This is a genomic window from Nocardia barduliensis, from assembly GCF_013315795.1.
GTDB classification, from domain to species: Bacteria; Actinomycetota; Actinomycetes; order Mycobacteriales; family Mycobacteriaceae; genus Nocardia; species Nocardia barduliensis.
Map to the genome: position 1 here is coordinate 1 of NZ_JABLTE010000014.1, position 57,671 is coordinate 57,671.

Here is a 57,671-nt window from a genome sequence, read left to right on the forward strand (position 1 = left end):
CCCCCTCCGTCCCTCACATCCCCCAGCTCGATGCCACTAGCTGGTTCCGGCGCCACAGGAGGGGACTGAGCGCGCTGCATCCACAGCGACGTTGCGAACACACCCACCGTCAAGACCGCGACCGCCAGCCACATCCACACCGAATGACCGCCGCCGGTCGCGTAGTTCACCGCCACCGCCAACCCTGTCGACAACACCGCAGTAGCCGCCGTAGGAACCACCACCCGCCTCACCGCCTGCCCTGAAGCCACGGCACCCCCTCTATCCAAAGACAATCCGAATCCTCAGTCAGCCACCGATCCTCACAGCCTCACGCCCCAAAAACCAGCCAACATCCACACCACCACCCACCCGTTTACAACCGAAGCGGCACAACCTCCTCCGCATCCTGGTGGGCACATCACCTACCCAAGGTTGCCCGCCAACCCGGAAACCCACGCTCCCCGCCGCGACGGCCCGGCAACGTCACCGAGACCCGAACACCTGCCGATTTGCCCGATAACAACAGTTATCAGGCAATACCTCGTCTACGGCAGATCGTGGCGCGTATGACGCTCGGCCGTATCGGTCAGAATTTTTCGTGCGCTCGTAGATGCTGCAGAGCGAACCTGGAACATCACCTGAGAAAGCACCGTGACGTGCTGACACGGCCGAGCTGCCTGGCTTCCCGCGCTCGGCCGTCGATTAACTCGCGGACCGCCTTCAATGGCTCAGGGGTGACCTTGTGACACCAGTCACTGATGGAACCCGTTGTGCCGCAGCCGCGTCCAAGAGCAGTGAAGGAGATACCTTCAACCAACGGAGGGGACGACATGCGAACCATTTCGGCCGGGCGGCGACTTGTCACAACAATCGCGCTGACGGCTGCGTGCATCGCGGGCGCTTCAACAGCCGGGGTCGGCATCGCACAGGCGCAGACACCGACAATTGTGGCCGAACCCGCCGACGCGGCGCACCCGCACTGGCAGTTCGAGTTCACCGCCAAGTGGACCGTGACATTGTCCTGCTACTTCGAGAACCTGGACCGGACCGACGCCACCGGCCCAGAGAAGTACACCGGGACCGGAAAGACCAAGGACGCGGCCGAGAAGGACGCCTGGAACAAGGCGCAAGCGGCCGCACCCAAGGGGCGGAAGGTCAAGCACTGCCGCGTCGAGAGCTCATCGAAGAAATAGCAGGAAGGTTGTACGTGGACGACGACGAACGCCAAGTGTGGGAGTTCGCGGTAGGACTCGGATTGCCGGACGCGACCGGGCCCGGCGCCCTCGACGGCGAGGGAATCCACCCGGTCGCGCTGGTGCTCGAGGAGAGCACCCACCGGATCCGCGGGGTGAACCGTATCCCGTGCTTTACCAGCTTCGGGCCGGTCACCGCGGTCGACGAGTTCGCTCAGCGCGCGTGGGGCGACACGTACGATCCGGCGCGCATCCCAGTTGAATGCCGTCTCGCCGTCTATGTGACCGATGACGAGCTGGACGAACTGGTGCCAGCGATCATCGAGGACCTCGGCATCGATGAGGACGGATCCTCGACGGTAGTCGGCCGGAAGGTCACCGTCGGCCTGCGGGCCATCTCGCTGGAGTCGCCAGAGAACAGCTTCTACCAGCACCTCGTGAACCAATACCAGGCTCAACCCACCACGGATTGACTCCGTTCCGGAAGCGCCCGGGGTGACGAGGACTACGAACCGGTCCAGATCTACATCCCGCGGATGATCAAGCCATTCGCGTAGCACAGACGCGTCTGTGCCCCGAGCCCGTCGCTCCGCGTGGAGCGACGGGCTTCGTCGGTCTCCTGGCTGTCCTCGGCACCCGCTTCAAACTGGTGTGTTGGGCCGGGTGATGCTCGACCATCCCCGGGCCCGACCTCGCTTCCCTCCGCGGCTCGACACGTTTCTTGGACATCGCGATGCGCTGGAAGCCCGCGCCTTCCGTGCCGGTTGTCGAGTGTCCAGAAATCGAACGATTCTCAACACCCTGCCGTATGACTACGAGGCCGCTGCTACAACGGGTGGCCAATCCTGCGGTTCGACATTGGCAGGCTTCTGGCTGACGTCCTGGTCCCAGTCGAATACCGGCGCCGGAGGACCCCACTGATTCGGACTGGCGAAAGAGATGATCTCAGTGCCGAAATTCACCTGCATGAACCGGGCCTCGCCGGAGAAGGTCGCGTGGTCGAACCCGGCGGAGCTGGAGAAGGTCGCGCGGTCGAACCCGGCGGAGCCGGAGAAGGTCGCGTGGTCGAACCAGGCGGAGCTGGAGAAGGTCGCGCCGTCGAACAGGGCGTCGCTGGAGAAGGTCGCGCGGTCGAACCGGGCGTCGCTGGAGAAGGTCGCGTCGTCGAACAGGGCGTCGCTGGAGAAGGTCGCGTCGCCGAACCTGGCGGAGCTGGAGAAGGTCGCGCTGCCGAACCAGGCGGCGCCGGAGAAGGTCGCGCCGCCAAACCGGGCGTCGCTGGAGAAAGTCGCCCCGTCGAACCAGGCGGCGCCGGAGAAGGTCGCGCCGCCGAACCTCGCTTCGCCGGAGAAGGTCGCGTCGCCGAACCTGGCGTCGCCGGAGAAGGTCGCGCCGCCGAACCCGGTGTCGCCGGAGAAGGTCGCGCCAACGAACCGGGCGGAGCTGGAGAAGGTCGCGCCGTCGAACCAGGCGGAGCTGGAGAAGGTCGCGTCGCCGAACCGAGCTTCGCCGGAGAAGGTCGCGCCGCCGAACCAGGCGTCACTGGAGAAGGTCGCGTCGCCGAACCGAGCTTCGCCGGAGAAGGTCGCGCCAACGAACCAGGCGTCACTGGAGAAGGTCGCGCCGCCGAACCTCGCTTCGCCGGAGAAGGTCGCGTCGCCGAACCTGGCGTCGCCGGAGAAGGTCGCGCCGCCGAACCCGGTGTCGCCGGAGAAGGTCGCGCCGTCGAACCTGGCGGCGCCGGAGAACTTCACATTGCTGAGGTCGACGTTCTCGAGATGTGCTGTGCGAAAGTCGAAGTTGCTTGTCGACCAGCTTTTTTCGGCTGTCGGTCGGAGGTGATCGGCGATGACGCGGATGATGGTCGCGCGTACTTCGCGATCGTTTTGCCGGTACTCAGTGTGTTCTTCCTGCTCGGCTCCGTCGGCGCCGGAGGTCTTGGTTACCAATTTGGTGCGGCCGGATCCGCCCTGTTCCGGGTCGTAGGGCAGGCGCAGATAGCCGCACAGCACGTCGATGCACTGCTGGCGGTTCGACTCGGACCTCTCATCGGCGACACCGGCCATCGCGTACACCCCTGCGATACGAATCGCTGCGGACTTGTCGGCCAGCTGAGCTGCTGCCGCCCCGAACCGTTCCCACAACGCCGCTTCCCGCGCCCGCTCGGTGTCGTCCGCATGGCGCTCACGCTCACGCGCCATCTCTTCGTTGTGATGTTCTTCGGCCTGATCGCGGGTGCGTTGGCCATTGATGTAGGTCAAGATTCCTGCGGTGAGTACGCCTGTTCCTGCGAGTAGCGTCGCCAACGGCTGCGAAAAGTCGGCATTCACCCCCGAGAGCACGGCCGCGCCGAACCCGGTTGCGGCACCGACCACTATGAGCGCGGTTGACCGCCAGTGCGATACGACCGCCCCGCGGCGCGCAGGCTTCTCCCCCTCTGACACGAAGAGGACGGTACAGAATCAGGCGGTGCCCGGCAGGGCCTTCGCATCAGACCGCCAAGAACCCCGTCTATCGGAGGTCAAGGCCTCTCGTAGAAGGTGTTCACCCCGGCCGCACTGTTCATCAATCGATCGATTCTCAACACACCTTGCCGCATGACTGTGGTGGTGTGTCGGTCCGGCCGGGCTTCGGATTCGATGCGAAGGCCGTCACACCCCGCGGATGCATCCGGCGGGGGCAGCGACGGCCTCGGCATCCTTCGCGCGGGAACGCGGTCATAAACGGTCGCTGATGTCTTCCGGATCGACGGCTTCCTGATCGGACTCGGCGTCGGACAACTCAGCGCGCCGGTCTTGATCGCGCCGGTCTGGGCCTTCGGAGTGATGGTCCATGAACTCGCCGAAGAGGTCCTTCGAGCGCGTCGATACGACGCGGATCCTGTTGGCGTCGTTCGGCTGGGTGGTGAGGGTGATCCCGCCCGTTCCTGTGGCGGACATCCCGTCGCCGTCGGAAACCATGGTGCGCTCGCTCGGAGTCGTGGACAATTGCCCACCGACCTCGACATAGATGTGGTGGTCGTTGCGTCGGTGCAGCTCGGGACTGATCAGGGTGATCTGGTAATCACTGTTCACCGTGAACTTCGCGTTGTATTCCTTGTGATACACATCGTCGAAGAACACCCTGGTGGCGCCGGTGAAGTTGCGGCCGGTCACGACGACCGTGTCACCGCCTTCGGACAGGACTTCGCGGGTGCTCAGACCGGTGATGACTGGCTTCGGCATCGTCTTCTCCCTCGTATCCGGCGGAGTCGAGCATGCGCTGTAGCAACCCACAGCGTGACAGCTTCCCGCCGACCAGCACATACAGTTGGCGAATTTGTGGTCTCGACCGGGGCTAGGCGCCCCAGTCGACCGTCTCTGGGCAGCATCGTTTTGCGGCATCCACGGGTTGCGGGCCGGTGAGTGCGTCGGCGCCGACGTGATCGGTGCCGACGCACTCCGATCGGTTGTTCGTGGACAGATCCGGCAGGTCGAACTCGTCCCGCGCTGCGCCGTCACTGCGTGGTTTCGGCTCCCGCAGCACCGGTGCCGCGCTGGGCATGGGCGGACTGGTGTATTCCGGAGGAGGGGACCGAGGTACGGAAAGGAGTGCGTCATGTCGAAGTCTGGTGGCAAGGGCCACGGCGGCGGCAAGATGACCACCGCGGCCGCGTCCCGGATCCAGTCCGCGGCGGCGAAGAACCCGGGCAGCAGCTCGGCGAAGTCCGGATTCGCCTCCCGTGCTCAGTCGAGCGCGGCGAAGTCCGGAAGCGGCAACAGCGGCGGGAAGAAGTAGGCCCAGTACGCAGGGCAGCCCCGGAACCTTGGCCGTTCCGGGGCTGCCCTGCGTACTGGGTTCAGGGTTGGTCAGATGTCCTCGATTCGGATCGTGGCGACGGTGAAGTACCGCTCCGCGCCGGAGCTGGTGGTCTTGCGCCGCCACTCGCCGGTGCGGGTGTACCCGGCGGTGGTGAGCGCGGCATCCAGCGCATCGAGGCTGATCGGCGCGCTCGGGGTGGCGGGAACGGATTCCCATCGGCAGCTGACGTGGCGGCCGTAGATGCTGCCGTCGTCGCTGTAGAACAACTCGCAGGCGTAGAGATCGGCGACCGCACCAGCGGGATCGTCCAGGCGGGCGATGACGTGCAGGTCGACGGCTTCGGTGTCGGTCATCGTCCGATCTCCTCGCGCTGGGCCTGGCGGCGGCCGCCGACAGCGGGTGCGGGCCGGGACTGGCCTTGTCCTGCGGTGCGCTCGGGTCGAGCGGTGCAGGCCCGCGTCCCGGGGTTCGGTCCGCGGCCGGCTGCGGCGGCCTGACGCTTGGGCGATCGCGTCGTCACGGGCGGCAACAGCGTGGGCGGACTTGTCCCTCCACTGCTGGCGGCGAGCGGCAGCGCCGCGGCCGAGCTCCCCGGCCTGGCGGGCGCGGTCGTCGACCAGTGTCCGGATCCGCTGGCGCACCTCCGGCTCGACACCCGCGCGGGCCAGTGCCTTGCCCAGTTCGGTGCGCTTCATCGTGTACTGCTGGCGGTCCAGCTCGACGCCGGTTCCTGGCGATCCGGCGGCCACACTGAAGACCGCGTCGCTGATCGAGGACACTTCGAACCGCAGTCGTTCGTCCTCGCGGCTGTGCGGGGTGACGGCGCCGGTGGTGTTGATCAGGTCGGTGATCTCGTGGCGGGTCGCGTTGGACAGCTCGCTGGCGGGTTCGGCGGTGCGCGCGAAATCGACGCTGGCTTTGGTGCGTTCGTCGGCGAACAGCAGCTCGGGAAGCTCCTTGTGCCCGTGGATGACTCCGGCGTCGATGTCCTCGATCGTGCACGCGAGCTGCGCGCGTTCCATCGAGGTGAGTCCTTTGCCGTGGCGGGCCTGGTCGAGCAGCTGCTCGCGCTGGGTGGCCATGCGGGTGATCCGGGCGCCGATCTCGTCGCTGAGCCCGATCCGTTCCGGGGACTCGGTGGAGATGTCGGCTTCGGCGATGTAGTCGGCTTCGGCGCGCAGTTCCTCGGCGTCCATCGCATACAGCTGGAGTTCTTCCAGCAGCTGCTCGCGGTTGATGTAGCCGGGCCACACCGCGAAGTCGACGGGCTGGCCCGCTTGGATGGCGCGGCCGACGTCGCGGACGCGTTCCTGGTCGGCGGGGGTCAGCACGGAGATCTGCTTGCCGACCTCACGCGCGGACTTGGGGTTGCGCGCGTACTGCTCGAGCAGGCCCGCCACCCGGCCGCGGGCTTCCTCGCCCGGGTCCACGACCACCGGAGTGGTGAGGAGATCCACCCGCGAGGTGTCGTCGCGCACGTAGTCGACGACGAAGGCGACGCGGGCTCGGTCTTCGGCGGTGATCGGGGCGGCGGCCAGGTCGACGTCGAGCTGCTCGCGTCGCGCCTTCTGGCTCAAGCGGTGCTCGTCCGGATCCAGCGGGTCGACCTCGGTTCCGCGCCACGCCATCACCGCCCGGGTCGCGGCGTCTTTCGCGGCCTCGGGCATCGGCAGCGCGGTCACGATGTCGATCGCGGCGGACTCGCGATCCCACACACTCGCTGCTTCGGCGTAGCGCTGGAAATGCTCGGCTTCGAACTGCGGGTCGACGCTGACGGTGAACTCCATAGGGTCGATGTCCACACCCCAGCTCAAGGCGTAGGAGCTGGTCAGTTCGTCGAGGCGCTGGGCCGCCAGCTCCGAATCGTGGCTCCACACCATCGCATCGACGAGCGAGGCCACCAGCGCGGTGCGGTTCTGCCACGGGATGTTCTCGAGCCGGGTCTCCGCCTGGCTCATCGCTTCGCGGATCCGCGGTTCCAGCTCCCAATCGGCCTCATCACCACGATCGACCCGACCGACCGCAGCGTCCAGGCGGGCGGCCTGCTCGCGGGCCTGGTTCACCGCGACGGTCGCCAGCAGATAGGTGACGCGTTGACCGTGGCCAGCGGGCACACCGAGCTGGAGCGGGTCGCCGTCGTCGGCCATGACGTGCTCGTGCCCGGTCGAGACGCTGTTGGCTTTGATCTCGAGGATGTCGGCCTGGAGCGCAGCGTCTCGCTCGCCGAGCGGCACGGCGTCAGCCGCGCCGAGCTGCACCAAGAAGTCGATCCCGGCCCCGGCTGGGCCGACCAGGGAAACCGCCAGCACCACCACTCTGAAGGAGACATCGTGAACAACCCGAGCCAGCTCTACGCCCCGCCGCCCCCGCCCGTGCGGTTCGCCAGGCGGCACGCGCGGCGGCCACCCGGTCGGCCGCTCGCGCGTACGAGATGTGGGGGACGGTGATCATCCATCTCATCGATGATCTCGACGTTCCCGATGTCACCACACTGGCCTTATGGCGTTACCGGTCCTACCCAGAGAACCTTGAGTGGGCGGGCGAGTACCTAGGCGGCCTGACCGCCTGCGGCGTGCAAGCCGCATACGTGCTCAGCCTCTATTGGGTGCACACGGTGTCATGGGTCGGCGCCACGCTCGATACTGGACTGCGGCTCATCTGCGCGCCGCGGGATCGACACCGCCGACACCGCAGGCTCCCGGTCTCCGCGCCGGTATAGGTCTCTCGTCGTTCGGGCACCGGCATGATCGTCGACCGACCCGGCGAAGCTGCGCGAAAGTCACGTGATCGATGCCGGGTTCGTTGGGATACTGGCGCATCCCTACAACCAGGAGGATTCGTCCCGTGACCCATTCCGGGGTTCTGCCACTGCTCGATCAGGTCGTCGCCGCTGTCTCCGACGCGATCGACCGCACCCGGCCGGAGACGGCCGGGGCAGACCCGGTGGTGCGACGATCCACCCACGCCGACTTCCAGTCCAACGCCGCGCTCGCACTCGCGAAGCGGCTGCGGCTGCGGCCGTCGGATTACGCGGCCGAACTGGCGACGGCACTGGCTTCCGCGCCCGGCCGGGTATTCCGGTCGGTCGAGTTGTCCGGCCCGGGATTCCTGAACCTCACGGTGCCCGATCGAGCCGTCTGGCAGCAGGTCGCGGCGCGGCTGGGCGACGAACGGCTCGGCGTGGCGGCCACCGAGGGCGGCCGCCGCACCGTGGTCGACTACTCCGCGCCCAACATCGCCAAGGAGATGCACGTCGGGCATCTGCGCACCACGATCATCGGTGACAGCCTCGCCCGCGTGCTGGACTTCCTCGGCGCGCGGGTGATCCGCCAGAACCATCTCGGCGACTGGGGAACCCAATTCGGGATGCTCATCCAGTATCTCGACGAGCATCCCGACGCGCGGTGGCGCCACGACGACCTCGGCGGTGGTGCGAACGCGGCGGTCTCGGCTCTCGACCGGCTCTACAGAACCGCGCGGGCCGCCTTCGACGCCGACCCGGAGTTCGCCGACCGCTCCCGTGCGCGGGTGGTCGCGTTGCAGGCCGGTGACCCGGCGACGGCGGCGCGCTGGAGCGAGATCGTCACCGAGTCGGAGAAGGCGTTCCGCGACATCTACGACCGGCTCGGCGTCCTGCTCACCCCCGAGGACAGCGTGGGCGAGTCGTTCTACAACCCGATGCTCGCCGACACCATCGATGAGCTGGTCACCAGGGGCATCGCGGTGGAAAGCGACGGCGCGCTGGTCGTGTTCTCCGAAACGGTGACCGGACCCGACGATCAGCCGGTGCCGTTGCTGGTGCGCAAACGCGACGGGGGATACGGCTACGACACCACCGATCTCGCGACTATCCGCTACCGGATCGGCGCTATGCGTGCCGAGCGGCTGCTGTATGTGACCGACTCCCGCCAGGCCCTGCACTTCCAGTTGGTGTTCGAGACCGCGCGCCGCGCCGGTTGGCTCACCGCGCCGGTCGAGGCCGAGCACATCGCCTACGGCACCGTCCTGGGCCGCGACGGCAAACCGTTCAAGACCCGCGCGGGCGGCACCGTGCGACTGACGGACCTGCTCGACGACGCCGTAGCCGCTGCCCGCCGCGTCGTTCAGGAGAAGAACCCCGAACTGACCGCCGCCGAACTGGATTCGATCGCCGAGCAGTCCGGCATCGGCGCGGTGAAGTACGCCGACCTGTCGACTTCACGGGTCAAGGACTACACCTTCGACCTCGCCCGCATGACCGCCCTCACCGGCAACACAGCGGTCTACCTGCAGTACGCGCACGCCCGCATCCGGTCCATCCTCCGCAAGGCGGGGGAGCCCACCCCTGTGGTCGAGGCCGGGCAGGCGCTCGAACCGGCCGAACGCGCGCTGGCCCTGGAGCTGGACGCGTACGGCAACGCCGTCACCGAAGTCGCCTCCACCCTGGAACCCCACCGCCTGTGCGGCTACCTCTACGAGCTGGCCCGCGACTTCACCACCTTCTACGACAACTGCCCCGTCCTGACCGCCCCCGAACCGACCCGCGCCAACCGCCTCGCCCTGTGCGCACTCACCGCCCGCACCCTCGCCCACGGGCTGAACCTCCTGGGCATCGCAGCGCCGGAACGCATGTGAGAGCACGCAGGTAGTGATATGGCTGTTGCAGGCTTACGTCGCGACAGCCATATCACTACCGCGGATTGTGCTTCCGCTGCGGGTCAGGCGTTCGACGAGTGGAATACGCCGCTTGTTATGCCTGCCGTGAATGCGTCCCACTCGCTGGGGGTGAAGACCAACGCCGGACCGCTCGTGTTCTTCGAGTCACGGACTCCGACCATGTCGCCGTCGAGCCAGGCGACCTCTACGCACTCCTGGCCCGCCTGGCTTCTGCTGCTCTTGAACCACTTGGCCCCAGCAAGATCTTTACTCACGCTTGATACTCCTTCGCCACTTTCCTGAGCAACGCTCTGCTCTCCGCCACGCTCAGCGCAGCATCGCGCAGAGCCGCCGACACCGCGCGGTATCGGTCCACGTCCGATGGTTTCTCGAGGTAGATGTTCGCGGTCAGCACGTTCTCGATGTAAACCACCGTAGGTTCGACGGGGCGCCCCTTGCCGTCCGTGCCGAAGTCGAGGATGACAAAGCCGCCTGGCAGCACGCCCTTCGGCAGTCCCTGCGCGAACGGCAGGATGCGTACGTCCACATTCGGCCACGTGCTGGCATCAGCGAGTTGGAGTAACTGGTTCGACATGATGCGGGGACCTCCGACCCTGCGATGCAGGGCCGACTGGTGCAGCACGACATCGAGCGCGACCGGCTGAATCTTCCGCCGGACGAGCGCTTGCCGTTTCATGCGCAGTTCGACCCGGCGTTCGATGTAGCTCTCGGGCTCGTCCACGTAGTAGCTGCGGATCATCGTTCTGGCGTAGTCAGCGGTCTGAAGCAGACCCGGGACGAGTTCTTGATACGAGAACAACTGTCGAGCAGCGGCCTCCAGTCCGACGTAGTTGTCGAAGTTGTGCGGCAGAACGTCGTTGAACTCCTGGTACCAGTTCTTGACGGCGGCCTGTGCGGCGAGGTGCTTCATCGCGGCAATTTCCTGAGTGGAGCGTTCGTAGATTTCGCACAGGTGCTGAACGATCCGGACTTTGACCTTGTCGGCGGTCCCCTTTTCGAGCCGATGCAGTGTGGTGGTGCCGATCTCCACCAGTTTGGCGGCCTGAGCCAAGGTCATGCCGTTTTCGTCGCGGTACTGACGCAGATAGCGCCCCAGCTGTCGCCGGGGCAGGGTGCTGTCTTCGTCGGCCATCTCTTTCTTTACCCCTCGGTAGACGGAACGGTGGACAGCAGGGAGCGGAACAAGTTTGCCATGGATCACGGAAACCGTTGTGGCGAAACGAAAAATCTTCGGTGGATCGTCGCGTCCGTGTCGTGCCTGGTCAGCCGGGCTGATGTCGTTGTGGTGCGCGGCGCTCGGTGTGGCAGGGAGCAAACTCACGAATGCGTTTGTAAGAGCGGAATTACCAAGCGTATGTGTGGGCTGATCGACCGAGTGCCGCGCTTTTCGTAAACCGACAAGCGCGAGTGGAGATCTAAAGGTGAGCCAGATCGAGTATGGCAACACACCCCTGTCCCGCTGCAACTTCTACCGGAAGGTGTGTGAACTCCCGGCAGTCATAGATCCACCGTCTATGGGCCGGATCATTATGCGAGCGACTCGCGTATGGGGCGTGACAGTTCCCGCCGAACTGGCGGCTATGGTGCGAATTTCCCTGCGCGAGGCTTATTCGGGCACTTGTCCAGTGATAGCGCATCCGCGTTCGCGCCGATGGACATTTCTGACCCGTCCGGATCTACCGGACGACGACCGCCTGTTCGCGGAAATGTTCCGGTTGAACGTGTCGATCGTCCGCACCGGCGGCATCATCGCCCTGCCCAGCCCGGGCGATCGGTCCGCCCACTTGCGCCGCTGGGTCGAGCCACCGCGCGGACCGATCCGCCCCTCCGGCCTGCTCGTGGTCCAGGCGATCCGCGCCTGCGCGGGCCGACCCGGGCACAGGAGGTCGGCCCGCCATGCTTGACCCGGCGACGAACGCGACCATCCACCCGTTCCCCGTCGACCGATCACGCTCGAAACACGCCCACGACAACCCGCGATGGGCCGTGTCGAGCCGCCGAAACGCCGCCATGGCCGCCATCCTGCACCGCGCCTGCGATTTCACCACCTGCTCAACCTTGGTAGCCGCGATCATCGTCTCCCGCAACGACTTCGCCTACTTCCGCGACCGCCCCCGGCAGCCGAACTCCATTTGATGTGACGGCGAGCTACCGGCCATCCTCGCCCGCCGACTCTCACAGGCAGCGGAAATTGCCCGCGCAGTTCCCCGTGCTCCCGCCAAAGGGCTCGGGGGCACCCGGACTCGCCGCCGTGGGTGCCCCCGAGCGCCAACCGGGGCCTACTAGTTCCCGGTCGACCCGGCGGCGGCGGACAGCGCCTCGAATTCCTCGTCGCTCAACGTGATTCGCGCGGCCGCGATGTTCTCCTCGACGTGCGCGACGCTGGAGGTACCCGGGATCGGCAGCACGACGGGGGAGCGGCGCAGCAGCCAGGCCAGGGCGAGTTGCGCGGGGCTCGCGCCGTGCTCGGCGGAGATGGCCGCCAGCGGACCGCCGGGGGCGGCGAGTTCACCCGTGGCGATGGGGAACCACGGGATGAAGCCGATGTTCTCCTGCTCGGCGTAGTTCAGCACGTCCTCGTCGGCGCGGTTGGCCAGGTTGTACAGGTTCTGCACCGAGGCGATGGCGGCGTGCTCGCGCGCCTGGCGCAGCTGCTCGACGCTGACCTGCGAGAGGCCGATGTGCCGGATCTTGCCCTCCTTCTGGAGCGCGACGAGTTCGCCGAGCTGGTCGGCCAGCGGCACCTGCGGGTCGATGCGGTGCAGCTGGTACAGGTCGATCCGGTCGACGCCCAGGTGGCGCAGGCTCAGTTCGGCTTGCTGGCGCAGGTATTCGGGCCTGCCGACCGGACGCCACTCGTTGGGCCCCTGCCGCGTGAGCCCCGCCTTGGTGGCGATCACCACGTCCTCGCGATAGGGGTGCAGAGCCTTGCGGATCAGGTTCTCACTGACGAACGGGCCGTAGGAGTCGGCCGTGTCGATGAAATTCACGCCGAGCTCGACCGCACGGCGCAGCACCCGGACTGCCTCGTCCGGGTCCTTCGGGTCGCCCCACACTCCGGGGCCGGTCAACTGCATCGCGCCGTATCCGAGCCGGTGCACCGGAAGATCGCCGCCGATGGCGAAGGTTCCGGAGGCCGCCGCGGGCTGTGCGTCTAGGTCTGTGCTCATAGAGGATCTGCCTTCCGAAGTCGGAAACTGTGCGAACGCTGCACGAGCACCCTGCCCGGGCCGGGCGGGCACTCCTTCTGCGGCAACAGCGAGGCGAGGAGGTCGATTCCCGCGCGGCGTTCGCCAGGAGCGCAATGCGCCCAGGAGGGGCCTATACCGCCGGTCGTTCGAACAGGATCACCTGCATCAGGCGGATCACGCGCTGCGGCGAGCAGGCCGGGTCGTCGGAGCCGAAGCGTTCACCCAGGTCGACTACCAGGGCGAACGCGGCGTGCACCAGCAGGCGCGCCTCGGCCGCGGACAGCTCCGGGCGCACGCCGGTCAGCAGCTTGGCCCACTCCTCGACGTTGAGCCGCTGGATGTTGCGCAGCACGGTGCGCTCCTCCGGCGGCACGTTGCTGATCTCGGCGTAGTAGACGAAGGTCAGCTCGCGCTCGGCGAACGAACCCGCCACGTACAGCTCGATCAGCGTGCTCAGCGCCTGCTCGGGCGTCTCGGCGGCGGCGACGGCGGGCCCGATGGCGGCCGACACCCGTTCCGCCGCCCGGCGGAACGCCGCGGTGAGAATGTCGCCCTTGCCGCGGTAGAACCGGTACACCGCCGAGGAGGCGGGCAGTCCGGCGGCGGTGGCGATGTCCTCCACGCTGACGTTCGGATATCCGCGCTGGTGGAACAGCTCGACCGCGCGGGTCAACAACAGTTCGTGCTTGAAGGTCAGCGGGATCTCGCTCGCGGCGAAGTTCTCGGCGCTGCCGGGGGCCGGCAACTCGCACGCGGCGATCGCGCGGCAGGTGGCGGTCAGCCGCGCGGTGAGCGCGCGCACCGGGATCGAGACGTGGTGATCGCCGATGCTGCTGAGCACGCTCAGCTCCGCCGCGGCGAGCACGCCGCGATCGGCCTTGGGCAATGCCGGCCTGGGGGCGGCGAGCAGTGACGTAAGAGCCGCGTTCACGCTCGCGATTTGATCGGCCAGGGTGGCCGCGTCGGCGTCCTCCAGGTAGCGCCGCTGCCAGCGCAGCAGCGCGGCGCTGCGCCGGTTGGCGATGGCGGCCGTGATCAGCGCGTCGAGCACTCGTTCGAGTCGCTGCCCGGCGGGCAGGTCGGTGGCGTCCGGTAGCGTGGCCGCTTCCTGGCTGACCGTGCCAAGCCGCAGCACTTCCTCGCGGAAGAGCGCGTACTTGCTCGGGTAGTGCCGATACAGCGCCGCCGAGCTGATGTCGAGCCGGGAGGCGATGTCCTCCATGCTGACGCCGTGATAGCCCAGCGCGCCGAACGCCTCCGCCGACGCCGCCGCGATCTGCGCACGACGGTCGCGCGGTCGGCGACGGATCACGCGTGCCGGTGTCCCGTCGGCCGCCTCGTCCGCAGCGCGGTGGTCCCGGGCACCCATGCCGCGATGGTAGCCCAACCGAATGATTGGTTCACCGCCGCTCCCTTGCCCGAACGGTAACTGAATGGTAAATCACAAGAACGCTGTGAACCAGCCTTCATATCGCACAATGGTCACAGCGCGGTAAGAATTGCCGATCACATATGCGGCTAGCGTGCGGGGCGGCCGAAGAGGATCAGCTGCATCAGCAGGCGCACCCGGTCCTGGGCGGCCAGCGGTTCGTTGCCGAAGGCGCGGCCCAGGTCGACGACCACCGCGAACGCCGCGTGGACGAGGATGCGCGCCTCGGCCGGGGTGAGCTCAGGGCGCACCTCGCGCAGCAATCTGGCCCACTCTTCGACGCTGAGCCGCTGGATATTGCGCAGCACCGTGCGCTCGTCGGTCGGAACATGCTGGAACTCCGTGTAATACACGAAGGTGAGGGCGCGCTCGGCGAACGATCCGGTGACGTACTGGTCGACCAGCGCGGTGAGCGCGTCCTCGGAATCGGTGGCCGCCGCCACGGCGGGGCCGACGGCTCCGGAGACCCGTTCGGCGGCCCGGCGGAACGCGGCGGCCAGGATGTCGCTCTTGCCTCGGTAGAACCGGTACACCGCCGACGCGGCCGACAGCCCGGCGGCGGTCGCGATGTCCTCGACGCTGACGTTCGGATAGCCGCGCTCGTGGAACAGCTCCACCGCTTTGCGCAGCAGCAGTTCGTGTTTGAACGAGTCCGGGATCTCCACCACCGCGACCGGCTCCACCGCGCGCAGTGCGGGCAGCTTCGCGTGCGCGATCGACCAGCAAGCCGAATGCAGCAGGCGGGCAAGGGGTTTGACGGGAAGGGCGGCGTGGTGGTCGGCGATGCTGGTGATCGTGCTGAGCAGCGCGGCGCGCAGCACGCGCAGGTCGGCCTCGGCGAGTTCCGGGCGCAGCGCGGCCACTTGACTGCCCAGCGCGCCCAGCACCGTGGCCTGCTGGTCGTTGAGTGTGGTCTGGTCGTCGGGCTCGAGGTAGCGGACCTCCCAGCGCACCAGGGTGATGGTGGGGCGGTTCTCGATCGTGACCGCGATGAGCGCGTCGAGCACGTGCCGCAACCGCTGTTCGGCCGGCCAGTCGGCCGCCTCATCGGGCAGCTCCACCGATTCGGTCATCGCCCGGCCCACGCGCAGCAGTTCCTCGCGGAACAGCGCGTACTTGCTCGGATAGTGGCGGTACAGCGCCGCGGAGCTGATCCCGAGCCCGGAGGCGATGTCGTCCATGCTCACGCCGTGGTAGCCGAGCGCGCCGAACGCGGCCGCCGACGCCGCGGCGATCTGGGCGCGGCGATTCTTCGGCCTGCGCCGGATCTCCCGAGGTGCCGAGTCGCCGCTGCTCGCCTTCCGCGCCGTACGGCGATTGTCGACACTCATGACGAACATCGTAACGACCTGGCCGTATGGCCGGGCCGGGCCGGGCCACGCCGATACCGCTCCCGGGGATGAGCGGACCCCGGGAGCTGTACCTGTTCTCCGGTGCGTCGGGTCTGCGACAAGGGGGGATGTGCGTGCCGATGCGTCCGGAGGCCGACAACCCGACGCGGCCCGAGCGCGGGGGCACCAGGAACGCTGTGCCGTGTCAGATTGTCGAACAGAGACAAACTTACACCAATGTAGATGCAGTACAAGAGGTGATTCTGGAAAGAATCATTGTTCACATAATCGGTCACCGAGGTTGGGACGACCATCCGGGCATTGCCGCGCGGCACTGGTCATGTTGCCGACTTCGCCGCGCTCGGACCGGCTGTCCGCCGGGATCGGCGACGAGACGGTGTGCATCCAGGGCACCGTCATCGTCCACGGTCGACAGGTTCGCGGCGAACTCTTTCGCGGTCCGATCCGGAGCAGCGATCGCCCACCGCCCGGCGGGCCGACTGGAACTCACCGCCTGCGCACTGGCCGGATCCGATCGAGTCGCATCGCCGGCGGAGTGCGGCTGCCGACCCGGCCGAATCGGTCGGCGCGGCCGGTCCGGCACCTCATTCGCCCGAATTCGACTGTACCCGTGCGTCTTTCTGGTAAGGAGTTCCTCATGGCGTTGGTTTTGCGCCCGGTGGACCCCATCCCGGTGCTCGGCGCCGTGATCGCCGCGATACGGCGGATCACGGCGCGCTATCGACTCACCCCGCAGGAGAAGCGCAACCTGAACGCCGCTCGCGGCGTGCGGGCGGCGGTCTTCACCGCCTCCATCGGCGGGCGCGCCTATCGAAGATAGACCCGAATCCCCTGCACGACAAAGAAACTCGCTGCGATGGCGACCGCACAACTGGCGGTTGGTGGCCGTGGTCGCGTAGGACGGTGCGTGACCGCGCGCGCAGCCGCATTCCGAAGCGAACTCAGTCGCGCCCGCCTGGCCGGACGGTGCCGTACCAGTCGAGCAGGTCCGGGTTGTCCACGGCGCTGCGTTCGACGACTCGGTCCGGGTCGGCGCCCTGGAACAACTTCTTGATCGGCACTTCCAGTTTCTTGCCGGTGCGCGTGTGGGGAATGCCGGGAGCGAGGATGATCTCGTCGGGGACGTGGCGGGGGGACACTTCGGTGCGGATGGTGCTGTTGATGCGCGCTTTCAGTTCGTCGGTGAGCTGGGCGCCGGGCGCCAGCGTCACGAACAGCGGCATCCAGTATCCGCCGTCGGGTTGCTCGGCGCCGATCACCAGCGCCTCGGCGATCTCCGGGAGTCGTTCGACGGACTGGTAGATGTCGGCGCTGCCCATTCGGATGCCGTGCCGGTTGAGTGTGGAGTCCGACCGCCCGTGCACGATCACGCTGTGGTGGTCGGTGATGGTGATCCAGTCGCCGTGCCGCCACACGCCGGGGAACATGTCGAAATACGCGTCGCGGTACCGCTTTCCGTCCTCGTCGCGCCAGAACGCGACCGGCATGGACGGCATCGGCGCGGTGACGACGAGTTCGCCCACCTCGCCGCGCACCGGCTGACCCGCCGGGTCGTAGGCGTCCAGCGCGACACCGAGATAGGGCGCCGACAGCTCGCCAGGCCACACCGGCACGGTGCGCACGCCGCCGATGAACGCCGACACCACGTCGGTGCCGCCGCTGATCGAGGACACCTGCACGTGCTCGCCGACGTTCTCACCCAACCACAGCGCCGAGGACGTGGGCAGCGCGGAACCCGTGATGCCGACGGTGCGCAGCGCCGACAGGTCGTGCTCGGCGCGCGGAACCGACCCCGCTTTGATGCAGGCCAGCACGTAGCCGGGGCTCGCGCCCAGCACGGTGGCGCCCACCTCGGCCGCGATGCGCCACAGCGCGTCGGGAGCCGGCGCGGTCGGGCTGCCGTCGTAGGTGACGATGGTGGCCCCGGCCAGGAGGCCCGCGATCTGGAAGTTCCACATCATCCAGCTCGGGCTGGTGTACCAGAAGAAGGTGTCCTCCGGCCCGATATCGGATTGCAGTGCGACGGCTTTGAGGTGTTCGAGCAGCACGCCGCCGTGGCCGTGCACGATGCCCTTGGGCAGACCGGTGGTGCCGGAGGAGAACACGATCCACAGCGGATGGTCGAAGTCCACCGATTCCGTGGTGATCACCGGGGGCAGCGACTCGGTGCTGGTGATCGCCTCGTCCCAGGTGATCGCCTCCGGTACCGCGAGGCCCAGCCGGGAGACCGCGACCGTGCCCTTCAGCGAGTCCAGGCCCGCTCGCAACGCGGCGATGTCCTCGCGCTTGTCGTGCGCCTTGCCGCCGAAGCGGTAGCCGTCGGCGGTGACCAGCACGGTCGGTTCCAGCTGCCCGAGCCGGTCCAGCGCGGCTTTCGGCGAGTAGTCCTGCCCGCAGGCGCTCCAGATCGCCCCGATGCTCGCGGTGGCCAGGAACGCGACCACCGCCTCCGGGATGTTCGGCAGATACCCCGCCACCCGGTCGCCGGGCCGCACGCCCAGCGAACGCAGCGTTTGCGCGAAAGCCGCTGTGTGGTCGATCAATTCCGCCCAGGAGACGTCGCGGATCGGAGCGTCCTCACTGACCGCCTTGATCGCCGGCCGGTCGGTGCGCAGCTGCCGGATCACCTGGTCCACATAGTTCAGCCGGGTGCCGGGGAACCAGCGCGCCCCCGGCATCTCGGCGCTCGCCAGCACTTCCCCCGCGATGTCGCCGAGCTCGAAGTAGTCCCACAGCGCATGCCAGAATCCGGCGAGATCCTCGACCGACCACTGCCACAGCGCGTGATAATCGCCCGCGCGCACCCCCGTGCGCTCGGCGACGAAGCGCGCGAAGTCGGTGATCCTGGCCTCGGCGACATCCTGCTCGGTCGGCACCCACTGTGGTTGCATCACATTCCTCCTGGCTGTGGAACTCGGTGATCAGGCGCGCTCGGCGCGCCGCACGATCTGCTCGGCGTGCCGGAACACAGGGCCATCGACCATCCTGCCCTCGAGAGCGAAGACCCCGCGGTGCTTCGGCGCCTCCGCCAGCACCCGCCTGGCCCAGGCGAGTTCTTCCTCCGCCGGCGCGTAGGCGGCCCGCAGCACCGCCACCTGGCTGGGATGGATCGCGACCTTGGCGTCGAAGCCCACCGCGACCGCGTCCTCGGCTTCGGCCCGTAGGCCGTCCAGGTCGCGAATGTTCAGATACACCGAGTCCAGCGCGAATTTGCCGTACGCCTTGGCGGCCAGCAGCGTGGCGGACCGCACGTGCCGGGCCACGTCGCGATAGCTGCCGTCGGCGTGCCTGCTCCCGGCGCCGCCGAGCCCGGCCACCAGATCCTCCGCGCCCCACATGACGCCGATCGCGTTGCGCGCCGTCACCGCCTGGTTCACCGCGAGCGCACCGAGCGGCGATTCGATCAGGGCGATCACCTCGTAGTCCGACAGCGCCGTGATCTGTTCGGCCGACTCGCATTTCGACAACATGAGCCGCCGGTAGGCGGTGTCGGCGAGCGCCGCCAGATCGAGCGCGTGGTCCTCGGTGCCCGCCGCGTTGACCCGCACCACCGTGGTCCGCGGGTCCAGCGGGGTATCCAGCAGCGCCTTGCGCGCCGCCGCCTTGTCGTGCGGGGCCACGCCGTCCTCGAGGTCGAGGATCACCACATCCGCGGCGGCCGCCGCCTTCGCGAACCGCTCCGGGCGATCGGCCGGGCAGAACAACCAGGCCGGACCCGCCATCTGCCAACTCATGCTGAGTCCTTTCCGGTATGCGCGCTCCTGCTGTGTGCGTTGCTCATGCCCCGGCCTCCGGGGCTTTGCGGACCAGCGTCTTGCGGACGGCCGTGGCGACCACGTCGCCGTGCTGGTTGCGCGCCGTGTGCGCGAAGGTCACGATGCCCTCGCCCGGACGGCTCTTCGACTCGCGCTTGTCGGTGACGACGGTCTCGGCGTACATGGTGTCGCCGTGGAACAGCGGCTTGGGAAACGCCACCTCGGAGAAGCCGAGGTTCGCCACGATGGTGCCCTGGGTCAGCTGTGCCACCGACAGGCCGATCAGCGTGGACAGGGTGAACATCGAGTTCACCAGCCGCTGGTTGAACGGGGGCAGCTGGTCGCTGAACGCCGCGTCCAGGTGCAGCGCCTGGGTGTTCATCGTGAGCGTGGTGAACAGGACGTTGTCCGCCTCCGTGATGGTGCGGCCGGGGCGGTGCTCGTAGACCACCTCGGTGTCGAACTCCTCGAACCACAGGCCGCGCTGCACGACCGCGCGCCGGGTCACAGGCCCAGCTCCCGTCCGATCAGCATGAGCTGCACCTCCGTCGTCCCCTCGCCGATTTCCAGGATCTTGCTGTCGCGATAGTGCCGGGCGACGGCGTATTCGTTCATGAAGCCGTAGCCACCGAAGATCTGGGTCGCGTCGCGGGCGTTGTCCATGGCCGCCTCGCTGGCCACCAGTTTCGCGATGGAGGCCTGCTTCTTGAACGGCTTGCCCGCCAGCATCAGCGCCGCCGCGTCGTAGTAGGCCGTGCGGGCGGCGTGCGCCCTCGCTTCCATCCTGGCGATCTTGAACGCGATGGCCTGGTTGCGCCCGATCGCCTGGCCGAACGCCTCGCGCTCCTTGGCATAGCGCACGCTCTCGTCCACACAGCCCTGCGCGGCTCCGACCGAGAGCGCGGCGATGGCGATGCGCCCCTCGTCGAGGATGCGCAGGAAGTTCGCGTAGCCGCGCCCGCGCTCGCCGAGCAGGTTCTCCTCCGGCACGCGCACGTCGGTGAAGCTGAGCGGATGGGTGTCGGAGGCGTTCCAGCCCACCTTGTTGTACGCGGGCTCGGCGACGAAACCGGGAGTGTCGGTGGGCACCAGGATGGTGGAGATCTCCTTCTTGCCACCGGCGTGCCCGGTCACCGCGGTCACCGTGACCAGCACGGTGATGTCGGTGCCGGAGTTGGTGATGAACTGCTTGCTGCCGTTGATGATCCATTCGCCGCCGTCGGCGACCGCGGTGGTCCTGGTGCCGCCCGCGTCGCTGCCCGCGCCCGGTTCGGTGAGCCCGAACGCGGCGAGGTTGCGGCCGCTGGTCAGCTGCGGCAGCCATTCCTGCTTCTGCTTGTCGTCGCCGAAGCGGTAGATCGGCATCGCGCCGAGCGAGACACCCGCCTCCAGCGTGATCGCCACGCTCTGGTCGACCTTGCCCAGTTCCTCGAGCGCCAGGCACAGCGCGAAGTAGTCGCCGCCCATGCCGCCGTACTCCTCGGGGAACGGCAGGCCGAACAGGCCCATCTCGGCCATCCCCGCGACCACCTCGTACGGGAAGGTGTGGTTCGCGTCGTGCTCGGCCGCCACCGGCGCGACCACCGACCGTGCGAAGTCGCGCACGGTCAGCGCGAGATCCCGGTACTCCTCCGGCAGCGTGCCGGTGGACAGGAAGTCGGTCATGTGGGGATTCCTTCTCGTTCGGCGTGGTTCGTTTCGGCCCGCGCGACGACCCGCGCCAGCACTTGATCGAGGCGCACCTGCGCGCCCGGCTCGACCAATTGTTCTACGGTTCCGGCGACCGGCGCGGTGAGCGAGTGCTCCATCTTCATCGCCTCCACGATGACCACCGGATCGCCCGCGGCGACGGTGGCGCCCGAAGCGGCCGGTACCGCGATCACCGAACCCGGCATGGGGGAGCGGATCTCGGCGTCACCCTCGTGCTCGTCACCGCCGCGCACGTTGACCTCCGCGACTTCGCGCAGCGCCGCGCTGCCGGACGGCCCGGCCACCCACAGCAGGCCGTCCTGCTCGGCGACCCGGTAGGTGCGGCGCAAGCCGTCCAGAGTGAGGGCGAGCACGCCCGAGAACCGCTCGGACGCGCTGAATGCCGCTGTCAGCGAACGGCTTTCGCTATCGCCGATCCGTACCGCGCCGTCGTCGGGCGTGCCCGAGAGATAGACGTGCTCGACCCGCTCGCCGCCCGCGAGCCGGATCGGTGTGGGCGCGTCGGCCCCGATCCGCCAGCCGGACGGGATCTCCCAGGGATCGCGTGGCGCGTCCGGCCAGCGGCGCAGCCAATGCCAGGCCGCCGCGGCGACGAACTCGTCGTCGCCGACGGCGGCGGGACGGAAGTCGACCACCCGCCGGTCCAGCAGGTCGGTGTCCAGTCGTCCCTCGGCCACGTCCGGGTCGGCCAGCAGGAAGCGCAGGAACTCGATATTGCTGGTCACGCCGAGCAGAACGGTATCGGCAAGCGCCCGATCCAATCTCGCGAGCGCGGCGGCACGGTCACCGGCGTGCGCGATGACCTTCGACAGCATCGGGTCGTAGTCACTGCCGACGCGCGTGCCGATCCGCAGGCCCGAATCGACCCGCACGCCGAGGCCCTCGGGCTCGTCGAGGTCGAGCACCGTGCCACCGGTGGGCAGGAACCCGCGCCCGGGGTCCTCGGCGTACACCCTGGCCTCGATCGCGTGCCCCACCATGCGGATGTCGTCCTGGGCCACCGCCAGCTTCTGCCCGGCCGCCACCCGGACCTGGCATTCCACCAGGTCCACGCCGGTGACCAGCTCGGTCACCGGATGCTCCACCTGCAGGCGGGTGTTCATCTCCATGAAGAAGAACTCGTCGGGCCGGTCGGCGGAGACGATGAACTCCACCGTGCCCGCGCCGACGTAGTCCACGCTGCGCGCGGTGTTGCAGGCGGCGGCGCCGATCCTGGCCCTGGTGGCCGCGTCGAGCAGCGGCGAGGGCGCTTCCTCGATCACCTTCTGATGGCGGCGCTGCAAGCTGCATTCGCGCTCGCCCAGGTGCAGCACGTTGCCGAACTGGTCGGCCAGGACCTGCACCTCGATGTGCCGCGGCCGGGTGACGAACCGTTCCAGGAACAGCGTGTCGTCACCGAACGCCGCGGCGGCTTCGCGCCGGGCGCTGCGCAGCGCCTCCGGCAGCCGCGCCGGATCGTCCACCCGGCGCATGCCCTTGCCTCCACCGCCCGCGGACGGCTTGACCAGGACCGGATAGCCGACTTCGGCGGCCGCGGCGATCAGCTCGTCGTCGGTCAGGCCGGGCGTGGCGATGCCGGGCACCACCGGGACGCCGAACGCGGCCACGGTGTTCTTCGCGGTGATCTTGTCGCCCATCACCTCGATGGCGCGCGCGGGCGGGCCGAGGAAGACGATGCCCGCCTCGGCCAGCGCGGCGGCGAAAGCGGCGTTCTCCGACAGGAATCCGTAGCCGGGGTGGACCGCCTGCGCGCCGGTGCGCACGGCGGCGGCCACCACCCGGTCGATCGCGAGGTAGCTCTCCCTGGCGGGGGCCGGGCCGAGGCGCACCGCCGTGTCGGCCTCGTGGACGTGGCGGGCGTCGGCGTCGGCGTCGCTGTAGACGGCCACCGAGCGAATGCCCAAGGTGCGCAGGGTGCGGATCACCCGCACCGCGATCTCGCCGCGATTGGCGACCAGCACGGTGTCGAATCCGACCGGAACGGATCTGTTCAGCATCGTCATCACATCCGGAAAACGCCGTAGGAAACGGGTTCGAGCGGGGCTTGCGCGCACACCGAGAGAGCCAGTCCGAGCACGGTTCTGGTGTCGGCGGGGTCGATGACGCCGTCGTCCCACAACCGGGCGGTCGCGTAGTAGGGGTTGCCCTGACTTTCGTACTGCTCCCGGATCGGGGCCTTGAACGCTTCCTCGTCCTCGGGCGACCAGGGCTGTCCGCTGCTGTCGAGCTGGTCGCCGCGCACCGTCGACAGCACCGACGCGGCCTGCTCGCCGCCCATCACCGAGATGCGCGCGTTCGGCCACATCCACAGGAACCGCGGCGAATACGCCCGCCCGCACATCGAGTAGTTGCCCGCGCCGTAGGAACCGCCGATCACGACGGTGAGCTTCGGCACCCGCGCGCAGGCCACCGCGGTGACCATCTTCGCCCCGTGTTTGGCGATGCCGCCCGCCTCGTAGTCGCGGCCGACCATGAAGCCGGTGATGTTCTGCAGGAACAGCAGCGGAATGCTGCGTTTGTCGCACAGCTCGATGAAATGCGCGCCCTTCATGGCGGATTCGCTGAACAGCACGCCGTTGTTGGCGACGATACCCACCGGATGCCCGTGGATGTGCGCGAACCCGGTGACCAGGGTCTTGCCGTATTCGGCCTTGAACTCGTGGAAGCCGCTCTCGCCCTCCGGCGTGCCGTCGACCAGGCGATGGATCACTTCGCGCACGTCGTAGGGGGTGCGCAGATCCACCGGCACCACGTCGTAGAGCTCGGATTCCGGCGCGGCGGGCGCGATGACGGGCCGGAGGTCCCACGGCGCGGGCGTGCGCGGGCCGAGGGTGGACACGATCCGCCGCACGATGCGCAGCGCGTCCTGGTCGTCCTCGGCCAGGTGGTCGGTGACGCCCGAGGTGCGCGAGTGCAGTGCGCCGCCGCCGAGTTCCTCGGCCGTGACCACCTCGCCGGTGGCGGCCTTCACCAGGGGCGGGCCGCCGAGGAAGATGGTGCCCTGGTCGCGCACGATCACGGCCTCGTCGCTCATCGCGGGCACGTACGCGCCACCGGCTGTGCACGAGCCGAGTACCGCGGCGATCTGCGGGATTCCCTTGGCGCTCATGGTCGCCTGGTTGTAGAAGATGCGCCCGAAGTGCTCCCGGTCGGGGAAGACCTCGTCCTGACGCGGCAGGTAGGCGCCGCCGGAGTCGACCAGGTACACGCACGGCAATCGGTTCTGCGAGGCGATCTCCTGCGCGCGCAGATGCTTCTTCACCGTCATGGGGTAGTAGGTGCCGCCCTTGACCGTCGCGTCGTTGGCCACGATCACGCATTCGCGCCCGGACACCCGCCCGATCCCGGTGATGATCCCGGCGCCGGGGGATTCGTCCCCGTACATTCCGGTCGCTGCCAAGGGGGAGAGCTCGAGAAACGGGCTTCCCGGGTCCAGCAGCTGGTCCACCCGCTGCCTCGGCAGCAGTTTGCCGCGCGCGACGTGGCGATCGCGCGCCTTCGCGGGCCCGCCGAGCGCGGCGGCGGCCAGCCGGGCGCGCAGGTCGTCGACCAACGCCGCGTGCGCGGCGCGGTTGCCGACGGCCTCTTCGGTAACGGTCATCACGCCATCCTGTCGTCCAGTTAGTCGACGATAACTGGAATTCAGGTTAATGTTGATTAACCGAGATGTCCAGGTCGGCGGAAAGGAACGCGTGTGACCAGTGCCGAACCCGTCGCGCCCACGCGTCGTGAGCAATTGAAGGCGCAACGCAGGGCGCAACTGCTGGAAGCGGGGGCGCGGTTGATCGCCGATCGCGGCTTCCTCGGTATGCGCCTGGACGACTTGGGCGCCGCCGTCGGCATCAGCGGTCCCGCGGTCTACCGGCACTTCCCGAACAAAGAGGCGCTGCTGGTGGAGCTGCTGGTCGGGGTGAGTCAGCGCCTGCTCGACGGCGGCAAGGCGGTGGTGGCGGGCACGAACTCCGCCGAGCGGGCGCTCGCCGGTCTGGTCGACCATCACCTCGACTTCGCGCTGGGTGAACCGGAACTGATCCGCATCCAGGACCGCGACCTGGACAACGTGCCCGCCGCCGCCCGCCGCGAGATCCGCCGCACCCAGCGCCAGTACGTCGAGATCTGGGTGGGTGTGCTGCGCGAGCTGCATCCGGAACTACCCGAGGAGACGGCGCGGGTACAGGCCCACGCCGCCTTCGGCCTGATCAACTCCACCCCGCACAGCGCGGGCAACGCGACCGCGGCCCGCGCCCGCCCGGTGCTGCGCAAGATGGCGCTGACCGCCCTCGGGTGAGCGCGCCCTCATCGCGCGCTCCACCCCCCGTCCATCGTGTAGGCCGCGCCGGTGACCATGCCCGCCTCCGGCGACGCGAGCCAGCTCACCAGCGCCGCGACCTCCTCCGGCTCCACCAGGCGCTTGATCGCGCTCTCGGTGAGCAGGATCTTCTCCACCACTTCCCGCTCGGGCACGCCGTGCGCCTTGGCCTGGTCGGCGATCTGCTTGTCCACCAGTGGCGTACGCACGTAGCCCGGGTTGACGCAGTTGCTCGTCACGCCGTGCGGGCCGCCCTCCAGGGCGGTGACCTTCGACAGTCCCTCCAGGCCGTGCTTGGCCGTCACGTAGGCGACCTTGTATTCGGAGGCGCGCAGCCCGTGCACCGAGGAAATGTTGACGATGCGTCCCCAGCCCTGCCGGTACATGTGCGGCAGAACCGCGCGCACCAGCAGGAACGGCGCCTCGACCATCAGTGTGAGCAGATCGCGGAACCGCTGCGGCGGGAAGTCCTCGATCGGGCTGACATGCTGCACTCCGGCGTTGTTCACCAGGATGTCGATGTCGAGTTCCAGCTCCTCCAGCGCCGCGACGTCGAGCAGATCCACCGCCCACGACTTGCCGCCGAACTCGCGGGCCACGGCCTTCGCGCCCACGTTGTCCACGTCGGCCACCGTGACCGTGGCGCCGCGCGCCGCGAGCGCACGGGCACACGCCGCGCCGATGCCGCTCGCGCCGCCGGTGACCAGGGCGCTGCGCCCCGCCAGATCGTTCATCGCACAGCCACTTCGGTCCGCGCGCCCAAGCGCTCGGCGTCGGCGTGATCGATGCTCTCCAAGCTCAGCCCCTTCGTCTCTCGGGCGAAGAACACCGCGATCGCGCTCACCGCCGCCGCGCCCGCCAGGTACCAGGCGATCGGCACCGCGGAGTGATAGGTGTTCAGCAGCCGGACCGCGATGATCGGAGCCAGCGAACCGGCCACGATCGAAGTCACCTGATAGCCGAGGGACACCCCGGAATAGCGCATCCGGGTGGGGAACATCTCGGCCATGATCGCGGGCTGCCCGGCGTACATGAAGGCGTGGAAGATCAGGCCGATGATGATGGCGGACATGATGACCACGTTGTGGCCGCTGTCCATCATCGGGAAGGCGAAGAAGCCCCAGGTGCCCGCGGTCAGCGCGCCGACCAGATAGACCGGTCGCCTGCCGAACCGGTCGGACAGGTTGCCCACCAGCGGGATCGTCGCGAAGTGCACAGCGTGCGCGGCGAGCAGCCACCACAGGATCACTTCGGTGTCGGCGTGCACCTCCACCTTCAGATACGTGATCGTGAACGTGACCACCAGGTAGTACATGACGTTCTCGCCGAAGCGCAGGCCCATCGCGGTGAGCACGCCGCGCGGGTAGTGGCGCAGCACCTCGACCACGCTCAGCGAGGTGGCCTTGATCTGCTCGGCTTCCTGCTGCGCCGCCACGAAGATGGGCGCGTCGGTGATCTTGGTGCGGATGTAGTAACCGACCAGCACCACCACCGCGGACAGCCAGAACGCCACGCGCCAGCCCCAGCCGAGGAACGCCTCGTCCGACAGCGTGGAGGTGAGCACCAGCAGCACCACCGTCGCCAGCAGGTTGCCCGCCGGCACGCCCGCCTGCGGCCAGCTCGCCCAGAAACCGCGGCTGCGGCTCGGGCTGTGCTCGGCGACCAGCAGCACCGCGCCGCCCCATTCCCCGCCGACCGCGAAACCCTGGATGAAGCGCAGCGTCACCAGCAGCGCGGGCGCCCAGTAGCCGATCTGCCCGAAGGTCGGCAGGCAGCCCATCAGGAACGTCGCGCTGCCCACCAGCACCAGGCTGAATTGCAGGAGCTTCTTACGGCCGTACTTGTCGCCGAAATGCCCGAACACCACGCCGCCGAGCGGGCGCGCCGCGAAACCGACCGCGTAGGTGACAAACGCGGCGAGGATGGCGTCCAGATCGCTGGTGCCCTTGGCGAAGAACACCTTGCTGAACACCAGCGTGGCGGCGGTGCCGTAGAGGAAGAACTCGTACCACTCCACGACCGTGCCCGCCATCGACGCGGCCACCACACGGCGCAAACCGCTGGTCGTGCCGCCCCGATCCTCCGCCGGTGTCGCTCCGGCGCTGTGTTCCCTCATCGCGCTACTCCTTCGTGCCCGGGCCACACTTCGGACTCGATGTGACGGCCCACACATGCTTGGCTGCACCGAGTATTAGTGCAGACGATTGGCGTCGCAATGACCATTAGTGCAGTTCGGGTCTGCAAAGATGCAGATAAGCGCTGCGCTGCACCAGCATTCAGGCTGAAGGCGGCATTCGTTCACAGGGCCCAGGACGGCGCGGATCCGGACTTCGCCCGGCGCACGTCTACTCCGCGACGACCGCGACCGGTTCGGCGGCGAACAACTTCACGCTGTGGCTCGGATCAGGTCCGTATCACGGTTCTCGATCTGTTCGGTGGTCTTCGGCTGGGCGGGCGGACGTACTCGGTGCAGGGCCGCGTAGCCCGCGGTCGCGAGGATCAGCGCGGCGAATATGCCGAGGTTGCTGCTGCCCAGGCTGCCGGTGCGGGCGGCTGGAGTGAACAGATATCCGAGCAGTGGGCCGACATGCGGATCGGGGGAGGTGATCAGTCCGAACCCCACGATGGTCGCGACGGTCAGGCAGCCGATCCCGGCGCGGTTCACCCTGCCGTAGCCGCCGACCGGGCTGAACAGGGCTGTCCGGTCGTAGCCGATATGGCGGCGCTGCCACAGGTCGACCACGAAGATCCCGGACCACGCGGCCATCACCACCGCGGTGGTGGTCAGGAATGCCTGGAACGGGGCGAAGAAGCCCGGCGCGGCGAAGACGACATAGCCGCCCGCCATCGCGATCAGGACCGCGTCGATCAGGACGGTGTAGTGCCGGGGCATCCGCACGCCCAAGGTCTGAAGCGCGAGGCCCGAGGAGTACAGGCCGATGATGGACCCGGACACGAAACCCACCAGCGCCAGGATCAGATACGGCACCAGGAACCAGGTGGGCAGATGGGCCGACAGGGCGCTGATCGGGTCGGTCGCGGCCATCGTGGCGACCTCGGGGTTGCCGGAGGCCAGCAATGTCCCGAAGCCCATCAACACGATGGCGGGCGCGGTGCCGCCGAAGGTGATCCATCCCACCAGTGCGCGTTTGCCGGTCTCGCGTGGCAGATAACGGGTGTAGTCGGCCGCACAGTTGACCCAGCTCAGGCCGAGCAAACTGGCGGCCAACATGATCCCGCCCAGGAACGCGCCCGGACTGGCCTGGCCGTGCGTCGCGAACGAAATCTCGGGCAGCGTCAGCACGACATAGACCACCGACAGTGCGGTGAATACCAGGGCGAACCACTTCTGAATCCGCAGGATCACGTGGCAGCCGTAGATTCCGGCCACCGTACTGGCCAGGACGACGATGCAGAGGGTGACGATCATGAAAGGCCTGGTATCCATGTCCGGGTCGAGCCGGTGGGCCACGGTGCGGGCCGCGAGGGTCGCCAGGACCGCCGAGAAGGTCTCCCATCCGACCAACGCCAGATAGCTGATCAAGGTCGGGATCTTGTTGCCGTGGAATCCGAACGCCGCGCGGCCGGCCGCCATGGTGGCCGCCCCGCCCCGCTGCCCGGCCAGTGACACCAGGCCGAGCAGCAGGAAGGACAGAACGGCGCCGGCCGCCGCCGCCAGCGCTGCCAGGTGCCAGTCGAGGCCGAGCGCCATGACATACGGACCGAACGACACCAGGAGCACATTGCAGCTGGTGCCCGCCCACGGCCAAAACTGCGCGCGTGGACTACCTCGACGCTCCTCGTCGGCGACCCATTCGGCGCCTTTTCGCTCGAAGGACCACTTGGAAAGTTTCGCTGAAGCCATTGCCATGCCCAGATCCATCCGCCGAGGGCCGCGACCGGCTACGGGCACCGGGCCCTGACCATTCCATCTACTTATATATCGTGCCGTTAGATGATGGCTCATTGTATGACGGCGGAGTGTCAAGCGGAACCATAGTTGACGGTGCAACTATTGAGGCGCAACAGATTTCGTGTTCACTAGGGCCGATGCACGTCAACGCCCGAAGCTGGGCGCGGATCGAGCGCAAAGGGTGCCGCTGATTCGCGCTCGGTGCGACGCATGCAGTCAATTCGACACTAGATAGCGATCCGTTGTCCGATGGCTTATGTGCCAGTGATGCACGAATCTGGTGGTGCCGACGATCTGCGCGCGGCGAGCGTTCTGCCAAGATGCAGATATGAGCCCGGCTTCCGCAGGGTCTGCTCGCCGTCCCAGCGCCGATGACCTCCTCGTTCTGCTCGCGGTCGGACGGTCCGGCCGCTTCGTCACCGCGGCCGAGGAACTCGGCATCAACCACACCACGATCTCCCGCCGCATCGCCGCGCTGGAACAGACCCTCGGCGGCCGGGTGCTCACCCGGGTGGCCGGTGGCTGGGAGCTGACCGATCTCGGCAGGGAGGCGCTCGCCGCGGCCGAGACGGTGGAGTCGGCCGTGAAGTCGCTGGCCGCCGACGGGAGCGGGAACCGATCGCTGGAAGGGGTGGTCCGGATCTCGGCGACGGACGGCTTCAGCGCCTACATCGCCGCACCCGCCGCCGCGAACGTGCAGCGGCGGCATCCGAAGATCGCCGTAGAGATCGTGGCGACGACGCGGCGTGCCTCACAACAGCGTTCGGGACTCGACCTCGAGATCGTCGTCGGCGAGCCCCAGGTGCACCGCGCCACCGCCACCCACCTGGCCGACTATTGCCTCGGCCTCTACGGCTCGCGCGATTACCTGCGCGACCACGGCACGCCCGCGACGATCGACGACCTGGCCGAGCACCCGCTGGTGTACTTCATCGATTCCATGCTCCAAGTCGACGACCTCGACCTGGCCTCCAGCTTCGCGCCCGCGATGCGCGAATCCGTCACGTCCACCAATGTTTTCGTGCATGTGGAAGCCACACGCGCGGCAGCGGGCCTCGGCCTGCTGCCCTGCTTCATGGCCGATCGCCACGCGGATCTCGTTCGCGTGCTGGCCGATTCGGTGACAGTCACCCTCGGCTACTGGCTGGTCGCCCGCACCGAAACGCTCCGCCGCCCGGAAGTGGCCGCCGTCGTCACCGCGATCCGCGTCATGGTCGCCGATCAGCGCGACGTCCTTCTCGGACGCTTGGGCTGACTTCCGCCGAGCGAACATCGGCGGTCAAGCTACGGAGCACATAGGTTCACCTGGGCTCCTAGACGTTTTCACCCGAGATCTGTTTGGCTGGTGGCTTCGACGGTCTCAGGGAGGTACACACCTATGGCGCTCACGCACTGGGGATTCATCTACACAGCGGCCGGCAGCGCCGCGGGCGGCGATGTCAGCGTCGTGGACACCGGCAAATGCCGCACTGTCCTCGTGGGGGTGGAGAAGCCCGAGGAAGGCATCGAGGTCGCGCGCCGCCTGGTGGACGACGGTGCGCAACTGATCGAGCTGTGCGGAGGGTTCGGGCCCGTGTGGGCCGGGCGCGCGTCATCGAGGCGATCAACGGTGCGGTGCCCGTGGGCACGGTCGGCTACGGGCCTGAAGCAGTCGACCAGGTGCACGCCATCTTCTCCTGACCGTATGCCGCAGAGGCAGATCGCGTCTGTTGTTCTCCGGGTCAGGCCGTTCGGGCGAGGGTGTCGAATCGGTGGCGGAAGTGTTCTGCGTCGTCTCCCCGTGTCCGGGCGGCGGCTATACGGACCGGGCGTAGTTCGGCCAGAAGTCGTGGAGAGTTGACGGGGCCTTCCAGGAGAGTCAGGGCGGTGTGCGCTTCGGTGATCGCTGCGGTGGTGTCGCCGAGCCCGGCGAGAGCGGCGGCGAAATAGGCGCGGTACGAGGTCTCGTCGCGTGGACGCTGGGTGCCGCGTTCGCCGATCGTTTCTCGGTATATGCCCACCGCCCGGTCGTGCTGACCCAGGTAGACGCGGCCACGGGCCTCGATCGATCTGATCTCGAATGGTGTGACGTGGTGCAGCCAGACCGGCTCGTCGACCTCGTCGAGTCCTCGCTCGACCTCGCGCCAGGCCCGGGTCATCGCCTGCTCGAAGTCCTGGCGTTCCTCGATCGCCGCGTGCGCCACGGCCTCGCGGGCGGATCGCACCGCGTTCAGCCGGGCCGACGGGATTCGGCGAGCCAGATGGCTGGCGCGCTGAGCCAGCCGCACGGGTTCGCGGCTGGTCGGTCTGTCGGTGGTCAAAAACGTCAAGCTGGCGAGCGCATTGGCGAGCAATTCGTCGTTGTCGGCCTGCTCGGCCATCAGCACCGCTTCGACGTAGCACCGCCGCGCGACAGCGGATCGCCCAGCGTCCAGGCAGAGCCAACCGGCGCAGCGAGCAAGACGGCTCGTCTCGGCCAGCAGGCGCAGGCCGGTGTCTCGGCCGTAGCCACCGTGGTCGAGCAGGCGGCGAGCCGAACCGTATTGACGAAGCGCGAATTCGGCGATGTCTCCGCCGCCGAAGTGATTGTCGTGATTCCACATGCGCTGCGTCAGCGTCTGGAAGTAGGCGACATGGCCGGACCCGACCTGGGGCGGCACAGACGGTGCAGGTGCGCTTGCGGCCATCGTGGTGATTGTTGCTGCCAGGCCGAATTGTCTGCGGTCCATGTCGTCGGCTCCTTTACCCCTGTCTTCGATGGTCCTCGGATCAACCGGTCCCAGCAAGATTGGAAGCAAGGCCGTACGCGGCACTCCCAGCGCGTCGGCGGCTCGGACCAGTTCGCGAATGTCGAAGATGGTCCCCACTTCTCCACGTTCCACCCGGCCCGCATGCGTGCGGTCCCAGTGCAGGAGTGCGCCGAAGTCGGCTTGGGACAGGCCCATTTCTCTGCGGACGAGGGCCAAGGCTTGACCGGGCCGCCCCTCGGCGAGCAACTTGCGGAATTGCGGCGTCGTCCACACGCCGTCCATCTGGCTGTCGATCACATTCGGCCCCCTGTCCCGAAATTCACTGTGATGCGCGAACTTTAAGCACAAAACCGCAGGCGGGGAGGCGCAACCGCGGATATCGCACATCCGGTGTCGCGCGCTTGACAGCGTCGCGATGTTCCGCCCGTTCCTCGAGGCTCGAGGTGCGCGCGCCGCCGGGGTGATGTCGTGTCGGCACGGCACTCCGGACGCGGTGAGCCGCGAGCGGTGGCGAAAGCCCCCGGCGGCGGGCGCACCCATCGAACGAGAGGTGATCATGAAGCCGAAAGTGGTCGGGTATCTGCGCCGCGATATCTCCGGGCGTCGCGCACGCAGGCACGAATTGGAAATCCGAGCGCTGGCGAAGGCGTCGGGTTTCGATCTGGCGCGAACGCTGGTCGCGGGCCCGACCGCCCCCGCGTCACTCGAGGCCCTGCTTGCCGTGATCGGCCGCGTCGGCGCGGTCGCGGTGATCACCCCGTCGCGAGGCCATCTGGAGGACCGCACGGACGCGATCATGTCGGTGTGCGGGCTGATCACCCTCGATTCGAGGCACATTCCATCGCAGGGCATGGAGCACCTCGCCGCCCCATGGCCCCTCGGACCACGCGTGAGTGATCGTCGGGATGCCTGACCTGATCCATGCCCATGTGAGTCGGGGGAGCTTCGATTCTCGTGGCTCGCGTGGTACGTTCACTTCGTTGAATGATCGTTCAATCAATGGAGTGTCGTGGCAAGTCGACGGGAACAGGCGCAGTGGCGGCGCGAGCGCTTGCTGGACGCGGCGTTGGAAGTGTTCGCCGACAAGGGGATCGACGGGGCTTCGGTCAAGGACATCGCGGCTGCCGCCGAGGTGGCGCCGGGCCTGCTGTACCACTATTTCGCCGGTAAAGAGGCGCTGGTCACCGCGTTGCTGCGGGAGCGCGGGTTCTCACGGCAGTTGCGCGAATCGCTCGAGCAAGCGGAGGGCAGGCCGGCTACCGACGTCTTGCCTCGGGTCATGCGCGAGTTCGACGGCGTTCTGGCCGCCAACGCCAAGCTGATCAGGCTGTTCTTCGCCGCCGGGCATTCACACGAGAACGTGCGGGCGGTGCTGGCGGAATTCGTCGGGGAAGGACAGGCCGTGATGGCCGAGTATCTGCGCTCCCGCGTGGCCGCGGGGGAGTTGCGTGACCATGACGCGCACACGACCGCGACCGCTCTGTTCGCGACTCTCGCCGTCGGCCGCAGCACCGGCATCCCGGTCGATGTCGCCGAGTTGGTCGATCTCGTGCTCCACGGACTTGTTCGAAGCGCGCCATCCGAAGAAGGAGAGATCGCCGGTGCATGACATGAACGTGCAATGCTGCGTGGTAGGCGGCGGCCCCGCCGGAATGATGCTGGGCACGCTGCTGGCCCGGCAGGGTGTCGAGGTGATCGTGCTGGAGAAACACGCTGACTTCCTGCGCGATTTCCGGGGCGACACCATCCATCCGTCCACTCAGGAACTCATCCACGAACTCGGCTGGCTGGACGAATTCCACCGCCTCCCGCACAGCACCATGGATCGGGTCACCGTCGCTGTGGGCGGCACGCCCGTGACGTTCGCGGATTTCCGGAAGCTGCCGGTCCGCAGCCCGTACATCACGTTCATGCCGCAATGGGAATTCCTGAATTTCCTCGCGACCAAGGCCGCGACCTTCCCCGGCTTCCGGCTCCTGCAACGCACGGAGGCAACCGATCTGCTCATCGAGAACGATCGAGTCCTCGGTGTGCGGGCGAGCACCGACACCGGAAGCTTCGAAATCCGCGCCGATCTCGTCGTGGCCGCTGACGGCCGCCACTCGTGTATGCGAGAAGCGGCCGGTTTGCAGGCAGCGGCGAGCTCGCCACCTATGGACGTCCTGTGGTTTCGGCTGTCGCGGCGAGCGACGGACCGGGTCGAGTTCTTCCAAGGAGGTAAAGGGGCGATGGTCGCCATCGACCGCGGGGACTACTGGCAGGTGGCGTACACCATTCCGACGAACGCCTACGACGAATTGCGCGCGCTCGGCATCGGCGAGCTACGCGACAGAATCAGCGCGCTCGCCCCCGCATTGCGGGACCGCGTTCACGAACTCGCCGATTGGGACGACGTCCATCAGCTCACGGTCCGTGTGGATCGGCTCGACAAGTGGTATCGCCCAGGCTTGCTCTGCATCGGCGATGCCGCGCACGCCATGTCACCGGCGGGTGGCGTCGGCATCAACCTGGCCATCCAGGACGCCGTCGCGGCAGCGAACATCCTCGGCCCGAAACTGCTCGCCCACACCCTGACCGACGCCGATCCGCCCCGCGTGCAGGCCCGCCGCCAACTGCCCGTCAAACTGACTCAACTGTTTCAGTTGGCCATTCTGCGTGACCTCTACCCCAAGAATCTGCACGACGACACAGCCACCCACGTGCCGCCGATCTTCCGGGTTTTCCGGCGGCTGCCCGTGTTGCGCCACGCTGTGGGCCGATTCATCGGACTCGGCGTCCGGCCGGAACACATCCGCACCTGAAACGCCGCCCCGGACGAGCCCGGGTCGAGATCGAGGTTTCCGTTCTTCGTGATCGGTCAGCAATTGACAGCGGGCGGTCGAGGTCCGTGACACATCAGATCAATTGCCCGGCAAGAGAACTGGCCGAGCAATGCACCCGTCTGCGCGCCGCCGGGTCCGAGCGCAGTTCGAACCCTTCCGTTATGTCGATGGTGTCGTCCACAGAGTGCTGATCGGCAATGAGCACAGGCCGTCGCCGAAGGGCAGTTGCTGATCGCCGCAGTAGAGGACGAAACCGGCGTGGAATCGGTCGCCGAGGCGGTTCTGCAGGATGCGGAGAGCACGGAAGTCGTCGGTGCGGACGGTTTCGGAGGCTTTGACTTCGATCGCGATGATGCGGCCCGCATTGTCTTCGAGGATGGCGTCGACCTCGTAGCCGTCGCGGTCGCGGTAATGGTGAAGCCGGGCCATGGTCTGACTCCAGGTGAGTTGGCGGGTCAGTTCGCCGAGAACGAATGTTTCGAGAAGGCCACCGGTCGTGGCATCGTTCGTGACGCCGGAGAGCAAATGCGCGGCAAGTCCGCAGTCATTGAAGACAAGCTTGGGTGTGGCGATAGCCCGGGCCGTGGCGTTCGAGGACCAAGCCGGGATGAGCCGGATCAGGTAGATGACCTCGAGCAGGCTGATGTACTCGCGAATGGTAGTGACCGGGACGCCCAGATCTGCGGACACGCGTCGGTAGTTGAGTAGCCCGCCGCTTTGCCCGGCCAAAATCGCGATGAGACGGCGCATGTCGGCACTGCGCTGAATGTCGGCGACTTGGTGGACGTCGCGACTCATGATGTCATCGAGATAGGACTTGAAGAACTGGCCGCGTCGGCGGGGCGCGGTTCGACGGATCGCTTCGGGGTAGCCGCCACGGGCGGCGAGATTTGCGTAGTCTCTGCGTCGCAGTTCTGATCGCACGGTCCGCAAGCGGCTGCCTTCGGCGAACGCCGCATCGATGAAACCGTCCGGCATCCCGTCGATCTCGCCCTGGGACAGCGGAAAGAGTTCGATCGTTTCGGAGCGTCCCGGCAAGGAGTCGGGCAGTGCACTCAGACCGAGTAGTCTCGCCGAACCGGTCAACAGGAACCGGCCGGGACGGGGGTCTCGGTCGACCGTATTCTTGATCGCCAGCCAGAGTTCGGGGACACGCTGAACTTCATCGATCAGCATCGTGCCGGGCTCATCCAGGAAGGCGACCGGGTCGGTGGCGGCCGACGATCGGGTCCGGGGATCGTCCAGATATCTCTTGACGGCAGGGCGGTCAGCCAAGCACCGCTCAGCCAGTGTACTTTTGCCGGTTTGGCGCGCGCCGTTGATGATGACGACACGAGTATCGGCGAGAGCCTCCTCGACCAGGTCGGCGGCTCGTCGGGGCAGGTAGTCGACAGCTTGGCGCATGGGGCGATCGTATCGCAACCCGACGATCTGCCGACGAAGGTTCCGATCATCTGCCGACCGATTGCCCGATGATTTGCCGATACTATCGCCGACGATCTGCCGATATACATGCCGACGGTCTGCCGATTTCCCGGATAGGAGAATCAGGACCCCGCCATAACCATCGCGGCCGACTTCGAGGAATAGTCCGCCGAACGCCGTGGTCTGCCGCGGGCCCGCTCGTCGTAGGTGACGTGCCGGACCACGGGACATACTGCGAGGCCGTTTACAGCATGGCCGTAACGCCCGGCTTCCGGGCATGCCTCGGCGACGGCTCGGATCGGTGTGTGACACATCACCGGCTCCGGACCGAAACGGGGTTTCCCGCGCTGTCGATCGGTCAACAAACCATGCGGCGGACCGCCGGTCGGGGGCGCGGACGCCGTCGGCTGACCCAATTGCCCGGCACCAGGATCGCGCCCGATCAGGGCGCGGAAGGAGGACAAGTGCGATCCATCCGAGCCGGTCTCATCACCGTGATGCTCGTCGCCGCCACCGTGGCCGGAGCGAGTTCGGCGCATGCCGACGAGACCCTGCCCGGCGCGCCGAAGGACGAGATCATCTCGGTGGACATCAACCTGCTGGGCTGCTCCCTCGGCGCCGGACTCGGCCTGGACCTCCTGCTGGCTCTCACCGCGGGCAACGGTTCCAGCACCACCATCGGCTCCGGCCTGGCCACCCGCCTGCGCGCCGCGGGCTGCCTGCCCTGGCAGCGCTGATTCGAACGGAGCGTCGACAGCGCGAGAACCGAGGAGTACGGGGTCATCCGGCCTGGGGGTGCGGGCGCAAGTCGATCGTGTCGCGCGCCCGTGCCCACACCTCATGGGCGTCGAACCGGGCGGCCTGCCACGAGTCGGTGGCAAGGCCGACTCGCCCGCGCCACTTCCGCATGATGTCGGCGTGCACCGGCCAGCGCACGAACCGGCGCATGTCCTTTTCGGTCTCCCAGATCGAGATCGAGCCGCCGCGTGCCTCCGATGGTCGAGCCCACAGCCACAGGCCCACCGCGCCGTGCATCACGGGCCAGTTCCGGCCCAGCCGCATTCCCGTCTTGTAGATCTCCTGAACGTCTTCGTCGGAAGCGGCCAGGAAGTCGGTGACGCTGACGAACACCGGACCCGCGCTGTCGTGGCGGGGACCGGCTTGCCAGGGCATGAGCACGGTGCCTTCGGAAAACGGCTGTTCACCTGTCGCGCCGTGCGCGTCATCGGGTGTTCGGTCTGCGGAATTAGTAAGCATCTGCAGATGATATGCAGACGCATATCAAATCGGCAACCGCTGGTAGCAGTTGTGACGACCGCCTGTGCCCACACCGCCTGGGCGTCACATCCCGCACCCGATGACGAAGAAGTTGCGCAGGGGACATCGCTCGGTGGGCCGGGGCCGCCATGTTCGGTATGGCCGAGGTGGGCGCTTCGGCTGGGGTTTCGTCGGTCGACCAGAATTCAGCGGCTGTGTTCGCCGGTCAGGCTGCTCGCTGTGCTCACCTGCCGGCTCGGCGGCTGTAGGACGTTGATACACATTCGAGCGCAGTCGGCGGCGAGCTCGGCCGAGGTCATGGTGATCGTCCCGGCAAGCCATCCTTCGATGATCTGGTTGACGCCCCCGGTGATGAACAGGCTCGCGCGGCGGAGCAGGTCGGGGTCCGGGGTGAATCCGAGGGCCGTGGGGGCGTAGTTGACCACCAGCTCGGCAACGGTATCGATCGCATCGTGTCGCCTCTGCGCGAGTTCGCTCACGTCATTGGCATTGCTGGAGATGATGCGGTGCAGGTGAGGGTCGTCGGCGACGGTGTCGAAGAACGCTCGGAGTGCGGCGGTGAGCCGCGCTTCCGCTGGGCCGGTGCCGGAGAGTCCGGCGTGCACCATGGCGGCCAGGAGTTTGTCGCGGACCTCGTCCGCGACCGCGACCAAGAGTTCGTCGCTGTTGGCGAAGTGTTCGTAGAAATATCGCGGTGTGAGTCCGGCGGCCTTGCATACTCCCCGCACGGTGACCGATGCGATACCCGACTCTCCCCAGAGCGCGGTCGCGGCGGCGAGCAAGCGGACCCGGCGGCCCGCGCTGCGTTCGGCGGCGCTGACGCCGCCGTAGGTGCGGGGCTCTTCGGTCATTGACGGCAGTGTAGCCGCCCCCTATCGTCTGATAACACACGTATTCAGATAACAAGCGTTATCAGATTGGTTCAAGGGAGAATCGCGATGCCCACGACGCAGTCCGGCCCGGACTCGAGGCCATATCAGCAGGTCACCGCTCCGCTGCTCGATGAGCACGACTATCGCGTAAGGCAGATCGATGGCGTGCTTCCGCGCGAGCTGACCGGAACGCTGTACCGTATCGGCCCCGGCAAATACCAGGTCGGACGTACGCTGCTGCACAACATCTTCGACGGCGACGGCATGATCTCGCAGTTCATCCTCGACGGCAGCTCGGTCCGGTTCCGCAACCGATACGTGCGCACTCGGCACTTCCAGCACGGCCAGCAGTCGAGCACCATTCGGTTCCGAGGGGTCGGAGATCAGATTCCGGGCGGCTTCTGGGCGAATGTCGGGCGTTTGCCGGAGAACGTGGCGAACACCAACATCGTCAACTTCGGCAATGAGCTGCTCGCCCTGTGGGAGATCGGCAACCCGCACCGGATCGATCCGGAAACCCTCGACACGCTCGGCAGCACCGACTTCGGCGGTCGGCTCGGATATCTCGGTGCCTTCTCCGCGCACCCGAAATGGGATCCGGTCACCGGCGACATGTACAACTTCGGTCTCGAACTGCTTCCGACACCGCGGATCCGTACCTACCGGATCGATCGCGCCGGACGGCTGACCCAACTCGCCACTGTCCCGATGCTCGATCTGCCGTGGAACCACGATTTCGCGCTGACCCAGAAGTACATGGTCTTCGTGCTGGACCCGATCATGCCCAACATCGCCAAGATCGCGCTGTCCATGACCTCGTTCGTGGACTCCCTGGAATTCAAGCAAGGCAAAGGAACCCGGTTCGTGCTGGTGCCCAGGAACGGCGGCCCGGTGCGCATCGTGGAACACGAGGCGCTGCTGCACGTCCACTTCACCAACGCCTACGACGACGGAGACGACGTCGTGGTCGAGCTGCCGCGCCTGGAGACCGACTGGGACAAGCTGCGGAACATGACCGGAATGGTCAATCGCACCGACCGCGGCATCCCCGAATACCCGGACTCCACGCTGAGGCAATACCGGATCACCAAGGACGACCGCATCATCGAGAATCAGGTGTCGGACCGCTCAGGGGAATTCCCGCAATACGACTGGCGTCGCGGTACCCGCAGACACCGCTACACCTACTTCGCCGGGAAAGGGGGACCGGCGCGGCTGTTCAACTCGGTGGTCAAGGTCGACACCGAGACCGGGAAGACGACCAGCTGCGACCTCGGATCCAGCTCGGTCGGCGAACCGCTGTTCATTCCCCGAAGCCGCGACGCCGCCGAGGACGACGGCTGGCTGCTGGCGCTGAACCACCACCTGGACGAGGACCGCTCCCAGCTCGTGGTCTTCGACGCCCAGGATCTCGACGCGGGTCCGCTGGCCACCGCATGGCTCGATCACCATGTTCCCTGGGGTTTCCACGGCACCTTCAACCGCCGGATCGCCGCACCCGAGGCGCCGGTGCCGACGCCGGAGCAGGTGCTGTGACCGGGAAACGGCGCGACCCGCGGGTCGTTGCATCCTGGTCGGCAGCGAACTCGGTGCGGCCTGCGGAGGGGTTGTCACGACGGGTGTACTTCGAATACGCGCATGTCGCTCATCTGAACGCCGATTGCATAAATAGGTATATGTCTAGGTGAATCTACGGATGCGGGGCCGGGTGTATTCGGTGAGGCTGGTTGTCGTGCAGGAAGCACGACTGGTGACAGCGCCGTCACCTGAACCCGCCCTCGACAACGGCGTCGATAGGTCGACAACGGAGTCGGTCGCGCGGCGGGATTCCGCAACGTACGAACCAGAAACTCCTTCCCACTTACGCCACACGGCGTCCCGGCGATTCGTCGCGTGATCGGTGGCCGACCGCGGCCTAGGGTGGGCGGATGGCCTCTCTTTCCGATCCCGAAGTGCGCGAATTCCTCACCCACGGCACCCGTACCGGCAAGGTGGCGTTCGTGGCCGCCGACGGCAGGCCGGTGGTGACTCCGGTGTGGTTCGTCCTCGAGGGGGACGAACTGGTCTTCAACACCGGTAAGTCGACCGCGAAGGGTAAGGCGTTCGCCCGCGACGGGCGCGTCTCGATGTGCGTCGACCTCGAGGAGCCGCCCTACTCGTCGGTCCAGTTGCAGGGCTCGGTCACGCTCTCGGAAGACCCTGACGAACTACTGCGCACGGCCACCGAGATCGGCGGCCGGTACATGGGCGCGGACCGCGCCGAGGAATTCGGCAGGCGCAACGGCGTCCCTGGGGAACTCGTCGTCCGCCTCCGCCCCGAGAAAGTGATCGCCCACTTCGACGCCACCGCTTGAGCGGCGCGGGCACGAATCTCACCAGGTGGTCGGAGGTCGTCGTGTCGGATGTCCCGCGCGGCTGTCCGGCGGGCAGCGGCGGCGAGTGAACGCTCCGGCGATCGGTGGTCAATACACTCGCGCGCATGACCGTGCACTTCATCGGGGCCGGGCCGGGCGCGGCCGATCTGTTGACGGTGCGCGCGGTGGAGTTGCTCCGCGCGTCGCCGGTGTGTCTGTACGCGGGGACCTACCTCGATCCAGACGTGCTGGCGTACTGCGCGCCGGATGCCGAGCTGGTCGACACCCAGCATCTGGACCTCGACCAGATCGTGGAGCGCCTGGTGCGCGCGGACCGTGCGGGTCAGGACGTGGCTCGCTTGTGCTCGGGTGACCCGTCGCTGTATTCGGCGCTGACCGAGCAGACCCGCAGGCTCGACGCGCACGGCGTGCCGTGGGACGTCACGCCGGGCGTGCCCGCCTATGCCGCGGCGGCGGCGGTGCTCGGCGCGGAGCTGACGGTGCCGGAGTTGGTGCAGTCGGTGGTGCTGACCCGCACGCAGGCCCGCTCCACCGCGATGCCGGAGTCCGAGGCGCTGGCGAACTTCGCCGCCACCGGCGCGACCATCGCGCTGCACCTGGCCATCACGCGCGTCCGCGCACTGGCCGCCGAACTGGCCGCCGAGTACGGCCCGGATTGCCCGGTCGCCGTCGTCTACCGCGCCAGCCAACCCGAGCAGCTGGTGTTGCGCGGCACTCTGGCCGACATCGCCGACCAGGTCGAGGCCGCCGGACTGCGGCAGGCGGCGGTGATCCTGGTGGGCCGCGCGCTCACACCTGCGGTGTCCTGCGCCGAATCCCACCTCTACGACCCGTCGCGGGTGCGCGGGTCCGCGAGTGCCGAGCGCTGAAGGCGACGGCGGACGCCGCGCGGTCGCAGGTATGACGGCGGGTGCCCCAGGCGGCTGCCGTACCTCGTCGCGAAAGTGTCGGAATGGGGCAACGTGACTCATGTGAGAACCGCAACAGCACCCTGGCAAACCCGCTGCAACGCATCTGCCTGCGGTGATGTCCGATGGCTATATCGGTTGGTTGGTCGGGCGCCGGAGGCGACGGTAGATTGATCCGGTGATTCGCAAAGAAGGTCCCGGCGGAGCCGGTCGGTGGGTTCTGGGCACGGTCGAGCTCATGTAACAAGCCCGGCACGTTGGACAGATAGTTCAAATGAACATTTTTTGCCTGATTTGATGTGAGAACTGAACCTGGAGACGCAGGCGCCACGCTCGGATAGGTGCGCGCCCCCTCCGGGTGTGGTCGGGGAGCGCTTGCGTGGTGTTCCGGAAGCGAGGTTACGGTTGGACCGGCTGGATTTCGGCGGAAACGGCGAAACTGGTGGCGAACGGGCACACGCTGGTTCCGGGGTAGAACCCGGCCCGTCCGGCGCCTTCCCGTTGTCACCTGCTCAGCTGGGCATCTGGTATGCGCAGCACGTCGACCCACAGGTGCCGGTCACCATCGCGCAGTACGTCGACCTGCACGGTGAGCTGGATGTCGACGTGCTCGAGCGGGCCAGCATCGACGCCTCGCACGAGCTGGGTTCGGGCTTCCTCCGGATCGTCGAGCGCGACGGCGAGCCGTTGCAGTTCATCGATCACTCCATCGCCGATTACGACAAGGTCGTTTACGTCGACCTGCGCGGCGAGGCCGATCCGGCCGCCGCGGCGATGGCGTGGATGCGCGCCGAGTACAGCCGCCCGCTCGATCTGACCACCGACCGGTTGATCATGATCGCGGCGCTGCAACTGGCCGACGACCACTGGTACTGGTACTCCCGCGCCCACCACATCGCGCTCGACGGCTTCGGCGCGATGACCAATCTCAACCGCATCGCGGAGCTCTACACCGCCTACGTCGACGGCACCGAACCAGCCGTGTCCAAGGCGACCGACCTGCACACCCTGTACGAGCAGGAGATCGCCTACCGCGAGAGCTCCCGTTTCGTCTCCGACAAGGAGTACTGGGCGCAGCGGGTCGCGGGCCTGGAAGAGGGCACCAGCCTGACCGGCCGGTCCGCCCCGCCCGCCGCAATCAACGGCATCGTGAGCGCGGCGCTGTCGGACGAGCAGAACACCCTGCTGGACGCCGCCGTCGCACGGCACGATTCCTCGCCCGCCGGCCTGCTGCTCGCGGGTTTCGCCGCCTACCTGGCGCAGTGGAACGGCGTCGAGGACGTCATCCTCAGCCTGCCGGTGACCGCGCGCACCACCGCCGCGATGCGCCGTTCGGGCGGCGTTTCGTCGAACATCGTGCCGCTGCGGCTGCACGTCGGCCACTCGACCACGGTGTCCGAGCTGCTCAAGCAGGTGCAGGTCGAGGTCTCCGGCGCGCTGCGCCACCAGCGCTACCGCCACGAGGACATCCGCCGCGACGCGGCCGGTGACGGCGTGGTGACCACGGAGTTCTTCGGACCGTGGGTCAACATCATGCTGTTCCACGACGAGCTGGTGATGGGCCCGATGGTCGGCCAGCTCAGCGTGCTGTCCACCGGCAGCATCGAGGATCTGGGCGTCAACTTCTACCAGTCGGTCGCGGGCACGCGCTCGCACATCGACTTCGAGACCAACCCGAACCTCTACACCGAGGACGAGGCGCGCCGCCACCACGGCCGCTTCCTCGAGTTCTTCGACCGCTTCCTCGCCGCCGAGGTGGACGAGACGGTGTGGGACCTCCCGGTCACCACCGCCGATGAGCGCGAGCGGACCTTGCTGGAGTGGAACGACTCCGAGCAGGACGTCCCGGAGACGACCCTCGCGGCACTGCTGGACGCGCAGGTGCCGCTGGCCCCGGACAGCATCGCCCTGGACTTCGAGGGCGCGACCCTGACCTACGCGGAGTTCGACGCGCGGGTCAACCGGCTGGCCCGCTTCCTGATCGCCGACGGCGTCGGCCCGGAATCGCTGGTCGCGCTGGGCATGCGCCGCTCGCTGGAGCTGGTGATCGGCATGCACGCGGTGCTGAAGGCCGGCGGCGCGTACGTGCCGATCGATCCGGATCACCCGGCCGAGCGCACCGCCTACATCCTCGACAGCGCCGCGCCGGTCTGCGTGCTGACGCACTCGGCCGACGAGCTGGAGCTGCCGGATTCGGTGCGCCGGGTGGAGATCGACACCCTGGACACCTCGGCGTACTCGCCCGCCCCGGTCACCGATGCCGAGCGGCTCGCGCCGCTGCGCCCGGACAACACCGCCTACGTCATCTACACCTCGGGTTCGACCGGCCGCCCCAAGGGCGTGGCGGTCACCCACCACGCGATCGTCAACCAGCAGCTGTGGATGCTCGACGAGTACCGGCTGACCGCGTCGGACGTGTACCTGCAGAAGACCGCGACCACGTTCGACGTGTCGCTGTGGGGCTACTTCCTGCCGCTGCTGGTGGGCGCGAAGCTGGTCATCGCCTCGCCGGACGGGCACCGCGACCCGCTGTACGTGGCGGAGACGATCGCCCGGCACGGGGTCACCGTCACCGACTTCGTCCCGTCCATGCTCACGGTGTTCGTCGCGCACGCCACGCGGGAACAATGCGCCACGCTGCGCGCGGTGTTCGTGATCGGCGAGGCGCTGCCGCCGGAGACCGCCGCGGGCTTCCGCGCCATCACCGACGCGGGCCTGCACAACCTGTACGGCCCCACCGAGGCGGCGGTCTCGGTGACCTACTGGGAGGCGACGGCCGCCGACACGGTGACCGTTCCGATCGGCATCCCGGAGTGGAACGTCCAGGTCTACGTGCTGGATTCGCGGTTGCGACCGGCCGCGATCGGCGCGCCGGGCGAGCTGTACCTCGGCGGGCGTCAGCTCGCGCGTGGCTACCGCGGCCGTCCCGACCTGACGTCGGACCGCTTCGTCGCCAACCCGCTCTCGCGGACGGGCGAGCGGATGTACCGCACCGGCGACCTGGTGCGCTGGAACGACGCGGGCACGCTGGAATACATCGGCCGCACCGACTTCCAGGTGAAGTTCCGCGGTCAGCGCATCGAGCTGGGGGAGATCGAGACCGATCTGCTCGCCCATCCCGCGGTGAGCCAGGCCGTGGTGCTGGTGGTGGACACGGCCACCGGTCAGCAGTTGGTGGCCTACGTCGTCCCGGCTCCCGGCCACACCGTCGACCCGGTGGAGCTGACCAGGTTCGCCGCCGAGAAACTGCCCAGCTACATGGTGCCCGCATCGATCATGGTGCTGGACGCCTTCCCGTTGAACACCAGCGGCAAGCTGGACCGCAAGGCCCTGCCCGAGCCGGTGTTCAGCGCCGACGCCGGTGATTTCCGCGCGCCGCGCACCCAGGCCGAGCAGATCGTGGCGGGCATCTTCGCCGACGTGCTCAGCCAGGACCGCGTCGGCATCGACGACAACTTCTTCGACCTGGGCGGCAACTCGCTGGTCGCCACCCAGGTGGTGGCGCGCATCGGCGCGGCCTTCGGCACCCAGATCGGGGTGCGCGCGCTGTTCGAGACCCCGACCGTCGCCGGGATCGCGGCGCGGGCGGAGAACGCCGCGCCGGTGGGCGAATCGCGTCCGCCGCTGGTGGCCCAGCAGCTCCCGGAGCGGGTGCCGCTGTCGCTGGCGCAGCAGCGCATGTGGTTCATCAACCAGTTCGACCCCACCGTGCCGACCTACAACCTGCCGTTCGTGGTGCGGTTGCGCGGCCAAGTGGACCTGGCGGCGTTGCAGTCGGCGCTGCTGGACGTGGTCGAGCGGCAGCAGTCGCTGCGCACCGTCTTCCCCGAGTCCGGCGACGGCGGCTACCAGCAGGTGCTCCCGGTCGACCAGGTCGATCTCAGCATCGAGTTGCAGCCGATCGACGAGACCGAATTGCACAGCGCGCTGGCCGAATTCGCCGCGCGCGGCTTCGACGTCTCGCGTGAGCTGCCGATCCGGGTGCGGGTGTTCGCGGTCACCGGCGGGCGCGGCAACGGCACCGCCGACTACGCGGTGGCGTTCGTGGTGCACCACATAGCGGCCGACGGCTTCTCCTTCGGCCCGCTGGCGCGCGACGTGGCCGCGGCCTACCTGTCCCGCGCCGCGGGCGAGGCGCCGAGCTGGGCGCCGCTGCCGGTGCAGTACCAGGACTTCAGCGTCTGGCAGCGCGAGCTGCTCGGCGCGGAATCCGATCCCGCGTCCATGGCGGCGCGCGAGATCGCCTACTGGCGCAGGGCTTTGGCGGGCCTGCCGGATCAGCTCGACCTGCCCGCGGACCGTCCGCGTCCGCCGGTGCAGAGCTTCCACGGCAGCCGGGTGAGCTTCGACATCGACGTCGAGCTGCACCGGCGGCTGGTCGCGCTGGCCCGCGCGCAGGGCGTCAGCCTCTTCATGGTCATGCACGCCTCGCTGGCCGTGCTGCTGGCCCGGTTGTCGGGCACCAGCGACATCGCCATCGGCACACCGGTCGCCGGGCGCGGCGAGCAGGCGCTCGACGACCTGATCGGCATGTTCGTCAACACCCTCGTGCTGCGCTCGGAGGTGGACGGCAGCGAGCCGTTCGCCGAATTCCTCGGCCGCACCAGGGAAACCGACCTCGCCGCGTTCGCGTTCGCGGACGTGCCGTTCGAGCGCCTTGTGGAGGTGCTCAACCCGACCCGCTCGCAGGCGCGCCACCCGCTGTTCCAGGTGATGCTGTCGTTCCAGGAGATGTCGCACGCGACCCTGGAGCTGCCCGGTCTCTCGGTCACCGCCGACGAGCTCGAGGTCGACATCGCCAAATTCGACCTGCAGTGGACGGTCACCGAGGAGCGCGGCGCGAACGGCGAGCCCGCCGGTATGGGCGCGGTCATCTCCTTCGCCACCGACCTGTTCGACGCCCCGACCGTCGCCGAGTTCGGCCGCCGCTACCTGCGCGTGCTGGAATCCGCCGTCGCGGCGCCGGAAACCGCCGTGCGCGACATCGAGATCCTCGACGAGGCCGAGCGCGCCCGGGTGCTCACCGAGTGGAACCACACCGCGCACGACGTCCCCGCCGCCACCGTGCTCGAGCTGTTCGAGGAACAGGTGCGGGCCCGGCCCGACGACCCCGCCGTCGTCTTCGACGGCGGCGTTCGCGGCGCGGACGAGTTCGGCGCGCCGGTCGAGCTGACCTACGCCGAGTTCGCCGCGCGCGTGAACAGCCTGGCGCGCAAGCTCATCGACACGGGCGTCGGCCCGGAGACGCTGGTCGCCGTCGGCATCCGCCGGTCGGTGGACATGCTGGTTGCGATCTACGCCACGCTGACCGCGGGCGGCGGCTACGTGCCGATCGATCCCGATCACCCGGCCGAGCGCACCGAATACGTGCTCGACAGCTCCGCGCCGGTGTGCGTGCTGACCACCACCGCCGACGGCGTCACCGCCGCAGGCATCCCGGTGCTGACGCTGGACACCCTGGACCTGAGCGGGTTCGGCGACGGACCGGTCACCGACGCCGAGCGCCGCGCCCCGCTGCGCGCCACCAACACGGCGTACGTGCTCTACACCTCCGGCTCCACCGGCCGCCCCAAGGGCGTCGCGGTCAGCCACGCGTCGGTGGTCAACCAGATCGCCTGGATCACCGCCGAGTACCGGATCGGCCCGGCGGACGTGATCCTGCAGAAGACGCCGGTCACCTTCGACGTGTCGGTGTGGGAGCTGTTCGGCACGCTGGCCGTCGGCGCCCGCATGCTGATCGCCGCGCCGGACGGCCACCGCGATCCGATGTACCTGTCGGAGATCATCGGGCGGCACCGGGTCACCATGACCTCGTTCGTGCCGTCGATGCTGTCGGTGTTCGCCGGGTCGGCGTCCACGGCCGAATGCGCCTCGCTGCGCGCGGTTCTCGTCGCCGGTGAGGCGCTGCCGCCCGCGACCGTCACCGCGTTCCGGCAGTTCTCCACCGCCGCGGTGCACAACCTGTACGGCCCAACCGAGTTCACCGTGCACGCCACCGCCTGGCACCTCAACGAGGTGGCGCCCACGTCGGTGCCGATCGGCCGCCCGGTGTGGAACGCGCAGACCTATGTCCTGGACGAGGGCCTCGCGCCCGTTCCGGTCGGCGTGCCCGGCGAGCTGTACCTCGGCGGTGTGCAGACCGCCCGCGGCTACCACGGCCGCCCCGACCTGTCCGCCGAGCGTTTCGTCGCCGACCCGTTCGGCGCGCCCGGCTCCCGCCTGTACCGCACCGGCGACCTGGTGCGCTGGGTGCAGCCGCGCGATCCCGAGGTGGGCAGCGCGGGCGTGCTGGAGTACATCGGCCGCACCGACTTCCAGGTGAAATTCCGCGGCCAGCGCATCGAGCTCGGCGAGATCGAGACCGCCCTGCTGGACCACCCGTCCGTCACGCAGGCCGTCGTGCTGGTCATGGACACCGTCGCGGGCGATCAGCTGGTCGCCTACGTGGTCAGCACCGGTGGCCCGGTCGACCTCGACAACATCAAGAACGCCCTGCACCGCACGCTGCCCGCGTACATGGTGCCTTCGGCGATCGTGGTGCTCGAGGCGTTCCCGCTCAACGCTTCCGGCAAGCTCGATCGAAAGGCGCTGCCCGCCCCGGTGTTCGAGGTGCGCGAATTCCGCGCGCCCACCACGCCGATCGAGGAGATCGTCGCGCAGATCTTCGGCGAGGTGCTCGGCATCTCCCGCGTCGGCGTGGACGACGACTTCTTCGAACTGGGCGGCAACTCGCTGATCGCCACCCAGGTGGCCTCCCGCCTCGGCATCGCGCTGGACACCAGGGTGCCGGTGCGCATGCTGTTCGAGGCGTCCACGGTCGCGGCGCTGGCCGCGCGGGTGGAATCGCACGCCGGTGACGGCGCGCGCAAGGCGCTGGTCGCCCGGCAGCGTCCGGAGCAGGTGCCGCTGTCGCTGGCGCAGCAGCGCATGTGGTTCCTCAACCGGTTCGACACCTCCTCGGCGGTGAACAACATCCCGGTCGCCATCCGGCTGTCCGGCGATCTGGACATCGCCGCGTTGCAGGTCGCCGTCATCGACGTGATCGACCGGCACGAGTCGCTGCGGACGGTCTTCCCGGAGACCAGGACCGGCCCGGTGCAGGTGGTGCTGGACGCCGCGCAGATCGTGCCGGACCTGACCCCGGTGCCGGTGACCGAGCACAACCTGATCGACCACCTGGTCGAGCTGGCCTCGATGGCGTTCGACGTGACCAGCGAAGTGCCGCTGCACGCCCGGCTGTTCGAGATCAGCGAGACCGAGTACGTGCTCGGCATGGTGGTGCACCACATCTCCGCCGACGGCTGGTCGATGGGACCGCTGGCCCGCGACGTCATGGTGGCCTACGCCGCCCGCACGTCGTGGGAGGCGCCGGCCTGGTCGGCGCTGCCGGTGCAGTACGCCGACTACGCGCTGTGGCAGCGCGAGGTGCTCGGCTCCGAGGACGACCCGAGTTCGCTGATCTCCTCCCAGATCGGGTACTGGACTCGCGAACTGGCCGATCTGCCGGACGAATTGGTGCTGCCCTCGGACCGGCCGCGCCCCGCCGTCGCCTCCTACCGCGGCGGCACCTACCCGTTCGTGATCTCCGGCGAGACCCAGCGCGCCCTCGTCGAGCTGGGCCGCAGGCACAACGCCTCGCTGTTCATGGTGCTGCACAGCGCGCTCGCGGTGCTGCTCGCCCGGGCCAGCGGCACCAGCGACATCGCCATCGGCACCCCGGTCGCCGGTCGCGGTGAGGCCGCGCTGGACGATCTGATCGGCATGTTCGTCAACACCCTCGTGCTGCGCACGGAGGTGGACGGCGCGTCGAGCTTCGCAGACCTGCTCGCCCGCGCTCGCGAGACCGACCTGCACGCGTTCGCGCACGCCGACGTGCCGTTCGAGCGGCTGGTCGAGGTGCTCAACCCGGCCCGCTCGCAGGCGCGTCACCCGCTGTTCCAGGTGATGCTGACCTTCCAGAACACCCGGCAGGCCAGCCTGGAGCTGCCCGGACTCTCGGTCAACGGCATCGACTACGACGCCCGGCTGGCCAAGTTCGACCTGCAGCTGACCCTCTCGGAGACCCAGGACGAACAGGGCGACGCGGCGGGCATGTCGGCCGAGTTCTCCTACGCCCTCGACCTGTTCGACGAACCGACCGTCGCGGCGTTCGCCCGCCGCCTCGACCGCATCCTCGCGGCCGTGACCGCCGACCCGAACGTGCCGATCGGCGACATCGACCTGCTCGCGCCCGAGGAGCGGGCGCGGGTGCTGGTGGACTGGAACGACACCGGGCACCCGGTGGACCAGTTCGCGACGCTGGTGTCGCTGTTCGACGAGCAGGCGGCGGCCACGCCCGACGCGATCGCGCTCGACTTCGAAGACGAGCGGCTGACCTACCGCCAGTTGCAGGAGCGGGCCAACCGCATCGCCCGGCAGCTGATCGGCGCGGGCGTCGGCCCGGGATCGCTGGTGGCGCTGGCGCTGCGGCGGTCGACCGAACTGGTCGTCGCGATGTACGCGGTGGTGCAGACCGGCGCGGCCTACGTGCCGCTGGACCCGGACCAGCCCGCCGACCGCGTCAACTACATCATCGAGACCGCGCGGCCGCGGATGATCCTGTACCGCTCCGCGGACGGCTTCGGCCTCGACCCGCAGCCCGCGGTGACCGCGCTGTCGGTGGAGGGCATCGAAGGCGTGCCCGGTTTCGCCGCGACCAGCGGCGCGCCGATCACCGACGCCGAGCGCACGCAACCGCTGCGCCCGGAGAACATCGCGTACGTCATCTTCACCTCCGGTTCCACCGGACGCCCGAAGGGCGTGGCGGTCTCGCACGCCGCGATCGTCAACCGGCTGCTGTGGATGCAGCACGAATACCCCATCGGTCGCGACGACGCGGTGCTGCAGAAGACGCCCGCCACGTTCGACGTGTCGGTGTGGGAGTTCTTCTGGCCGTTGCAGACCGGGGCCAGGCTGGTCATCGCGCGCCCGGACGGGCACCGCGACCCGGTGTACCTGTCCCAGATCATCGCCGACAAGCAGATCACGACAGCGCATTTCGTGCCGTCCATGCTCTCGGTCTTCGTCTCCACGCTGGGCAACGAGAACGGTGACGGCCTGCCAGCGCCGCGGTTGCGGCAGGTCTTCGCCTCCGGTGAGGCGCTGCCCGCGCAAACGGCGCAGCGTCTGCGCGAGCTGACCGGCGCCCGGTTGCACAACCTGTACGGCCCCACCGAGGCCGCCGTCGACGTGACCTACCACGAGGCGACCGAGGCCGACACGGTGTCGGTGCCGATCGGACGTCCGGTGTGGAACACCCGCGTCTTCGTGCTCGATGGCCGTCTGCACCCCGTCGCACCGGGTGTCGCGGGTGAGCTGTATCTGGCGGGCGAGCAGCTGGCGCTCGGCTACCTGGGCCGCCCCGACCTGACCTCCGACCGGTTCGTGGCCAACCCCTACGGCGCCCCCGGCACCCGGATGTACCGCACCGGCGACCTGGTGGCCTGGACTCCGAGCGGTGAGCTGGACTACCTGGGCCGCACCGACTTCCAGGTGAAGCTGCGCGGTCTGCGCATCGAGCTCGGCGAGATCGAGTCCGCGCTGCTGGCGCAGCCCGGCGTCGCGCAGTCGGTCGTGGTGCTGCGCTCGGACGCGCACGCGGGCGATCAGCTGGTGGGCTACCTGGTCTGCGAGCCGTTCGCGACGGTCGACACCGACGACGTGAAGGCCGCCCTGGCCACCGTGCTGCCGGGTTACATGATCCCGGCCGCGCTGGTCGTGCTGGACGCGTTCCCGGTCAACGCCTCCGGCAAGCTGGACCGCAAGGCGCTGCCCGCGCCGGTGTTCGAGGCACGGGTGTTCCGCGCGCCATCGACGCCGATCGAGGAGATCGTGGCGGAGCTGTTCGCCGATCTGCTCGGCGTGCCGCGCGTCGGCGTGGACGACGACTTCTTCGAACTCGGCGGCAACTCGCTGGTGGCCACCCAGGTGGTCGCCCGGCTGAGCGCGGCGCTGAACACCGAGGTCGGCGTGCGCGTGCTGTTCGAGGCACCGACCGTGGCCGCGCTGGCCGCCCGCATCGAATCGCACGCGGGCAGCGGTGCGCGCCAAGCGCTCACGGCACAGGTCCGTCCCGAGCACCCGCCGCTGTCGCTGGCCCAGCAGCGGATGTGGTTCCTCAACCGTTTCGACGCCGACTCCGCCGCGAACAACATCCCGGCCGCGGTGCGGCTGGAAGGCGCGCTGGACCTGGACGCGCTGCGCGGCGCGATCGCCGACGTGGTCGGACGGCACGAATCGCTGCGCACGATCTACCCGTCCCGCGACGGCGTCGCCTACCAGCGAGTGTTGAACGCCACCAGGGCCATTCCGGAGCTGGACCTCGTCGAGGTGGCCGAGGGGCAACTGCTCGGCGCGCTCTACGAGTTCGTCGAGCGCGGCTTCGACGTGACCGCCGAACCGCCGGTGCGCCTGCGCGCCTACCGGCTCGGTCCGGACGACTACGTGCTCGTCGTGGTGGTGCACCACATCGCCGCCGACGGCTTCTCCATGCGTCCGCTGGTGCGCGACCTGATGACCGCGTACGTGGCGCGCACCTCCGCGGCGCAGCCGGGCTGGCCGCCGCTGGCGGTGCAGTACGTGGACTTCGCGCTGTGGCAGCGCGACACCCTCGGCTCCGAGGACGACCCGACCTCGCTGATCTCCGAGCAGCTCGACTACTGGCGCGAGACGCTGGCCGGCCTGCCCGACGAACTGCGGCTGGCCGGTCGCCCGCGGCCCGCTGTCGCCTCCTACGGCGCGGGCACCTACCGCTTCCGCGTGCCGGGCGAGTTGATCGAGGACCTGAACCGGGTCGCGCACACGCACGGCAGCACGCTGTTCATGGTGGTGCACAGCGCCTTCGCCGCCCTGCTCGCGCGGTTGAGCGGTTCCGACGACATCGCCGTCGGCATCCCGGTCGCCGGTCGTGGCGAGCAGGCGCTCGACGACCTGGTCGGCATGTTCGTCAACACGCTGGTGCTGCGCGCGCAAGTGGACGCGGGCGAGTCGTTCGCCGACCTGCTCGCCCGGGTCCGCGAGCGCGACCTGCAGGCGTTCGCGCACGCCGACGTGCCGTTCGAGCGGCTGGTCGAGGTGCTCAACCCGGCCCGCTCGCAGGCGCGCCACCCGCTGTTCCAGGTGATGCTGTCGTTCCAGAACCTCGGCCGCACCGCGCTGGAGCTGCCCGGCCTCACCGTCTCCGAGCTGGGCATCGACCAGCCGACGGCGAAGTTCGACCTCCAGCTCACGCTCAGCGAGGTCCCCGGCGCCGAGGCGGCGATGGACGCCGAGCTCGTCTACGCCACCGACCTGTTCGACGGTGTCTTCGCCGGTACGTTCGCCGAGCGCTTCGTGCGCGTGCTGCGCGGTGTCGCCGCCGATCCGTCGGTCACCGTCGGCGACATCGAGCTGCTGGACGACGCCGAGCGGTCCTCGGTGATCGAGCGCTGGAACGCCACCGAGTTCCCGGTCGACGCCGCGCTCACCTCGCCGGTCGGCGACGCCGCGGCGACCCTGGTCTCGCTGTTCGAAGCGCAGGTCGCGCGCACCCCGGACAGTCCGGCGGTGACCTTCGAGGGGACGAGTCTGTCCTACGCCGAGTTCGCCCGCCGGGTGCACCGGTTGGCGCGCTGGCTCAAGGTCAACGGCGTCGGGCCGGAATCGTATGTGGCCCTGGGCATGCGCCGCTCGATCGATCTGGTGGTCGGCATGTACGCGGTGAACGCCGCGGGCGGCGCGTACGTGCCGCTGGACCCGGACCACCCGGCCGAGCGCATCGACTACATCCTCCAGACCGCGCGCCCGGTGTGCGTGCTGACCTCCGGCTCCGATCTGGAGACCACCGTCTCCCGGCAGGTGCGCATCGATCAGCTCGACCTGTCGGAGTTCTCCGGCGAGCCGCTGACCGACGCCGACCGGCACAAGCCGCTGCGTCCGGCCAACACCGCGTACGTGATCTTCACCTCCGGTTCGACCGGCCGTCCGAAGGGCGTGGCGGTCTCGCACGCCGCGATCGTCAACCGCCTGGTGTGGATGCACGCCGAATACGGCTTGGCCGCCTACGACGTGGTGTTGCAGAAGACACCCGCGACGTTCGACGTGTCGGTGTGGGAGTTCTTCTGGCCCTTGCAGGTCGGCGCGCGACTGGTGGTCGCGAAACCGGACGGTCATCGCGATCCCGCGTACCTGGCCCGCCTGATCGTCGACGAGCAGGTCACCACGGTGCACTTCGTGCCGTCGATGCTGTCGGTGTTCGTTGCCGAGGAACGCGCGGCCGAGTGCACCAGCCTGCGCAATGTCTTCGCCTCCGGCGAGGCGCTGCCCGCGGTGACCGCGCAGAAGTTGCGCGAGCTGACCGGCGCTCGGTTGCACAACCTGTACGGCCCGACCGAAGCCGCGGTCGACGTCACCTTCCACGAGGTGACCGAGGACGACACGGTGTCGGTGCCGATCGGCGCTCCGGTGTTCAACACGCAGGTTTACGTGCTGGATTCGCGCCTGCGGCCGGTTCCGGTCGGCGTGCCCGGTGAGCTGTACCTCGCGGGCGCGCAGCTGGCGCACGGTTACGTGGGCCGCCCCGACCTGACCACCGAGCGCTTCGTGGCCAACCCGTTCGGCGACGCAGAGCGCATGTACCGCACCGGTGACCTCGTGGCCTGGACCGAGCACGGTGAGCTGGAGTACTTGGGCCGTACCGACTTCCAGGTCAAGGTGCGCGGTCTGCGCATCGAGCTGGGGGAGATCGAGTCGGCGCTCACCGCGCTGGACTCGGTCGCGCAGGCGGTGGTCGTGGTGCGCTCGGATGATCGGCTGGGCGACCAGCTGGTCGCCTACCTGGTGACCGACCCCGACCGGGTGGTGGACGTCGAGTCGGTCAAGGCCGAGTTGGGCGCGCGCCTGCCCGGGTACATGGTGCCCGCGGCGTACGTGGTGCTGGACGCGTTCCCGCTGAACGCCTCCGGCAAGCTGGACCGTAAGGCGCTGCCGGACCCGGTGTTCGAGGCCAAGGTGTTCCGCGCGCCCGCGACGCCGGTGCAGGAGATCGTGGCCGAGACCTTCGCCGAGGTACTCGGCGCGGAGCGGGTCGGCCTCGATGACGACTTCTTCGAACTCGGCGGCAACTCGCTGGTCGCCACCCAGGTGGCGGCTCGCCTCGGCGAGGCGCTGAACACGCAGGTCCCGGTGCGTGTGCTGTTCGAGGCGTCCACCGTGGTCGCGCTGGCGGCGAAGGTGGAATCCGCCGCGGGACAGGGCGGGCGCACGCCGCTGGTGGCCGAGCAGCGGCCCGAGCTGGTGCCGCTCTCGCTCGCTCAGCAGCGGATGTGGTTCCTCAACAGGTTCGACAACCGCACCGCGGTGAACAACATCCCGGTGGCCCTGCGGCTGACCGGTGCGCTGGACGTCGCCGCGCTCGGCGCGGCCATCCGCGACGTGCTCGCGCGGCACGAGGCGCTGCGCACCGTCTACCCCGAGGTGGAGGGCATCGGTTACCAGCGCGTCCTGCCGGTCGGCGAGGTCGGCTTCGACCTGGTCGCCGAATCGGTCGGCGCGGACGAGCTGCCCGCGCGGATCGTGCAGCTGGCCGGCGTCGGCTTCGACGTCACGACCGAGATCCCGTTCCGGGCGAGCCTGCTCGCGCTGTCGGCGACCGAACACGTCGCGGTGCTGGTCGTGCACCACATCAGCGCGGACGGTTTCTCGCTGCGGCCGCTGCTGCGCGATGTCGTGCTCGCCTACACCGAGCGCGCCCGCGGCGAGTCGCCCTCCTGGGCCCCGCTCGAGGTGCAGTACGCCGACTACGCGCTGTGGCAGCGCGAGGTACTCGGCGCCGAGGACGATGCGGACTCCGTCGCGGCGCGCCAGATCGCCTACTGGACCGAACAACTGCGCGACCTGCCCGACCAGATCGAGCTGCCCGCCGATCGGCCCCGGCCGGAGATCGCCTCCAATGCCGGTGGCACCTACGACTTCGCGGTCGACGCGCAGGTGCACGAGGCGCTGTCCGAGCTGGCGCGCGCCAGGGGCGTGACGCTGTTCATGGTCGTGCACGCCGCGCTGGCCGTGTGGGCGGGCCGGCTGTCGGGCAGCACCGACGTCGCGATCGGCACCCCGATCGCGGGCCGCGGGGAACGCGCCCTCGACGACGTGGTCGGCATGTTCGTCAACACGCTGGTGCTGCGCAGCGACGTCGATCCCGGCGCTCGCTTCGGCGCTCTGCTCGACCAGGTCCGCCGCACCGACCTGGCCGCCTTCGCCAACGCCGACGTGCCGTTCGAGCGGTTGGTGGACGTGCTCAGCCCGGCGCGCTCGCAAGCGCACCACCCGCTGTTCCAGGTCGCGCTGACCTTCGAGGCCGCCTCGGCGGCCGATCTCGGCGCGGTCGCGCTGCCCGGCGGCCTCGAGCTCGCCGCCGTCGACTTCGACCCGGGCACCGCGAAATTCGACGTGCAGCTCACCGTGGGCGAGGCCGCCGACGGCGGGCTGACGCTGTCGTGGAACTACGCCACCGAACTGTTCGACCCGGAGACGGTGACGGCCTTCGCCGACCGGCTCGTGCGCATCCTGCGCGGCATCGCCGAGGACCCGGAGATCGCGATCGGCGATATCGACCTGCTCGGCGAGAGCGAGCGGCTGGACGTGTCGCAGCGCTGGGTGTCCTCCGGCGCCCAGAGCGTCGCGGGCGCGTTCGCCGATCCGGACATCACGCTGGTCGGGCTGTTCGACGCGGCCGTGGCCGCGCACCCGAACCGGATCGCGGCCCGCTTCGGCGTGGAGACGCTGACCTACGCCGAACTGGACCGGCGCGCGAACGTGCTGGCGCGCAGGCTGATCAGCGACGGCGCGGGACCGGAGACGCTGGTCGCGGTGATCCTGCCGCGCTCGCTGGATCTCGTTGTCGCGCTGCTGGCCGTGGTGAAGACGGGCGCGGGTTACGTGCCGGTCGACCCGACCTACCCGGCCGAGCGCATCGCCTACGTGCTCGCCGATTCCCGGCCCACCAGCGTGGTGCTCGACTCCACGGTGCAGGTCGAGGTGCCCGCCGGGCTGCCCGCCGTGGTGCTGGACGGGTTCGCGGTGGAGACCGGCAACGTCGAGGACGCCGACGACGCCCCGATCAGCAACGCCGACCGCAACGCGGCGCTCACGCCCGACAACGTCGCGTACGTGATCTACACCTCCGGCTCGACCGGCCGCCCCAAGGGCGTCGCCGTCGCGCACCGCAACGTGGTGCGGCTGTTCGCGAACACCGACCGCGACTTCGGTTTCGGACCCGAGGACACCTGGACGCTGTTCCACAGCTACGCCTTCGACTTCTCGGTGTGGGAGCTGTGGGGCCCGCTGCTGTTCGGCGGCACCCTCGTGGTGGTCGACTACTACACCTCGCGCTCGCCGGAGCAGTTCCTGGAACTGCTGCGCGCCGAACGCGTCACGGTGCTCAACCAGACCCCGTCGGCGTTCTACCAGCTGGCCGAAGCCGACCGGAACGCCGCGCCCGACGCCGCGCCGCTGGCGCTGCGCTACGTGGTGTTCGGCGGCGAGGCGCTGGAGCTGCGCAGGCTCTCGGACTGGGTGGCGCGCCACGGCGACGGCACCGGCGCGACGTCCGCTACCGCGCCGCTGCTGGTCAACATGTACGGCATCACCGAGACCACGGTGCACGTGTCCTACCGCGCGCTGGACGCCGCGACCATCGCCGCCGCCTCCGGCAGCGTGGTCGGCCGCGCCATCGCCGGTCTGCGGGTGTACGTGCTCGACAGCAGGCTGCGGCCGGTTCCGGTCGGCGTCGCGGGCGAAATGTACGTGGCTGGCCCGCAATTGGCCCGCGGCTACCTCGGCCGTCCCGACCTCTCGGCCGCTCGTTTCGTCGCCGACCCGATGGGCGACACGCCGGGCGGGCGCCTGTACCGCTCCGGCGACCTCGCCCGCTGGAACCGCTTCGGCGAGCTGGAATA

39 protein-coding genes and 1 pseudogene (1 of these 40 running past the window's edge) are annotated in these 57,671 nt (G+C 68.5%); 18 read left to right on the plus strand and 22 right to left on the minus strand.

Annotated features, from left to right (window positions below):
- The first annotated feature begins 929 nt into the window (after positions 1–929).
- Together HOV91_RS08820 and HOV91_RS08825 are read left to right on the plus strand one after the other, a co-directional pair.
- On the plus strand, positions 930–1,175 hold the full coding sequence (locus HOV91_RS08820) for a hypothetical protein (protein ID WP_174184946.1): 246 nt from the start codon (positions 930–932) through the stop codon (positions 1,173–1,175).
- 14 nt (positions 1,176–1,189) lie between these two features.
- Positions 1,190–1,648 carry a hypothetical protein gene (locus HOV91_RS08825; RefSeq protein WP_174184947.1) on the plus strand — a complete coding sequence of 153 codons (459 nt, stop codon included), beginning with the start codon at positions 1,190–1,192 and terminating at the stop codon, positions 1,646–1,648.
- 339 nt (positions 1,649–1,987) lie between these two features.
- Here HOV91_RS08825 and HOV91_RS08830 read toward each other — a convergent pair whose 3' ends face one another.
- The 3 genes from HOV91_RS08830 to HOV91_RS08840 all read right to left on the minus strand — a co-directional run bounded on the left by HOV91_RS08830 (position 1,988) and on the right by HOV91_RS08840 (position 4,718).
- Positions 1,988–3,436 carry a pentapeptide repeat-containing protein gene (locus HOV91_RS08830; RefSeq protein WP_174184948.1) on the minus strand — a complete coding sequence of 483 codons (1,449 nt, stop codon included), beginning with the start codon at positions 3,434–3,436 and terminating at the stop codon, positions 1,988–1,990.
- A gap of 456 nt (positions 3,437–3,892) precedes the next feature.
- Complete coding sequence (locus HOV91_RS08835) at positions 3,893–4,399, minus strand: IPT/TIG domain-containing protein (protein ID WP_174184949.1); 507 nt, start codon at positions 4,397–4,399, stop codon at positions 3,893–3,895.
- 112 nt (positions 4,400–4,511) lie between these two features.
- A complete protein-coding gene (locus HOV91_RS08840) occupies positions 4,512–4,718 on the minus strand; it encodes a hypothetical protein (RefSeq protein ID WP_174184950.1) in 207 nt (68 codons plus the stop codon).
- A 54-nt stretch (positions 4,719–4,772) separates the two neighbouring features.
- Between HOV91_RS08840 and HOV91_RS08845 the strand changes: the two genes are divergently transcribed.
- Positions 4,773–4,952, plus strand: a complete 180-nt coding sequence (locus HOV91_RS08845) for a hypothetical protein (protein WP_174184951.1) — start codon at positions 4,773–4,775, stop codon at positions 4,950–4,952.
- A gap of 71 nt (positions 4,953–5,023) precedes the next feature.
- On the opposite strand, the gene HOV91_RS39785 is transcribed toward HOV91_RS08845, so the two are convergent.
- A complete protein-coding gene (locus HOV91_RS39785) occupies positions 5,024–7,291 on the minus strand; it encodes a hypothetical protein (protein WP_246349938.1) in 2,268 nt (755 codons plus the stop codon).
- A 128-nt stretch (positions 7,292–7,419) separates the two neighbouring features.
- On the opposite strand from HOV91_RS39785, the gene HOV91_RS08855 reads away from it, so the two are divergent.
- Positions 7,420–7,695, plus strand: coding sequence for a hypothetical protein (locus HOV91_RS08855; RefSeq protein WP_174184952.1), 276 nt, complete (start codon positions 7,420–7,422; stop codon positions 7,693–7,695).
- A gap of 125 nt (positions 7,696–7,820) precedes the next feature.
- Positions 7,821–9,590 carry an arginine--tRNA ligase gene (gene argS, locus HOV91_RS08860; RefSeq protein WP_312884526.1) on the plus strand — a complete coding sequence of 590 codons (1,770 nt, stop codon included), beginning with the start codon at positions 7,821–7,823 and terminating at the stop codon, positions 9,588–9,590.
- 83 nt (positions 9,591–9,673) lie between these two features.
- Here argS and HOV91_RS08865 read toward each other — a convergent pair whose 3' ends face one another.
- Together HOV91_RS08865 and HOV91_RS08870 are read right to left on the minus strand one after the other, a co-directional pair.
- Positions 9,674–9,886, minus strand: a complete 213-nt coding sequence (locus HOV91_RS08865) for a DUF397 domain-containing protein (RefSeq protein WP_174184954.1) — start codon at positions 9,884–9,886, stop codon at positions 9,674–9,676.
- On the minus strand, positions 9,883–10,953 hold the full coding sequence (locus HOV91_RS08870) for a helix-turn-helix domain-containing protein (RefSeq protein ID WP_312884527.1): 1,071 nt from the start codon (positions 10,951–10,953) through the stop codon (positions 9,883–9,885). Before HOV91_RS08870 ends, HOV91_RS08865 begins: the two co-directional genes overlap by 4 nt.
- Positions 10,954–11,528: 575 nt before the next feature.
- Between HOV91_RS08870 and HOV91_RS08875 the strand changes: the two genes are divergently transcribed.
- On the plus strand, positions 11,529–11,768 hold the full coding sequence (locus HOV91_RS08875; protein ID WP_174184955.1) for a hypothetical protein: 240 nt from the start codon (positions 11,529–11,531) through the stop codon (positions 11,766–11,768).
- A 146-nt stretch (positions 11,769–11,914) separates the two neighbouring features.
- Here HOV91_RS08875 and HOV91_RS08880 read toward each other — a convergent pair whose 3' ends face one another.
- The 3 genes from HOV91_RS08880 to HOV91_RS08890 all read right to left on the minus strand — a co-directional run bounded on the left by HOV91_RS08880 (position 11,915) and on the right by HOV91_RS08890 (position 15,583).
- On the minus strand, positions 11,915–12,802 hold the full coding sequence (locus HOV91_RS08880; RefSeq protein ID WP_174184956.1) for an aldo/keto reductase: 888 nt from the start codon (positions 12,800–12,802) through the stop codon (positions 11,915–11,917).
- 151 nt (positions 12,803–12,953) lie between these two features.
- The gene (locus tag HOV91_RS08885) at positions 12,954–14,192 is read right to left on the minus strand and encodes a TetR/AcrR family transcriptional regulator (protein ID WP_174184957.1); all 1,239 of its coding nucleotides are present in this window, start codon (positions 14,190–14,192) and stop codon (positions 12,954–12,956) included.
- A 149-nt stretch (positions 14,193–14,341) separates the two neighbouring features.
- Positions 14,342–15,583 carry a TetR/AcrR family transcriptional regulator gene (locus HOV91_RS08890; protein WP_174184958.1) on the minus strand — a complete coding sequence of 414 codons (1,242 nt, stop codon included), beginning with the start codon at positions 15,581–15,583 and terminating at the stop codon, positions 14,342–14,344.
- Positions 15,584–16,241: 658 nt separating this feature from the next.
- On the opposite strand from HOV91_RS08890, the gene HOV91_RS08895 reads away from it, so the two are divergent.
- Positions 16,242–16,424 carry a hypothetical protein gene (locus tag HOV91_RS08895; protein ID WP_174184959.1) on the plus strand — a complete coding sequence of 61 codons (183 nt, stop codon included), beginning with the start codon at positions 16,242–16,244 and terminating at the stop codon, positions 16,422–16,424.
- 121 nt (positions 16,425–16,545) lie between these two features.
- On the opposite strand, the gene HOV91_RS08900 is transcribed toward HOV91_RS08895, so the two are convergent.
- From HOV91_RS08900 to HOV91_RS08925, 6 genes are read right to left on the minus strand one after another with little or no spacing between them, the layout of a single operon-like run.
- Positions 16,546–18,495, minus strand: a complete 1,950-nt coding sequence (locus HOV91_RS08900; protein ID WP_174184960.1) for an acetoacetate--CoA ligase — start codon at positions 18,493–18,495, stop codon at positions 16,546–16,548.
- A gap of 30 nt (positions 18,496–18,525) precedes the next feature.
- Positions 18,526–19,338: an HpcH/HpaI aldolase/citrate lyase family protein gene (locus HOV91_RS08905; protein ID WP_174184961.1), complete on the minus strand. Its 813-nt coding sequence runs from the start codon at positions 19,336–19,338 to the stop codon at positions 18,526–18,528.
- Between the two features lie 43 nt (positions 19,339–19,381).
- Complete coding sequence (locus HOV91_RS08910; protein WP_174184962.1) at positions 19,382–19,867, minus strand: MaoC family dehydratase; 486 nt, start codon at positions 19,865–19,867, stop codon at positions 19,382–19,384.
- Positions 19,864–21,024: an acyl-CoA dehydrogenase family protein gene (locus HOV91_RS08915; protein WP_174184963.1), complete on the minus strand. Its 1,161-nt coding sequence runs from the start codon at positions 21,022–21,024 to the stop codon at positions 19,864–19,866. The genes HOV91_RS08910 and HOV91_RS08915 overlap by 4 nt, the downstream gene beginning before the upstream one ends.
- On the minus strand, positions 21,021–23,066 hold the full coding sequence (locus HOV91_RS08920) for an acetyl/propionyl/methylcrotonyl-CoA carboxylase subunit alpha (protein ID WP_174184964.1): 2,046 nt from the start codon (positions 23,064–23,066) through the stop codon (positions 21,021–21,023). The genes HOV91_RS08915 and HOV91_RS08920 overlap by 4 nt, the downstream gene beginning before the upstream one ends.
- Before the next feature lie 5 nt (positions 23,067–23,071).
- Positions 23,072–24,670 carry a carboxyl transferase domain-containing protein gene (locus HOV91_RS08925; RefSeq protein WP_174184965.1) on the minus strand — a complete coding sequence of 533 codons (1,599 nt, stop codon included), beginning with the start codon at positions 24,668–24,670 and terminating at the stop codon, positions 23,072–23,074.
- Positions 24,671–24,763: 93 nt separating this feature from the next.
- On the opposite strand from HOV91_RS08925, the gene HOV91_RS08930 reads away from it, so the two are divergent.
- Complete coding sequence (locus HOV91_RS08930; protein WP_174184966.1) at positions 24,764–25,357, plus strand: SACE_7040 family transcriptional regulator; 594 nt, start codon at positions 24,764–24,766, stop codon at positions 25,355–25,357.
- Between the two features lie 8 nt (positions 25,358–25,365).
- Here the strand turns inward: HOV91_RS08930 and HOV91_RS08935 are convergent, their stop codons facing one another.
- The 3 genes from HOV91_RS08935 to HOV91_RS08945 form a co-directional block, all read right to left on the minus strand.
- Positions 25,366–26,112: a 3-hydroxybutyrate dehydrogenase gene (locus tag HOV91_RS08935; protein ID WP_174184967.1), complete on the minus strand. Its 747-nt coding sequence runs from the start codon at positions 26,110–26,112 to the stop codon at positions 25,366–25,368.
- Positions 26,109–27,551, minus strand: a complete 1,443-nt coding sequence (locus HOV91_RS08940; RefSeq protein ID WP_438822645.1) for an MFS transporter — start codon at positions 27,549–27,551, stop codon at positions 26,109–26,111. Before HOV91_RS08940 ends, HOV91_RS08935 begins: the two co-directional genes overlap by 4 nt.
- A 213-nt stretch (positions 27,552–27,764) precedes the next feature.
- Entirely contained in the window at positions 27,765–29,345 is a 1,581-nt protein-coding gene (locus tag HOV91_RS08945) for a purine-cytosine permease family protein (RefSeq protein ID WP_174184969.1), read from the minus strand.
- Positions 29,346–29,619: 274 nt separating this feature from the next.
- On the opposite strand from HOV91_RS08945, the gene HOV91_RS08950 reads away from it, so the two are divergent.
- Together HOV91_RS08950 and HOV91_RS41035 are read left to right on the plus strand one after the other, a co-directional pair.
- Complete coding sequence (locus HOV91_RS08950) at positions 29,620–30,546, plus strand: LysR family transcriptional regulator (protein WP_174184970.1); 927 nt, start codon at positions 29,620–29,622, stop codon at positions 30,544–30,546.
- 123 nt (positions 30,547–30,669) lie between these two features.
- Positions 30,670–30,822, plus strand: a pseudogene (locus HOV91_RS41035) (DUF6506 family protein); the annotation flags it as partial.
- A 190-nt stretch (positions 30,823–31,012) separates the two neighbouring features.
- Here HOV91_RS41035 and HOV91_RS08960 read toward each other — a convergent pair.
- Entirely contained in the window at positions 31,013–32,578 is a 1,566-nt protein-coding gene (locus HOV91_RS08960; protein ID WP_174184971.1) for a helix-turn-helix domain-containing protein, read from the minus strand.
- Here HOV91_RS08960 and HOV91_RS08965 point away from each other — a divergent pair.
- From HOV91_RS08965 to HOV91_RS08975, 3 genes are all read left to right on the plus strand, one after another.
- Positions 32,577–32,933 (plus strand): hypothetical protein, encoded by a 357-nt coding sequence (locus HOV91_RS08965; RefSeq protein WP_174184972.1) that lies wholly within the window; start codon positions 32,577–32,579, stop codon positions 32,931–32,933. The two genes, HOV91_RS08960 and HOV91_RS08965, sit on opposite strands and share 2 nt — an antisense overlap.
- Positions 32,934–33,029: 96 nt before the next feature.
- Entirely contained in the window at positions 33,030–33,629 is a 600-nt protein-coding gene (locus HOV91_RS08970) for a TetR/AcrR family transcriptional regulator (protein ID WP_174184973.1), read from the plus strand.
- 1 nt (position 33,630) lies between these two features.
- Positions 33,631–34,821 (plus strand): FAD-dependent oxidoreductase, encoded by a 1,191-nt coding sequence (locus tag HOV91_RS08975; RefSeq protein WP_174185002.1) that lies wholly within the window; start codon positions 33,631–33,633, stop codon positions 34,819–34,821.
- Positions 34,822–35,001: 180 nt separating this feature from the next.
- Here HOV91_RS08975 and HOV91_RS08980 read toward each other — a convergent pair whose 3' ends face one another.
- Positions 35,002–36,246, minus strand: coding sequence for an ATP-binding protein (locus tag HOV91_RS08980; RefSeq protein WP_174184974.1), 1,245 nt, complete (start codon positions 36,244–36,246; stop codon positions 35,002–35,004).
- A 485-nt stretch (positions 36,247–36,731) separates the two neighbouring features.
- On the opposite strand from HOV91_RS08980, the gene HOV91_RS08985 reads away from it, so the two are divergent.
- Complete coding sequence (locus tag HOV91_RS08985; RefSeq protein WP_174184975.1) at positions 36,732–37,004, plus strand: hypothetical protein; 273 nt, start codon at positions 36,732–36,734, stop codon at positions 37,002–37,004.
- 43 nt (positions 37,005–37,047) lie between these two features.
- On the opposite strand, the gene HOV91_RS08990 is transcribed toward HOV91_RS08985, so the two are convergent.
- Positions 37,048–37,524: a hypothetical protein gene (locus HOV91_RS08990; protein WP_174184976.1), complete on the minus strand. Its 477-nt coding sequence runs from the start codon at positions 37,522–37,524 to the stop codon at positions 37,048–37,050.
- A 206-nt stretch (positions 37,525–37,730) separates the two neighbouring features.
- Complete coding sequence (locus HOV91_RS08995) at positions 37,731–38,396, minus strand: TetR/AcrR family transcriptional regulator (protein ID WP_174184977.1); 666 nt, start codon at positions 38,394–38,396, stop codon at positions 37,731–37,733.
- 87 nt (positions 38,397–38,483) lie between these two features.
- On the opposite strand from HOV91_RS08995, the gene HOV91_RS09000 reads away from it, so the two are divergent.
- The 4 genes from HOV91_RS09000 to HOV91_RS09015 form a co-directional block, all read left to right on the plus strand.
- Positions 38,484–39,953, plus strand: a complete 1,470-nt coding sequence (locus tag HOV91_RS09000; protein ID WP_174184978.1) for a carotenoid oxygenase family protein — start codon at positions 38,484–38,486, stop codon at positions 39,951–39,953.
- Positions 39,954–40,345: 392 nt separating this feature from the next.
- The gene (locus tag HOV91_RS09005; protein WP_174184979.1) at positions 40,346–40,771 is read left to right on the plus strand and encodes a PPOX class F420-dependent oxidoreductase; all 426 of its coding nucleotides are present in this window, start codon (positions 40,346–40,348) and stop codon (positions 40,769–40,771) included.
- Positions 40,772–40,896: 125 nt separating this feature from the next.
- Entirely contained in the window at positions 40,897–41,661 is a 765-nt protein-coding gene (gene cobM, locus HOV91_RS09010) for a precorrin-4 C(11)-methyltransferase (RefSeq protein ID WP_174184980.1), read from the plus strand.
- A 444-nt stretch (positions 41,662–42,105) separates the two neighbouring features.
- A protein-coding gene (locus tag HOV91_RS09015) for a non-ribosomal peptide synthase/polyketide synthase (protein WP_174184981.1) crosses the window boundary here: on the plus strand, positions 42,106–57,671 show its beginning. The gene runs 28,186 nt beyond the window's last position; the window shows 15,566 of its 43,752 coding nt (coding positions 1–15,566); it begins with the start codon at positions 42,106–42,108; the stop codon falls past the right edge of the window.

Coding starts and splice junctions, on each gene's coding strand:
- HOV91_RS08845 (WP_174184951.1), top strand. CDS start 4,773: ATGTCGAAGTCTGGTGGCAAGGGCCACGGCGGCGGCAAGATGACCACC.
- HOV91_RS08920 (WP_174184964.1), bottom strand. CDS start 23,066: ATGCTGAACAGATCCGTTCCGGTCGGATTCGACACCGTGCTGGTCGCC.
- cobM (WP_174184980.1), top strand. CDS start 40,897: ATGACCGTGCACTTCATCGGGGCCGGGCCGGGCGCGGCCGATCTGTTG.
- HOV91_RS08885 (WP_174184957.1), bottom strand. CDS start 14,192: ATGGGTGCCCGGGACCACCGCGCTGCGGACGAGGCGGCCGACGGGACA.
- HOV91_RS08835 (WP_174184949.1), bottom strand. CDS start 4,399: ATGCCGAAGCCAGTCATCACCGGTCTGAGCACCCGCGAAGTCCTGTCC.
- HOV91_RS08975 (WP_174185002.1), top strand. CDS start 33,631: ATGAACGTGCAATGCTGCGTGGTAGGCGGCGGCCCCGCCGGAATGATG.
- HOV91_RS08880 (WP_174184956.1), bottom strand. CDS start 12,802: ATGAGCACAGACCTAGACGCACAGCCCGCGGCGGCCTCCGGAACCTTC.
- HOV91_RS08960 (WP_174184971.1), bottom strand. CDS start 32,578: ATGATCACCTCTCGTTCGATGGGTGCGCCCGCCGCCGGGGGCTTTCGC.
- HOV91_RS08900 (WP_174184960.1), bottom strand. CDS start 18,495: ATGCAACCACAGTGGGTGCCGACCGAGCAGGATGTCGCCGAGGCCAGG.
- HOV91_RS08890 (WP_174184958.1), bottom strand. CDS start 15,583: ATGAGTGTCGACAATCGCCGTACGGCGCGGAAGGCGAGCAGCGGCGAC.
- HOV91_RS08945 (WP_174184969.1), bottom strand. CDS start 29,345: ATGAGCCATCATCTAACGGCACGATATATAAGTAGATGGAATGGTCAG.
- HOV91_RS08940 (WP_438822645.1), bottom strand. CDS start 27,551: ATGTGTGGGCCGTCACATCGAGTCCGAAGTGTGGCCCGGGCACGAAGG.
- HOV91_RS08935 (WP_174184967.1), bottom strand. CDS start 26,112: ATGAACGATCTGGCGGGGCGCAGCGCCCTGGTCACCGGCGGCGCGAGC.
- HOV91_RS08915 (WP_174184963.1), bottom strand. CDS start 21,024: ATGACCGACTTCCTGTCCACCGGCACGCTGCCGGAGGAGTACCGGGAT.
- HOV91_RS08990 (WP_174184976.1), bottom strand. CDS start 37,524: ATGCTTACTAATTCCGCAGACCGAACACCCGATGACGCGCACGGCGCG.
- HOV91_RS08875 (WP_174184955.1), top strand. CDS start 11,529: ATGCTTGACCCGGCGACGAACGCGACCATCCACCCGTTCCCCGTCGAC.
- HOV91_RS08905 (WP_174184961.1), bottom strand. CDS start 19,338: ATGAGTTGGCAGATGGCGGGTCCGGCCTGGTTGTTCTGCCCGGCCGAT.
- HOV91_RS09005 (WP_174184979.1), top strand. CDS start 40,346: ATGGCCTCTCTTTCCGATCCCGAAGTGCGCGAATTCCTCACCCACGGC.
- HOV91_RS08965 (WP_174184972.1), top strand. CDS start 32,577: ATGAAGCCGAAAGTGGTCGGGTATCTGCGCCGCGATATCTCCGGGCGT.
- HOV91_RS09000 (WP_174184978.1), top strand. CDS start 38,484: ATGCCCACGACGCAGTCCGGCCCGGACTCGAGGCCATATCAGCAGGTC.
- HOV91_RS08840 (WP_174184950.1), bottom strand. CDS start 4,718: ATGCCCAGCGCGGCACCGGTGCTGCGGGAGCCGAAACCACGCAGTGAC.
- HOV91_RS08925 (WP_174184965.1), bottom strand. CDS start 24,670: ATGACCGTTACCGAAGAGGCCGTCGGCAACCGCGCCGCGCACGCGGCG.
- HOV91_RS08980 (WP_174184974.1), bottom strand. CDS start 36,246: ATGCGCCAAGCTGTCGACTACCTGCCCCGACGAGCCGCCGACCTGGTC.
- HOV91_RS08995 (WP_174184977.1), bottom strand. CDS start 38,396: ATGACCGAAGAGCCCCGCACCTACGGCGGCGTCAGCGCCGCCGAACGC.
- HOV91_RS08950 (WP_174184970.1), top strand. CDS start 29,620: ATGAGCCCGGCTTCCGCAGGGTCTGCTCGCCGTCCCAGCGCCGATGAC.
- HOV91_RS08895 (WP_174184959.1), top strand. CDS start 16,242: ATGGCGTTGGTTTTGCGCCCGGTGGACCCCATCCCGGTGCTCGGCGCC.